This window comes from Microbulbifer variabilis ATCC 700307 (assembly GCF_000380565.1).
Taxonomy (GTDB): domain Bacteria; phylum Pseudomonadota; class Gammaproteobacteria; order Pseudomonadales; family Cellvibrionaceae; genus Microbulbifer; species Microbulbifer variabilis.
In genome coordinates, this window is sequence record NZ_AQYJ01000024.1 from 230,687 (window position 1) to 288,357 (window position 57,671).

56 protein-coding genes and 1 other RNA gene (2 of these 57 running past the window's edge) are annotated in these 57,671 nt (G+C 52.0%); 36 read left to right on the plus strand and 21 right to left on the minus strand.

Annotated elements, in window-relative coordinates:
- From mreC to msrB, 6 genes are all read left to right on the plus strand, one after another.
- Positions 1-750, plus strand: the 3' portion of a protein-coding gene (gene mreC / locus G367_RS23355; RefSeq protein ID WP_020412570.1) for a rod shape-determining protein MreC. It extends 93 nt beyond the left edge of the window; 750 of the gene's 843 nt are visible here — the last part of the coding sequence; its start codon lies beyond the left edge, outside the window; its stop codon occupies positions 748-750.
- Positions 737-1,216 (plus strand): rod shape-determining protein MreD, encoded by a 480-nt coding sequence (gene mreD / locus G367_RS0107875; RefSeq protein WP_020412571.1) that lies wholly within the window; start codon positions 737-739, stop codon positions 1,214-1,216. The genes mreC and mreD overlap by 14 nt, the downstream gene beginning before the upstream one ends.
- Before the next feature lie 96 nt (positions 1,217-1,312).
- Positions 1,313-1,915: a Maf family protein gene (locus G367_RS0107880; RefSeq protein WP_020412572.1), complete on the plus strand. Its 603-nt coding sequence runs from the start codon at positions 1,313-1,315 to the stop codon at positions 1,913-1,915.
- A complete protein-coding gene (gene rng, locus G367_RS0107885; protein ID WP_020412573.1) occupies positions 1,912-3,399 on the plus strand; it encodes a ribonuclease G in 1,488 nt (495 codons plus the stop codon). The genes G367_RS0107880 and rng overlap by 4 nt, the downstream gene beginning before the upstream one ends.
- Before the next feature lie 81 nt (positions 3,400-3,480).
- A complete protein-coding gene (locus G367_RS0107890) occupies positions 3,481-7,713 on the plus strand; it encodes a YhdP family protein (RefSeq protein ID WP_020412574.1) in 4,233 nt (1,410 codons plus the stop codon).
- An 86-nt stretch (positions 7,714-7,799) separates the two neighbouring features.
- A complete protein-coding gene (gene msrB, locus G367_RS0107895; protein ID WP_020412575.1) occupies positions 7,800-8,333 on the plus strand; it encodes a peptide-methionine (R)-S-oxide reductase MsrB in 534 nt (177 codons plus the stop codon).
- 100 nt (positions 8,334-8,433) lie between these two features.
- Here msrB and yjgA read toward each other — a convergent pair whose 3' ends face one another.
- The 12 genes from yjgA to G367_RS0107955 form a co-directional block, all read right to left on the minus strand.
- Positions 8,434-8,946, minus strand: a complete 513-nt coding sequence (gene yjgA, locus G367_RS0107900; protein ID WP_020412576.1) for a ribosome biogenesis factor YjgA — start codon at positions 8,944-8,946, stop codon at positions 8,434-8,436.
- A 79-nt stretch (positions 8,947-9,025) separates the two neighbouring features.
- Complete coding sequence (gene mgtE, locus G367_RS0107905) at positions 9,026-10,393, minus strand: magnesium transporter (RefSeq protein ID WP_020412577.1); 1,368 nt, start codon at positions 10,391-10,393, stop codon at positions 9,026-9,028.
- A gap of 107 nt (positions 10,394-10,500) precedes the next feature.
- The gene (locus tag G367_RS0107910) at positions 10,501-10,770 is read right to left on the minus strand and encodes an HPr family phosphocarrier protein (RefSeq protein WP_020412578.1); all 270 of its coding nucleotides are present in this window, start codon (positions 10,768-10,770) and stop codon (positions 10,501-10,503) included.
- A gap of 24 nt (positions 10,771-10,794) precedes the next feature.
- A complete protein-coding gene (gene rapZ, locus G367_RS0107915; protein ID WP_020412579.1) occupies positions 10,795-11,652 on the minus strand; it encodes an RNase adapter RapZ in 858 nt (285 codons plus the stop codon).
- Between the two features lie 133 nt (positions 11,653-11,785).
- Positions 11,786-12,247, minus strand: coding sequence for a PTS IIA-like nitrogen regulatory protein PtsN (gene ptsN, locus G367_RS0107920; protein WP_020412580.1), 462 nt, complete (start codon positions 12,245-12,247; stop codon positions 11,786-11,788).
- A 3-nt stretch (positions 12,248-12,250) separates the two neighbouring features.
- Entirely contained in the window at positions 12,251-12,541 is a 291-nt protein-coding gene (hpf, locus tag G367_RS0107925; RefSeq protein WP_020412581.1) for a ribosome hibernation-promoting factor, HPF/YfiA family, read from the minus strand.
- A 187-nt stretch (positions 12,542-12,728) separates the two neighbouring features.
- A complete protein-coding gene (locus G367_RS0107930; RefSeq protein WP_020412582.1) occupies positions 12,729-14,186 on the minus strand; it encodes an RNA polymerase factor sigma-54 in 1,458 nt (485 codons plus the stop codon).
- Between the two features lie 191 nt (positions 14,187-14,377).
- Positions 14,378-15,103, minus strand: a complete 726-nt coding sequence (lptB, locus tag G367_RS0107935; RefSeq protein ID WP_026304998.1) for an LPS export ABC transporter ATP-binding protein — start codon at positions 15,101-15,103, stop codon at positions 14,378-14,380.
- Positions 15,104-15,202: 99 nt separating this feature from the next.
- Complete coding sequence (gene lptA / locus G367_RS0107940) at positions 15,203-15,679, minus strand: lipopolysaccharide transport periplasmic protein LptA (RefSeq protein ID WP_245556673.1); 477 nt, start codon at positions 15,677-15,679, stop codon at positions 15,203-15,205.
- Between the two features lie 58 nt (positions 15,680-15,737).
- On the minus strand, positions 15,738-16,304 hold the full coding sequence (gene lptC, locus G367_RS0107945; protein ID WP_020412585.1) for an LPS export ABC transporter periplasmic protein LptC: 567 nt from the start codon (positions 16,302-16,304) through the stop codon (positions 15,738-15,740).
- Complete coding sequence (locus G367_RS0107950) at positions 16,304-16,843, minus strand: KdsC family phosphatase (RefSeq protein WP_020412586.1); 540 nt, start codon at positions 16,841-16,843, stop codon at positions 16,304-16,306. Before G367_RS0107950 ends, lptC begins: the two co-directional genes overlap by 1 nt.
- Positions 16,844-16,903: 60 nt before the next feature.
- Entirely contained in the window at positions 16,904-17,875 is a 972-nt protein-coding gene (locus G367_RS0107955) for a KpsF/GutQ family sugar-phosphate isomerase (RefSeq protein WP_020412587.1), read from the minus strand.
- 391 nt (positions 17,876-18,266) lie between these two features.
- Between G367_RS0107955 and G367_RS0107960 the strand changes: the two genes are divergently transcribed.
- The 6 genes from G367_RS0107960 to G367_RS0107985 all read left to right on the plus strand — a co-directional run bounded on the left by G367_RS0107960 (position 18,267) and on the right by G367_RS0107985 (position 23,774).
- Positions 18,267-18,920: an MlaC/ttg2D family ABC transporter substrate-binding protein gene (locus G367_RS0107960; RefSeq protein WP_020412588.1), complete on the plus strand. Its 654-nt coding sequence runs from the start codon at positions 18,267-18,269 to the stop codon at positions 18,918-18,920.
- Positions 18,921-19,007: 87 nt separating this feature from the next.
- Positions 19,008-19,241 (plus strand): BolA family protein, encoded by a 234-nt coding sequence (locus G367_RS0107965; RefSeq protein ID WP_020412589.1) that lies wholly within the window; start codon positions 19,008-19,010, stop codon positions 19,239-19,241.
- A 42-nt stretch (positions 19,242-19,283) separates the two neighbouring features.
- Positions 19,284-20,546 carry a UDP-N-acetylglucosamine 1-carboxyvinyltransferase gene (gene murA / locus G367_RS0107970; protein WP_020412590.1) on the plus strand — a complete coding sequence of 421 codons (1,263 nt, stop codon included), beginning with the start codon at positions 19,284-19,286 and terminating at the stop codon, positions 20,544-20,546.
- Positions 20,547-20,604: 58 nt separating this feature from the next.
- Positions 20,605-21,234, plus strand: a complete 630-nt coding sequence (gene hisG / locus G367_RS0107975; RefSeq protein ID WP_020412591.1) for an ATP phosphoribosyltransferase — start codon at positions 20,605-20,607, stop codon at positions 21,232-21,234.
- 21 nt (positions 21,235-21,255) lie between these two features.
- Positions 21,256-22,563, plus strand: a complete 1,308-nt coding sequence (hisD, locus tag G367_RS0107980) for a histidinol dehydrogenase (protein ID WP_020412592.1) — start codon at positions 21,256-21,258, stop codon at positions 22,561-22,563.
- Positions 22,564-22,610: 47 nt separating this feature from the next.
- Complete coding sequence (locus G367_RS0107985) at positions 22,611-23,774, plus strand: hypothetical protein (protein ID WP_020412593.1); 1,164 nt, start codon at positions 22,611-22,613, stop codon at positions 23,772-23,774.
- 46 nt (positions 23,775-23,820) lie between these two features.
- Here the strand turns inward: G367_RS0107985 and G367_RS0107990 are convergent, their stop codons facing one another.
- A complete protein-coding gene (locus tag G367_RS0107990) occupies positions 23,821-24,249 on the minus strand; it encodes a nuclear transport factor 2 family protein (RefSeq protein ID WP_020412594.1) in 429 nt (142 codons plus the stop codon).
- A gap of 18 nt (positions 24,250-24,267) precedes the next feature.
- Positions 24,268-25,410, minus strand: a complete 1,143-nt coding sequence (locus G367_RS0107995) for a S1C family serine protease (protein WP_020412595.1) — start codon at positions 25,408-25,410, stop codon at positions 24,268-24,270.
- A gap of 791 nt (positions 25,411-26,201) precedes the next feature.
- Between G367_RS0107995 and sat the strand changes: the two genes are divergently transcribed.
- Positions 26,202-27,392, plus strand: coding sequence for a sulfate adenylyltransferase (gene sat / locus G367_RS0108000; protein ID WP_020412596.1), 1,191 nt, complete (start codon positions 26,202-26,204; stop codon positions 27,390-27,392).
- An 88-nt stretch (positions 27,393-27,480) separates the two neighbouring features.
- On the opposite strand, the gene G367_RS0108005 is transcribed toward sat, so the two are convergent.
- A complete protein-coding gene (locus G367_RS0108005) occupies positions 27,481-27,921 on the minus strand; it encodes a Z-ring associated ZapG family protein (protein WP_026305000.1) in 441 nt (146 codons plus the stop codon).
- A gap of 344 nt (positions 27,922-28,265) precedes the next feature.
- On the opposite strand from G367_RS0108005, the gene zapE reads away from it, so the two are divergent.
- The 9 genes from zapE (at position 28,266) to G367_RS0108050 (ending at position 36,662) form a co-directional block, all read left to right on the plus strand.
- Entirely contained in the window at positions 28,266-29,390 is a 1,125-nt protein-coding gene (gene zapE / locus G367_RS0108010) for a cell division protein ZapE (protein ID WP_026305001.1), read from the plus strand.
- Positions 29,391-29,507: 117 nt separating this feature from the next.
- Positions 29,508-29,936, plus strand: coding sequence for a 50S ribosomal protein L13 (gene rplM, locus G367_RS0108015; RefSeq protein WP_020412599.1), 429 nt, complete (start codon positions 29,508-29,510; stop codon positions 29,934-29,936).
- A gap of 15 nt (positions 29,937-29,951) precedes the next feature.
- Complete coding sequence (gene rpsI / locus G367_RS0108020) at positions 29,952-30,344, plus strand: 30S ribosomal protein S9 (RefSeq protein ID WP_020412600.1); 393 nt, start codon at positions 29,952-29,954, stop codon at positions 30,342-30,344.
- A gap of 303 nt (positions 30,345-30,647) precedes the next feature.
- Positions 30,648-31,247, plus strand: a complete 600-nt coding sequence (petA, locus tag G367_RS0108025) for a ubiquinol-cytochrome c reductase iron-sulfur subunit (RefSeq protein WP_020412602.1) — start codon at positions 30,648-30,650, stop codon at positions 31,245-31,247.
- Positions 31,244-33,445, plus strand: coding sequence for a ubiquinol-cytochrome c reductase (locus G367_RS0108030; protein WP_020412603.1), 2,202 nt, complete (start codon positions 31,244-31,246; stop codon positions 33,443-33,445). Before petA ends, G367_RS0108030 begins: the two co-directional genes overlap by 4 nt.
- Positions 33,446-33,551: 106 nt before the next feature.
- The gene (locus G367_RS0108035; RefSeq protein WP_020412604.1) at positions 33,552-34,178 is read left to right on the plus strand and encodes a glutathione S-transferase N-terminal domain-containing protein; all 627 of its coding nucleotides are present in this window, start codon (positions 33,552-33,554) and stop codon (positions 34,176-34,178) included.
- Between the two features lie 25 nt (positions 34,179-34,203).
- Positions 34,204-34,599, plus strand: coding sequence for a ClpXP protease specificity-enhancing factor (locus tag G367_RS0108040; RefSeq protein WP_020412605.1), 396 nt, complete (start codon positions 34,204-34,206; stop codon positions 34,597-34,599).
- Between the two features lie 151 nt (positions 34,600-34,750).
- Positions 34,751-35,935, plus strand: a complete 1,185-nt coding sequence (locus G367_RS24985; RefSeq protein ID WP_083922690.1) for a GGDEF domain-containing protein — start codon at positions 34,751-34,753, stop codon at positions 35,933-35,935.
- A gap of 106 nt (positions 35,936-36,041) precedes the next feature.
- The gene (locus tag G367_RS0108050) at positions 36,042-36,662 is read left to right on the plus strand and encodes a Yip1 family protein (protein WP_020412607.1); all 621 of its coding nucleotides are present in this window, start codon (positions 36,042-36,044) and stop codon (positions 36,660-36,662) included.
- A gap of 53 nt (positions 36,663-36,715) precedes the next feature.
- Here G367_RS0108050 and G367_RS0108055 read toward each other — a convergent pair whose 3' ends face one another.
- Together G367_RS0108055 and G367_RS0108060 are read right to left on the minus strand one after the other, a co-directional pair.
- The gene (locus G367_RS0108055) at positions 36,716-38,614 is read right to left on the minus strand and encodes a M48 family metallopeptidase (RefSeq protein ID WP_020412608.1); all 1,899 of its coding nucleotides are present in this window, start codon (positions 38,612-38,614) and stop codon (positions 36,716-36,718) included.
- Between the two features lie 3 nt (positions 38,615-38,617).
- Positions 38,618-39,214: a LemA family protein gene (locus G367_RS0108060; RefSeq protein WP_020412609.1), complete on the minus strand. Its 597-nt coding sequence runs from the start codon at positions 39,212-39,214 to the stop codon at positions 38,618-38,620.
- 182 nt (positions 39,215-39,396) lie between these two features.
- Here G367_RS0108060 and G367_RS0108065 point away from each other — a divergent pair, with 182 nt between their 5' ends.
- Positions 39,397-40,587 (plus strand): thiolase family protein, encoded by a 1,191-nt coding sequence (locus G367_RS0108065; protein WP_026305002.1) that lies wholly within the window; start codon positions 39,397-39,399, stop codon positions 40,585-40,587.
- 94 nt (positions 40,588-40,681) lie between these two features.
- Here G367_RS0108065 and G367_RS0108070 read toward each other — a convergent pair whose 3' ends face one another.
- The 4 genes from G367_RS0108070 to G367_RS0108085 form a co-directional block, all read right to left on the minus strand.
- Positions 40,682-41,272, minus strand: a complete 591-nt coding sequence (locus tag G367_RS0108070; RefSeq protein WP_020412611.1) for a BON domain-containing protein — start codon at positions 41,270-41,272, stop codon at positions 40,682-40,684.
- A gap of 3 nt (positions 41,273-41,275) precedes the next feature.
- Positions 41,276-41,866, minus strand: coding sequence for an SIS domain-containing protein (locus G367_RS0108075; protein WP_020412612.1), 591 nt, complete (start codon positions 41,864-41,866; stop codon positions 41,276-41,278).
- 64 nt (positions 41,867-41,930) lie between these two features.
- On the minus strand, positions 41,931-42,293 hold the full coding sequence (locus G367_RS0108080; protein ID WP_020412613.1) for a YraN family protein: 363 nt from the start codon (positions 42,291-42,293) through the stop codon (positions 41,931-41,933).
- Positions 42,280-44,193, minus strand: a complete 1,914-nt coding sequence (locus G367_RS0108085; protein WP_020412614.1) for a penicillin-binding protein activator — start codon at positions 44,191-44,193, stop codon at positions 42,280-42,282. Before G367_RS0108085 ends, G367_RS0108080 begins: the two co-directional genes overlap by 14 nt.
- A 39-nt stretch (positions 44,194-44,232) precedes the next feature.
- On the opposite strand from G367_RS0108085, the gene rsmI reads away from it, so the two are divergent.
- From rsmI to murC, 13 genes are all read left to right on the plus strand, one after another.
- Positions 44,233-45,075 carry a 16S rRNA (cytidine(1402)-2'-O)-methyltransferase gene (gene rsmI, locus G367_RS0108090; RefSeq protein WP_020412615.1) on the plus strand — a complete coding sequence of 281 codons (843 nt, stop codon included), beginning with the start codon at positions 44,233-44,235 and terminating at the stop codon, positions 45,073-45,075.
- A gap of 70 nt (positions 45,076-45,145) precedes the next feature.
- Positions 45,146-45,499: RNase P RNA component class A (rnpB, locus tag G367_RS24990), an RNA gene on the plus strand.
- 462 nt (positions 45,500-45,961) lie between these two features.
- Entirely contained in the window at positions 45,962-46,405 is a 444-nt protein-coding gene (gene mraZ / locus G367_RS0108105) for a division/cell wall cluster transcriptional repressor MraZ (protein WP_020412616.1), read from the plus strand.
- Between the two features lie 12 nt (positions 46,406-46,417).
- The gene (gene rsmH, locus G367_RS0108110; RefSeq protein WP_020412617.1) at positions 46,418-47,350 is read left to right on the plus strand and encodes a 16S rRNA (cytosine(1402)-N(4))-methyltransferase RsmH; all 933 of its coding nucleotides are present in this window, start codon (positions 46,418-46,420) and stop codon (positions 47,348-47,350) included.
- Positions 47,351-47,355: 5 nt separating this feature from the next.
- Positions 47,356-47,631 carry a cell division protein FtsL gene (ftsL, locus tag G367_RS0108115; protein ID WP_020412618.1) on the plus strand — a complete coding sequence of 92 codons (276 nt, stop codon included), beginning with the start codon at positions 47,356-47,358 and terminating at the stop codon, positions 47,629-47,631.
- Between the two features lie 179 nt (positions 47,632-47,810).
- Positions 47,811-49,571 (plus strand): peptidoglycan D,D-transpeptidase FtsI family protein, encoded by a 1,761-nt coding sequence (locus G367_RS0108120; protein ID WP_020412619.1) that lies wholly within the window; start codon positions 47,811-47,813, stop codon positions 49,569-49,571.
- Positions 49,568-51,097, plus strand: a complete 1,530-nt coding sequence (locus tag G367_RS0108125; RefSeq protein WP_020412620.1) for a UDP-N-acetylmuramoyl-L-alanyl-D-glutamate--2,6-diaminopimelate ligase — start codon at positions 49,568-49,570, stop codon at positions 51,095-51,097. The genes G367_RS0108120 and G367_RS0108125 overlap by 4 nt, the downstream gene beginning before the upstream one ends.
- Positions 51,094-52,473 carry a UDP-N-acetylmuramoyl-tripeptide--D-alanyl-D-alanine ligase gene (locus G367_RS0108130; RefSeq protein WP_020412621.1) on the plus strand — a complete coding sequence of 460 codons (1,380 nt, stop codon included), beginning with the start codon at positions 51,094-51,096 and terminating at the stop codon, positions 52,471-52,473. The genes G367_RS0108125 and G367_RS0108130 overlap by 4 nt, the downstream gene beginning before the upstream one ends.
- A complete protein-coding gene (gene mraY / locus G367_RS0108135; protein WP_020412622.1) occupies positions 52,473-53,558 on the plus strand; it encodes a phospho-N-acetylmuramoyl-pentapeptide-transferase in 1,086 nt (361 codons plus the stop codon). The genes G367_RS0108130 and mraY overlap by 1 nt, the downstream gene beginning before the upstream one ends.
- A 6-nt stretch (positions 53,559-53,564) precedes the next feature.
- Entirely contained in the window at positions 53,565-54,944 is a 1,380-nt protein-coding gene (murD, locus tag G367_RS0108140) for a UDP-N-acetylmuramoyl-L-alanine--D-glutamate ligase (RefSeq protein ID WP_020412623.1), read from the plus strand.
- On the plus strand, positions 54,941-56,164 hold the full coding sequence (gene ftsW, locus G367_RS0108145) for a putative lipid II flippase FtsW (protein WP_020412624.1): 1,224 nt from the start codon (positions 54,941-54,943) through the stop codon (positions 56,162-56,164). Before murD ends, ftsW begins: the two co-directional genes overlap by 4 nt.
- The gene (gene murG / locus G367_RS0108150; RefSeq protein ID WP_020412625.1) at positions 56,164-57,261 is read left to right on the plus strand and encodes an undecaprenyldiphospho-muramoylpentapeptide beta-N-acetylglucosaminyltransferase; all 1,098 of its coding nucleotides are present in this window, start codon (positions 56,164-56,166) and stop codon (positions 57,259-57,261) included. The genes ftsW and murG overlap by 1 nt, the downstream gene beginning before the upstream one ends.
- Positions 57,262-57,290: 29 nt before the next feature.
- Positions 57,291-57,671, plus strand: partial view of a UDP-N-acetylmuramate--L-alanine ligase gene (gene murC / locus G367_RS0108155; protein WP_020412626.1) — the 5' end (the start) only. The gene runs 1,083 nt beyond the window's last position; only the first 381 of its 1,464 coding nucleotides appear in the window; the start codon lies at positions 57,291-57,293; the stop codon falls past the right edge of the window.

The following is a 57,671-nucleotide window of genomic DNA, read 5'->3' on the forward strand; positions in this document are numbered from 1 at the left end:
ACCGACTGGTTCCACACTATCCGTGAGCGGCTATTCGATGCCGTCGCCCCTCTTTATTGGATTACCGGTACCCCTGAGAGAGTGACTGATTGGGCCGGTGAGCAGTTTCGCTCCCGTGATGAATTGCTCGAAGAAAATGACCGCCTCAAGCGCCAGGTATTATTGCTGGAGCAACGCAGCCAGTTATTAGCAGCCGTAAAGGCGGAAAATACCCAGCTCAAGGAGCTGATGAACTCGGCTGAGATGGTTGATGACCGTGTGCTGGTCGCCCAGATTATCGGCGTGTCCCCTGACCCCTTGGAGCATGTCCTGCTTATTGATAAAGGCAGGGATGACGGTGTCGATGTGGGCACACCGGTGATGGATGCAGGCGGCTTGCTCGGGCAGGTGATTGAAGCCGGAAATTCATTTAGCCGGATTCTGTTGATCACAGATTCCAGCCACGCCATCCCGGTACAGGTGTTGCGCAACAGCATGCGTACCGTAGCCGAAGGTACTGGGGATCTGTATCGGCTTAAGCTGCGTCACCTGGCCAATACCAGTGATATTCGCGAGGGAGACCTGCTACTGAGCTCAGGCCTTGGTGGTCGCTTTCCGGCAGGTTACCCGGTTGGAGAAGTGATGTCGGTCACTCGTGACCCGGGCAAGCCTTTTGCGGAGGCTGAAGTGTTGCCCCGCGGCCGCATGAACCGCAGTCGTTTTGTGCTTGCGGTTATCAGTGACAGGGGGCAGGGCCTTGCAAGCGAGTAGCCGCTGGTTTATCGCCGCTACCATTTTTCTGTCAATGCTGCTGGTAGTAATGCCCTTGCCTCAACAGTGGCTCTGGTTTCGCCCGGCATTTCCCGCCCTACTTATCATATTTTGGGTTTCGCGGATGCCCCAGTCTCTCGGTGTGGGTTTTGCTTGGCTGGTGGGAATCCTGGAGGATCTGGTAACTGGAGCAAGTCTCGGTACCCATGCTTTGGCCCTCGCTGTATTGGCGTATTTCAGTCTTTTGACCTACCAGCGCACAAGGGTCTTCAACCCGGCTCAACAACTCTTGTGGGTTTTTGTCCTGGTGGGTATTAATCAGGTAGTAGGAAACTGGGTGCATGGGTTGGAGGGAAAAACAGTGCCTGGACTGACCTTCCTATGGCCCGCACTTACTACGGCATTATTGTGGCCCTGTGTTACCCCTCCTTTGCGAGGCCTTTGTAATCGCCTTCACATTCGCTGACTGAACCGTCAGATTGTAAATCAATGTAAAAAATTGATCATTTTTCGATCGATATAGCTATAATCAGCCGCTGGCCCACAGGGAATATGTAGTACAGTGACAAATACCACCACATCAAACCGTCTCCTGCTCGCCTCGGGTTCCCCGCGTCGCGCCGAGCTTTTGACGCAGATAGGCGTCTCTTTTTCCCAGTTAACACCTGCTGTTCCCGAGCAAAAGCAGTTGGCTGAGACTCCCCAGGAATATATTCAGCGATTGGCCCACGATAAGGCTACTGCTGGCCTGGGGGGCGTGGAAGGTGTATGGGCCCTGGGCTCTGATACGGTGGTACTCGCCGGGGACAAGGTGCTGGAGAAACCGAAGGATTACGCTGACTTTGAATCCATGATGTTGTCTTTGTCCGGTACTGAACACTCGGTATTGAGTGCGATCTGTCTGCGTAGTTGGGAGCGTCAGTTTAGCCGCGTGGTGGAAACACGGGTGCGCTTTCGTCACTTGTCGAAGGCGCAGATTGAAGCTTATTGGAGTACTGGTGAGCCTGAAGATAAAGCCGGAGGCTATGGTATCCAGGGAATGGGCGCCGCACTGGTTGAGTCTATTAGCGGTAGTTATAGCAATGTGGTTGGGTTGCCCCTGGAGGCACTGGTTCCCATGCTTGAGCATGCGGGTATCCCTTACTGGCAGGAGAACCAGTCTTGAGTGAAGAGCTTTTAATCAATGTTGCACCTACAGAGACCCGCGTTGCCCTGGTGGAAAATGGCGTACTGCAGGAGGTCTATCTCGAGCGTAGCGCGCGAAGAGGAATAGTTGGCAATATCTACAAGGGCAAGGTGATTCGGGTTCTGCCAGGTATGCAGGCCGCATTTGTGGATATTGGGCTGGAGCGGGCTGGATTTATCCACGCTTCAGATATAGCCCCTTTAGATGATGAGGGGATGGAAGCGCGGGATGCCGAAGTGGCAGATATCCGCGCTTTGGTACGCGAGGGACAGTCCCTGGTGGTGCAAGTGGTCAAAGACCCGATAAGTAGTAAAGGTGCGCGCTTAACCACTCATTTGTCAGTATCTGCGCGCTATCTCGTGTATATGCCCCAGACTCGCCATATTGGGATTTCCAATCGTATTGAGGATGAGGGTGAGCGTGAGCGTTTGCGCCAATTGGTAGAAGCTGCTGTATCTCGTCTTGCCGAAGACGGGCTTTCAGCAGATGGCGGGTTTATTTTGCGCACCGTGGCTGAAGGAGTGAGTGAAGAGGAGTTACTCAGGGATATCCCCTTTCTTTATAAGTTGTGGGGCGAGCTGGATCAGCGAATCAACGAGCGCCCTGTCCCCTCGGTAATCTACGAAGACTTACCACTGTTTATGCGCGCATTGCGTGATCTTGCGCGTCCCTATACAGAGAAGATTCGTATAGACTCCCGCGAGGCACATGGTCGCGCCGCGGAGTTTGCCGGCAAATATGCACCGGAAATCGCTGGCCGTCTGGAACACTATCCCGGTGAGCGCCCACTGTTTGATCTCTATGGTGTGGAAGAGGAAATTCGTCGCGCATTGCAAAATAAGGTGACTCTGAAGTCAGGTGGGTATCTTATCGTCGAGCAAACGGAAGCGATGAGCACTATTGATGTGAATACCGGCGCATTTGTCGGCCATCGAAATCTGGAAGAAACTATCTTCAAGACCAACCTGGAGGCGGCGACCGCAATTGCCCGGCAGCTGAGACTGCGTAATCTAGGAGGCATCATCATTATCGACTTTATCGATATGAAGGACCCCGAGCACCAACGCCAGGTATTGCGAACACTTGAAAAAGCACTGGAGAGGGATCATGCCAAATCCAGTATCACCGGTGTCTCAGAGCTGGGTTTGGTTGAGATGACGCGCAAACGCACGCGTGAATCCCTCGGGCAGATACTTTGTGAGCCCTGTCCAGTATGTGAGGGGCGTGGCACATTGAAAAGTGCTGAAACAGTCTGTTTTGAAATTTTTCGTGAGATCATCCGTGAGGCGCGCGCTTACGACAGCGAAAAAATTATGGTGCTGGCAAGTCAGGTAGTCATAGACCTTTTACTCGATGAGGAGTCGGCTAATGTTGCCGACCTGGAGGAGTTTATTCGCCGTCCTATACAGTTTCAGGTTGAGCCTATCTATAACCAGGAGCAGTACGACATTGTTCTTGTGTGAGTTACCAGTTGTTTTTCCTCTGATACCTGGCAATGAATGCAACGGTGTTCATTGTCTTCGTGCGCTCAGGGGAGGGTGGTAATGGTTGTGATTCGCTGGCTCGCCCGCAAGTTTTGGCTGCTATCGGTTAGCCTGGTTATTGCCCTGGCGATCCTGGTTCAGACCGGCCGCTTGTTGTCCCCTCAGGTCGAAGAGTACAGACCGCAGATCAGCAGCTGGCTGTCAGAGCAGCTAGGGGTAACGGTGCAAATGGACCGGATTTCCCTGCGCTGGGAAGCCCTGGAGGTAGCACTGCAGCTAGATGGTTTACGCTTGGGGGAAAATGGTGAGCTGCGAATGGGGCACGGCCTTTTCCAGCTGGACTTGCTCGCCAGCCTTTGGAATCGCGAATTGGTGTGGAAAGATCTTCAAATGCACACTTTCGCCGCCGGCCTCAGCCGGAATGCACAGGGAGAGTGGCGCCTGGATGGCTTTCCTGATATTTCCCTGAAGCCTGATGGTAGGGTGGTTGCCGACCCCAAGGCAGCGGATCCTGCGCGATTGTTCCAGCTCAGCCCCAAGATCCAAATTCAGGATGCTGCAATCACGGTTCGGCTCCCCGATGACCAGCTGGCCGAGATTAACCTGCCGCAGATACTACTTGAAAACCAGGGTGATTTTCACCGCCTCGTAGCCCGTGCGTTTATTTCCCGTGAGGGAGAGATTGAGGATACGCATTCTGAAACCTTGCGATTAGTTCTTGAGGGGCGCGGTAACCCTCGGGATAAAAAGCGCTTCTCCCTGCGTGGTTATATGCAGCTCAATGAGCTGTTACTGGATGAAGATATCGTTACCCTTCTGCATGAACTGACTCCACTGCCGGATCGCTTTCACTGGCATGGGCGCAAATGGGCAGATGGTCGCTTGTGGCTTCACAGCGATGCCAAAAATGGCTATCGCCTGGTGGGGCAATTAGACCTCGCCCAAGTCGAGAAGCTGGACAGCGTACTAGATGACAGTGCAGAAGCCACTATCGCAAATGACCATGTTATGAAACCGCTGCGGGCTTTCTCCGGCGATCTATCTGGACATTGGCTGCCCGGTGAACGTTGGCGCCTGGCTTTACAGGACATCCAGATCGATTGGCAGGATCTGCAGATGCCGCCACTCAATTTGCAGGTCAGCAGTGATCAGCAGGGATTATCTATGAGTGCCGATGTTGTCGATCTGGCGGGCTGGAGCGATATTCTCAAAAACCTGGATGTGCTCGAAGGGGCTGCTGATGATTGGTTGCGAGCCTTGGAGCCTGGAGGTGAGTTGCGCCGGGTCCAGCTGTTGCGCAGCCCGGAGGGGGCGGTCAGTTTGCAGGCCAACCTGAAGGGTGTACAAGCCAAGGCATTCCGGGGGGCTCCTGCGATTACCAATTTGACTGGTTACCTTGAGCTTGAGGGTGCAAATGGCAGGGTAGAGCTAGATGGCTCAGCTTTTACCGCACACTTCCCAAATTTATATCGAAATACTTTTTCATTTGACCAGGCCAGTGGCACTGTGGCTTGGAACCTGGACAGGGATGCAAACGAGATCAGCATATTGTCTGGTCCTCTACGGCTTGATGGTGCTTTAGGGGAAGTTAATGGCCAGTTTATGTTATCCCTGCCTGTCAAAGCTCAGAGCCGACCGACAGATCTAGTGTTGGCTCTATCTTTACATGATGCTGCCGTTACTACCCAGGAACAGTTGGTACCAACGACTGTTAGTAAGGATCTACGCGACTGGCTCAATAAAGGACTGGGTGCAAGAAATTCCGGGCGAGTGGAGAGTGCTGCATTTATCTATCGAGGCAGTAGTTATCGAGCAGATGGAAAAGAGGAGTCACTGCAGGCTCTTGGGGCTCATCGTAATCGCCAAACTATACAGTTAGCAGCGGATTTTACCGAGGCTAGCTTGAAGTATGCTGAGGAATGGCCTTCAGCTAAAAATGTCGATGGGCGCTTGTTACTGAATGATGGAGCTGTTTCTGTTGGTGCGGTAAAGGCCAAACTTTGGAACATTGATGCCAGCGATATTTTCGTTGCAGTTGCCCCCCTTGCCGGGAAGGGATCGCGCTTGGATGTGCAGGCCCAGCTTTCCGGTCCTGCAGCTGATGGCCTCCGGCTTCTCAGGGAGTCCCCTCTGCGTCAGCAGTTGGGTAGTGGGTTTGATGATTGGCATTTGGCGGGAAATATTGCCGGCCAGCTCAATTTGACTCAAGCCTTGGGGGGAGCTGACCTGAATAGCAGCCAGCATGTAGATTTGCAGTTAAGTGATGGAGAGCTTGAGCTTAAGAACCTTCGTCTGCAGACACAGGAGCTGTCTGGGGATGTGATTTATGATAGCGAGAGAGGGCTTGCAGGTACACGGGTCAGCGGCACACTTTGGGGCAGACCTGTCAGCGCACATATCCGTCACTTTGGTAAGGGAGCTTCCAGGGACACACAGGTTGTAGTGGATGGTAATGCCGACATTGAGTCAATTTTTACCTGGAGCCAGCGACCCGAGCTGAAATGGCTGGATGGCGATATGGACTACCAAGCCCTGATCACTATACCTGCCAAAGCAAAGGAAGCCCCCTATGCAGCAGTTTTTGAGCTTACCTCCAACCTGGCGGGTATCAATGTCAACTTACCTGAACCTTTAGGTAAACCCGCTGAAGTAAAGACCAATTTTGTTCTGCGGGCGCCGATTGGTGACCAGGGCAGTTTATTCCACCTGAACTACGGTGAACACCTCCAGGGGCAGTTCTGGCTGGTACAAGGGGAACTTGATCGTGCCTCTATCGCCCTGAATGCCGAAGCTAAGCTCCCCGCCGAGCGTGGGTTGTCCATCACCGGTGATATTTCCAATATCGACCTACCCCGCTGGGAGAAGTTACTGAGTGTATATCGTGAAGCCCCCCCCTCTGCCGGAGATGGTGTTCTAAAACCTGGAGTTGAGGTTCTGGAGGAGCAGGCGGCGAGTGTATTCGACTCTGGCAAACCGGTTACCACCATAAATCTCGATGATCAAATAGCAGCTTCCGCCGAAGTTTTACCAGTGAGTCTGGATCTCAGTACCGACCGCTTGCAGTTGGGGGCTGTTGATATTGAGCATATTCATGTTACTGGCAATGGTGTGGGGGCTGATTGGAAGCTGGATTTCGATAGTGAGATGGCTGCAGGCGAATTGAAAGGCACTTTGGGTGGAGAGACACCTCTGAAGTTGCAATTGGCCCATTTACGCTTGCCTGCCCTTGAGAAAAAGAGTGAGCTTCAGCAGGACCCCTTCTCTCTGGAACCCTTCGCTGAGGAGGCCCCTGATCCATGGGCAGATTTCGATTTCCAGGTCTTGCCGGCTATTGATTTTAGCACTGAGAGCTTGCAGCTTGGTGATGAGGAGCTGGGGCGCTGGTCCTTTAATGTACGCCCCTCCAAAGAGCGTTTGGTTGTCAGTGATATTCGCGGTAGTGTGCGTGGTTTCCGTATTGAAGGGCGCGGCAAAGGTGGGGAAACTCTTGGTGCGCAGTTGATGTGGATGCGCGATGCCGAGGGGAAGAGTTCTTCCCAGTTTATTGGTCGCGTGGCGGCCGATGATCTCGCTGATATCCAGCGTTCAATGGGACATGAGCCTCTTATTGAGAGCAAGTCCGCCAGCTTTGATACCGCCTTGCGCTGGGACGGATCTCCAGCCCTGGTCAAAGGCAGTTTGCTCTCTGGGGAGCTTAAGATTGATATCCGGGATGGGCGTTTCCTTCGCTCTACAGGTACGGCTGGCTCTACGGTGTTGCGCCTGTTATCTCTTTTTAATTTCGATACCTGGGCGCGTCGTTTGCGCTTGGATTTCTCTGATCTTTACAAGAGCGGTATGGCCTTTGATCGGGTTCGCGGGGAAGTGGTTTTTGAAGGGGATGGACAGCTGTTGATTGCGGTGCCTATTCAAGTGGAAGGGCCAACCAGTGAGCTGCAGATGGCTGGCAGGGTGAATCTGTTGCGCGAGGACCTAGATCTTACCCTAGTGGCAACTTTACCGGTAAGTAATAACCTTGCTCTGGTCGCTGCACTGGCAGGAGGACTTCCGGCTGCTGCAGGGGTATATCTAATTAGTAAGGCTTTCAAAAAGCAGGTGAAAAAAGTGGCCAGTGTTAGCTATCGTATCAGTGGCGACTGGGCAGATCCACAAATGCGTTTTGAAAGGCTGTTTGATGGCGGTGGTGCCGAGCGCCAGGGGGCTGCCTCATTAAAAGATAAAGCTGAGGCTGTGGAGGAGGTGGGCTCGGGGGGGCCATCTACGCTGCCAATAAGTACTGGTGCAGGAAGCTAGCTGTTACGATTTTTCTGAACTGCATCCACTTCAAGGCGCTCTAATCTTAGGATAACGGCAACGCGCTAGAGAATGGAGTTTTGCAAATGACGAAATCTCAAATACTCGGCCCCCTGTTGGTGGTAGCCGTGGCATTATCGGCATGCTCCGAGGCCGATGACCAGCGTATCCAGACGATGACCGTAGGAGAGGCCAAGGAGAGGATCTCCGAAGGTAAGGGGCTGGAACAGATTCCCAAATCGGTGTGGAAACAGATTCTGCCTGAGGATCGTTACAAGGTCCTGTGGAAAAAGGATACTGAGCGAGCCTTTACTGGTAAGTTACTCTACAACGAGGAAGAGGGGACTTATGTAACAGCTGGTTGCCGCCTGCCGGTGTTCAGCTCAAAGCACAAATATAAGTCAGGTACCGGCTGGCCCAGTTTCTGGGATGTGGCATATCCGCAAAATATAGTCTTAAAAGACGATTTTAGTTGGGGCCTGCGCCGTACAGAAGTGCTGTCAAAATGTGGGGAGCACTTGGGACATGTATTTAAGGATGGTCCGGCACCGACACAACTGCGTTATTGCCTGAACTCCCTTGCCTTAGATTTTGAGCCAGCGACTGTAAACAAGCAATAATTAGCGATTGTTGCTAAAGGTCTTTCTGGGATGGTGGCTTGGTAAGCTGGGAGGGACTCGGGGCGGGAGAAATACCACCCCGGGCAGCTACTCTGGGGTATCAGGTATCCTGCATAAAAAAGTCGCGTAAGTAGCGGAACAATTTACGCTGATTTGTGGGGGGCTTATTGTTTTTAACCTCTCTTTGGGAGTCCCTTACCAACTGACGCAACTGTTGGTGATCCACTTGCGGATACTGATCAAAAAAAGAACCTTGGGCACTGTTCCCACCTTCAAGCAGGCGCTTGCGCCAATCCTCTGCCATTTTATCGAAGTGCAGGTGACGTTGGTCCCGCTCTTTGAATTTCAGCAAAACTGCCTCAATAGCTTCATGATCGCTACTGCGCATAAGTTTGCCGATAAATTGCATCTGGCGGCGGCGGGCCTCGTTAGATTTGATTCGTGCCATGGTATCTATGGCATCGCGCAGATCTTCATCCAGTGGTACTTCAGCAAGTTGGGCCTTAGATAGCTCAGTCAGTTGTTTGCCCAACTCCTGTAATTGGTGCATTTCCTGTTTGACCTGAGTTTTACTCTTTGGCAGGTCATCCTCATAATCATCGTTTTCGTACATCTCAAATTCCGCACGTTAACCGGGGCTTTCCCGATTTTGCTCTAACCAGAGGCATTGTGCCACTGGGATATTTCACGTCTCAGCCAAAATACCAGGTGGCAAGGCCGAGGAAAGACATAAACCCTACAACATCGGTGATGGTAGTCAGGGCTACGCCACCTGCCAGCGCTGGGTCAATACGCATAGCTCGCAAGGCTACAGGTAATATTGCGCCCGCCGATGCGGCGGTAAGCAGGTTAATTACCATAGCTGCGACAATGATAATGGCGATAGTGATATCGCTAAACCAGAGTGCGGCAATAACCCCCATAACCAGTGACCAGAGTAAGGCATTCAGGGCAGCTGAGCCCAGCTCGCGGGAGAGTAGCCAGTTCAGGTTACTTTTACCAATCTGTCCGAGTGCCATGCCCCGGATGACTACTGTGAGAGTTTGGCTGCCAGCAACGCCCCCCATACTGGCAACGATCGGCATTAACACTGCAAGTGCCACCACTTTTTCCAAGGTATTTTGGAATAAGCTGATAACCCAGGATGCGAGCAGGGCAGTTAGGAGGTTTATGCCCAGCCACAAAGCTCTCCTTCGAGCCGTACGCCTTACCGGGGCAAAGGTGTCCTCTTCTTCATCAAGGCCGGCCAGACTCATCAGTGAGTGATCGGCATCTTCGCGAATTACATCCACAATATCGTCAATTGTGATGCGGCCCAACAGGCGGTTATCCTCATCGACCACTGGCGCGGTGATCCAGTCGTACTTCTCAAATAGTCGGGCAACTTCGGTGTCGCGCATATCTGCAGGGATAGGTTCTACGTCGGTATTTACAACCTCGCGAACTGTTACTGATGGATCTGTAGTCAGTAGCTTTGATAGTGGCAGTAACCCTATGTACTGTCCCTTACGATTTACTACGAATAAGCTGTCTGTGGATTCTGGCAGTTGCTCGTGGCGACGCAGGTAACGAAGAACCACATCTAGGCTAAGGTTAGGGCGCACAGAGATGGTATTGGTATCCATCAGGCCGCCGGCGGTGTTCTCATCGTAGGCAAGAACACTTTCCACTCGCAGTCGGTCGGTCTCGCTCATAGAGGAGAGAACTTCCGAGACAACACGCTCGGGAAGTTGCTGGAGGATATCAGCGATATCATCCGCATCCAGCCCCTCCATAATCTCCACCATCTCCTCGGTATCCATGGTGTCGAGGATCTGGCTGCGCACCTCATCTGTCAGCTCTTGGAGTACCTCACCTTCTACATCTCGCTCAATTAAATTCCATAGTACCTGGCGAATGCGGGGAGGGGAGCTTTCTAGTAACTGGGCTATGCTCTGGGGGGTCAGGGTTTTGAGCATGCGCCGGACTTCCTGCCCAGTGCCGCTATCGAGCGCGGCAAATAGCTCGCTGAGCTGATTTTGGGCGCGGAATTTAATTTCGGCTTGAGGTGGGCTGGACACGACTAATCCTTACTACTTAGCGGTGATTGCGGGCTGAGGTCGCTTGGGATAAGTGGCGATTTTATGCCCATGGCGGGACTCTATCTAGAGGGGGCTATTTTTGCAAACTACTCGGCTTCGCCAAAGCGTTCTGATACCAAATCACTAATAGCGCTCACTGCATCGTCTTCGTCACGGCCTTCAATCTCCAATTCAAGTTCCGTTCCCTTACCAGCGGCTAGCAGCATAAGCGCCATTACACTCTTTCCGTCGACTGATTTGCCCTGGCAGTGTACTTTGACATCTGCAGAGAATCGCGCAGAGGTCTGGGCGAACTTACTGGCTGCGCGGGCGTGTAGACCGAGCTTGTTGATAATGGTGAGGCGCTGTTTTTGCATAAGTGCGTCTAAGTTAATTGGATGTTACTTCTGCTCACGATGCCGGATCTGAACGTTATTAAACTGTTTTGAAAAAATCTTGGCCAACTGCTCCACCATATATACAGAGCGGTGGCGACCGCCAGTGCATCCAATGGAGATGCAGGTATAACTGCGATTGCTTTTTTGGTAGGAGGGCAACCAGTTATTCAGGAAGCTGGTGATATCCGCCTGCATTTTACCGGTTTCAGGGTGGCCTTGTAGGTATTCGGCAACCTCGGGGTCCAGGCCGGTTTTCTGTCTCAGGCTTGTCTCCCAGTAAGGGTTTGGCAGGCAGCGTAAGTCAAATATCAGATCCGCATCTACGGGAACCCCGTATTTAAAGCCAAAGGATTGGAAAAGGATTGCCATGCTCTCTGACTTTTCACCTACTACCCGGTTTTTCACGAGTCCACGTAGCTCGTGCAAACTGAGATTGCTGGTGTCTATCACCATGTCCGCCATCGCAGAGATCGGTGTGAGTAGTTCCTTTTCCTGGTTGAGTGCTTCTAGTAGGTGGGTGCAGTCATTGCTAAGAGGGTGTTTCCGCCGGGTTTCACTGAAGCGCTGAACTAACACTGGTTCACGGGCGTCGAGGAAAATAACATCGCACTTTACGCCGTTTGCACGCAGGGATTCAATTACCCGTGGGGCCTGTTTGATATCCTGCCAAAGATTTCGGGCGTCGACGCCAAGAGCCAGCTGAGTATCCCCTTCTGCCGGTTGCTCGTGAACCCTTTTGACCAGTTCTGGTAGCAGGCTGGTCGGTAGGTTGTCAATACAGTTAAACCCTTCGTCCTCTAATAACTGAAGGGCAGAGCTTTTTCCGGAACCAGAACGGCCGCTGATAATAACCAAGCGCATGGGTGTCCCCTTTCTAAGGTCTGTGTATCACTGATTTTTAAAATAACTGCATTGTGATTGATAGTGACAGAGTGGTTGTCATCAACATTAGCATTTAACTTCAGTTTACCCATGGGCTGGTTCACTACCTGGATCACGCGGCTGCAGCGCTATCTATGGCAAGTGCGTAGAGTTCGTCGCTGGTCTTGGCCTGGCGTAACTTATCTCTTACTACGCTATTGGAAAATAGCGCTGCTATCTCGGCCAGAGTTTCTAAATGCTGCTGTTCCGCATCCTCGGGGACTAGTAGAACAAATAACAAATCAACAGGCTGGCGATCGATGGCGTCAAAATCAATTGCAGGCTCAATGGTACAGAGAACGCCAATTGGTTCTTCACAACCAGGCAGACGGCAGTGGGGGATCGCAACCCCCTCCCCAATTCCAGTTGATCCCAAGCGTTCTCGGGCAATCAATTGGTTGAAGATGGTATCGGAGTCATGTTGCGGGTATTGTTCGGCAATAGCCTGGGCAATATTGAGCAATAATTTTTTTTTGCTACTCCCCGCCAGATGGCAAAGGCTCAGGCGGGGAGAGAGTAAAGCTTCCAGTGTCATAGTTCAGCGGTGGTTCTGCAACTTCTCTTTGTGCTTCTTCAGTTGGCGGTCCAGCTTATCAGTCAGAGCGTCAATGGCCGCGTACATATCCTTGTCTTCCGAGCCGGCACAGAGGTCGTGACCATTTATATGTACTCTGGCCTCTGCTTTTTGGATCAATTTTTCGACGGATAGGATAACCTGAGCGTTAGTAATATTGTCGTAATGCCGAGAGAGCTTCTCCAGCTTGCTTTCGCAGTAGCTGCGCATTGGTGAGGTAACATCGACGTGGTGACCACTAATGTTGATCTGCATGGATTTCTCCTAATCGGGTGCATCACATACCGGCACGTCTCCCTTTCGGGTCGCAACCCTACTAGGAAGTGGCCCAGAATGGAAGGATACACTCAAAGTTTGGAGTTTGGTTGCAGAGGGGTGAAGTGTGGTGCCAACGAGTTTGTGACCCAGGTTCTTAAGTTGGTCTAAAAATCATATTTGTGGATCAGACCAGGCGTTTTCGCTCACTGGAAGAGGGAATTCCCATGGATTCCCGGTATTTTGCTACAGTGCGTCGCGCTACCTTAATGCCTTGCTGATCCAGTTCCTGGGTGATTTTGTTATCTGAAAGGGGCTTGCGAGGCGTTTCCGCATTTATAAGTTTGCGAATTAATGCACGAATAGCAGTGGAAGAGGCGTCTTCGCCAGAATCAGTGCTTACATGACTGGAGAAAAAGTATTTCAACTCAAAAGTTCCGCGAGGAGTGAGCATGTACTTTTGAGTGGTTACCCTGGAAATAGTAGATTCGTGCATGCCAATGGCTTCAGCTACATCCGCCAGTACCATAGGGCGCATGGCCTCAGGTCCCTCTTCAAAGAATCCCTGCTGTTTTTCCACGATGCAATTGGCGACCTTGAGCAGAGTCTCGTGACGGCTCTGTAGGCTTTTTAAAAACCAACGTGCCTCCTGTAAGTGGTCGCGCAGGAAGTTGTTATCTCTGGAGTTGTCTGCCCGCTTAACCATGGAGGCATAGTGACTGTTAACGCGAATTCTGGGGGTGATCTCCGGATTTAAGTTTGCCTGCCAGCCTAGCTCCCTACGTGAAACAATAATATCCGGGGTCACATAGGTGGCTTCCTGCTCAGCGAATCTCTCACCTGGATTAGGATTCAGGGTTTGGATCAGCCGGATGACCTCGCCCAGTTGGGCTTCATTTAGACGTGTGCGCCGACTTAACTGACGGAAATCCCGCTTGCCGAGAAGGTCAAGGTGGCGCTGGATAATACACTGGGCCTGTTTTAACCATGGAGTCTCACTGGGGAGCTGCTTTAACTGCAGTAATAGACACTCTTGTAAATTACGCGCTCCGCACCCAGCAGGCTCAAATTGCTGGATAGCCCTGAGCACAGCAAGCACCTCATCCTCCCCAACAGAAAGGGAGTTTGCAATTTCATCAAGAGGTGTGCATAGCAAACCATTAGGTTCTATGCCATCTATCAGATTTTCTCCGATTGATTTGTCCAGCTCGGAGAGGGTGGTCAGGTTGAGCTGCCATCGCAGGTGATCCTGTAGACCGTCCGTAGAGGTATTGCGCTCAAAACTGGGGTCTTCGCTCTCGGTGCTACCGCTGTGGCTGGTGTAGACGTCATCCCAGCGTGAATCTACGGGAAGCTCTTCAGGAATGCTTTGACTCCAGTCACTCTCGATGAGATCCCGCTCCTCTACGGTATGCTCAGTAGGGGGGGTGGCCTGTTCGTTAATAGGCTCCGCTTGTAGCTCTGAGATATCTGCGCTGGAAGCTATTTCGTCAGTTTCAGCCTCCAGCATCGGGTTGCTATCCAGGGCGGCTTGGACTTCCTGTTGTAAGTCCAAAGTCGAAAGCTGCAATAGGCGTATTGCCTGTTGCAACTGAGGTGTCATGGTCAGCTGGGTACCGAGCTTTAGTTGAAGAGACTGCTTCATATTGGGGTGCTGCAGGCTGAGATCACATGGAGGTATAAATAACCTCAGATGGCGCAGACTACCCCGGCCTAAAAAGTATTACAAGCAATAAGCATGCCGGTTAGATTGGCTGCCTTATTGTTAAGTAGCTCTTTCGGCGATTAATTTTGTCAATATTCAAGATGTCTGGTGACAAATGTAGCGATCTGTCTCTAAATGGTAAATTCATGTCCCAAATAGACTTCGCGTACCTGCTGGTTGGCCAGCACCTCATCTGGAGTGCCCGCTGCAATAATATGACCCTCACTAACGATATAGGCAGTCTCGCAGATATCCAGCGTCTCTCGCACGTTGTGATCGGTAATTAAGACGCCGATTCCACGATCTCGCAAATGGCGGATTATCTCCTTGATGTCATTGACGGAAATAGGGTCCACCCCAGCGAAAGGTTCGTCCAGCAGTACGAAGCTGGGGTTTGTTGCTAGGGCGCGGGCAATTTCTACCCGACGGCGCTCCCCGCCAGAGAGGGCCATTCCCAGACTGTTTTCAATATGTGTGATATTGAACTCCTGGAGTAGCTCCTGTGCTTGCTGTTGGCGCTCGGCGCGGGTTAAGTCTTTGCGGGTTTCTAGGATGGCTAGGATATTATCCCGAACGGATAGGCGGCGAAAAACAGAGGCTTCCTGGGGGAGGTAGCCAATTCCCTTTCTGGCGCGGCCATGCATGGATAGCCGGGTTATATCCTCATCATCGATCAATACCTGACCAGCATCAGCCTGGACCAGGCCAGCAATCATATAGAAGCATGTGGTTTTACCTGCACCGTTAGGCCCGAGGAGGCCGACGACCTGTCCGCTAGAGACACTGACGGATACGTCCTGAACGACTTTTCTTTTCTTGTATTGCTTGGCTAGGTGTAACGCCTTCAGCGTTGGCATAGTATTTACCGAAATCTGTCCATGTTGCGAGCACAAACGCTCGCCGGTGAAGAGGGTGATAGATGAAATCTTTACTTTTTACGACTCTGGGTAATGTCTTTACTGGCTGCCGTCGTTGCTTGGAGTCTGGCTTCCATCTTTTTTCTCTGGCTGCCAGATCATCTCTATCCGTTTGCCAGCTTGACCCTGGGCGCTCATTTGTTCGGTAGTTAGGTCGTAGTCAATTTTCTCTGCGGTTAAGGTGTTGCCGTCACGATCTACGTAGGCCTTCCCGGTAAGTTGTAGCTCTTCAGAGGCGACTGCATATTCGATGCGCTGAGCCCGTGCTTTTATCGGGTTCTCGCCTTCCAGTATTTTCTGTTGGAAGCGTGCAGGTTTGCCTAAGGCAATAACACGACTGATTTCCTTTTCCGGGGTGAAATAAACCTCTACTCGGTCCGCCTCTATCTTTAAAGAGCCTTGGGTTATCACTACGTTATTGTTATAAACCACTAGGTTGCTGCTTAAACCCGCATTCATCGCATCCGAGCTAATATTAATGCGCTGTTGGCGGTCTTCGGGGAGTGCGTTTGCCATTGACGTCGCAATCAGAAGCATGGTGAACGCGGAACTCTTGACTAGGTAGTGGCAAAGTTTACTTGGGATCATAGTTACTCTTTACATCGGATAGGATTTCCACCCGGTCTTCATTCAGGTATGCGCGCATTCCCTTTCCTTTAGTCTGGTTAGGACCCGAGCTAATAGTAACAATTTTGTCTGTTTCGGCGAATTCCTTATCTGGCAAAATAGTGATGCTTGATGTCTCCAGTTTGATACCACCAGGAGAAGGGAGTTCATCAATTTCTACATCACCACTTAAAACAACACGCTCACCACGGTTATATGCTGCTCCCTGCCTGGACTCAGTGCGCCACTTCGGCTGGTCTTCCTGGAAGAAAAGCATTCGAGGCTCGGTGAGTTCGGCCCTGTCTCGGCGCTTGAACTGGTAATAGGTAATTTGTTCTGCATCAACTCGGTAGGCTAGATTTCCTTCCTCATTAAAATGACGAGTTTTGGCATCGCGGATTATCAAATCGGCAGCACGGCCCTGTTGTTGAGGCGTTGGACGGATTCCCAGCAACTGCTCCGGAGGGCTTTCGGAAAACCAGAGTCCTGCGCTGATGAGCGCTACCACAAATAAAAGTGGCAACCAGGTGCGCATCACTGCTCTCCGATATAAGGTGCTAAGGCTGCGTCAAAAGTACCCTGGGACAGCATGATGCGATCACAGACTTCACGGACAGCGCCCTCGCCACCTCGGGAACTGGTTATCCACAAGGCGCGGTCTTTCACAGGAGGAGCAGCATTGGGGGGTGCGATAGGGCAACCAATATGCGTCATCACCAGCAGGTCCGGGTAGTCATCGCCGATATACGCAATATCTTCAAGGCGACAGGGCTCATCAGCGAGTAGCTCTTTTAGTGCTGCAAATTTGTCTTCCCGGCCTTGGATCAGCTTTTTAATACCTAGGTCATGAGCGCGGCGTTCGACTACGCTGCTGCGCCTGCCTGTGATGATGGCTACTCTCACTCCAGAGTTCTGCAGCATTTTAATTCCATGTCCATCCAGTGTATTGAATGTCTTGAGCTCATTACCACTATTGTCAAAATATAGTTTGCCATCGGTTAGGACTCCGTCCACATCCAAGACCAACCAGCGCACCTTTTTAAGTGCAGAATTCAATTCTTTTTCAGAAATCACCGGGTATTCCTTACATGCTGTGATGGGCGATATTTTTTCGCTCAGTAACTTTTGATTATCTCAGATTACTCCGGCGCGGAGAATATCGTGCATATGTAATACGCCGATTGGGAAGTGTGCTTCGTCTTCTACGACCAGTGCAGTGATTTTGTAGTCTTCCATGATCCTCAAAGCTTCAGCAGCCAGGGTATCAGCTGAGACTGTTTTAGGTCGGCGGCTCATCACCTGTTCCATAGTGGCTATGTCCAACTCTATTTTTTGGTCAATAACACGGCGTAGGTCACCATCAGTGAAAACTCCGAGAAGTTCTCCTTTGGGGTCGACAATAGTTGTCATTCCGAAGCCTTTACTGGTCATCTCTAATAGGGCCTGGGATAACAAAGTATCAGTATGTACCTGGGGCAACTCATCACCTGCATGCATTACATCTTCTACTTTTAATAGCAGGCGTCTTCCCAGGGCACCGCCTGGGTGGGAGAACGCAAAGTCTTCTGCAGTAAAGCCTCTGGCTTCTAATAAGGCTACAGCCAAGGCATCGCCCATCACCAATGTGACAGTCGTTGAGGAGGTGGGGGCTAGATTCAGGGGACAGGCTTCAGTTTGTACAGCAATGTCCAGGTTGACGTCGGCCGCTTGGGCAAGGGGGGAGTCTCTTTTACCCGTCATACTGATCATTGGAATACTGAGTCGCTTCAGCAATGGAAGCAGAGTCAGCACCTCTGCGGATGAGCCTGAATTGGAGATGGCAATTACCAGATCGTCGCGGGTTATCATTCCCAGGTCCCCATGGCTGGCCTCGCCTGGGTGAACGAAAAAGCTAGGGGTGCCTGTGCTGGCCAGTGTGGCCGCCATTTTACGGCCGATATGCCCGGATTTCCCCATGCCGGTAACAATAGCGCGTCCACGGCATTGTAAAATCATTTCACAGGCGCGTTGAAACTCACCGTTGATTCTTTTTTCCAGTTCAGCAACGGCTTCCACCTCCATGCGAACGGTACGCCGTCCTGCTTGTAATACTAAATCTTGGGTCATTGAGTACCTCTGGTTAAGCACTTTTGTTTGTCGGGGGTATTGGTCAAAGTAGTTCTTCGCCTATGGCGCCTAAATTCACTTGCCAGGCTCTGGCGCCGGTGGCTTTGACCAGGTCACGGCTGTTGTCGTGCTAATCTATATTATTAGCGGATGGCTGGCTCTGTAAGAGTTCAGAAATTGGCTCAGGGGCATTAAATGACACGCTCGCACACCGCCACAACTCCGGGCGCGGCCATGGTATAGTCTGCCGCCGCTGCTGTCAGCTCTGTCACTCAAAGGACGATCGACAAGGCCTCAGGGGTTCCTATGGGACTTAAGGGCAGTGGCATCGTCATGGCACTTATTAAAGCCATGTGCGTCCAAGGAATGATTTGCTAATTGGAGATTATTTGTGAATACATCATTTTGGGCTGGTCGGTACGATTTTTCCCGGTGGCTTAGTTTTTTACTCTTCGCGGTAGTGGTTTCTGCTGTGGCTCCTGTGGCACACGCCAACCAAAATCCCTATAACATGATCGAGGGGGTTTCCCAAAAGTTGCTGGGTGTAATTAAGACAAATTCTCAGTACGCTAATTCTGACCCCCAGAGATACTACAGTGCGGTTGAGGGCGTTCTGGACCCAGTGGTGGATTTTGATTTTATTGCGCGTGGTGTTATGGGGCGTTATGCCAAGCAGGCCACGGCGACGCAACGCTCCCGCTTCACCAGTACATTCCGTCGTGACCTGGTGGCAACCTTCGCACGTGGTGTGGCAAATTTTGGTAATTTGGACGTGAAAGTTGTCAATCCTGGAACCCTTCCCTCTGGAAATCGGGTTAATGTTTTACAGGAAGTGCGCAGTGAAGAAGGCATCACCAAAGTATCCTATACCCTGGTACGTAATCGTGCGGGACAGTGGAAGTTGATTAATGTCATTCTGAATGGCGTCAATCTGGGCAAAACTTTTCGCAGCCAGTTTGCCCAGTCCATGCAGACCTACGGTGATATCGACAAGGTCATATCCAACTGGTCTGCTGGTGAAGATGTTGTCGATAAGGTGAGCTAGTTAGCGAACTTGGGGCGCGCAGCTGCGCGCTTTCCCCGATTCAAGTACACTTGCGTGCTGTTTTTTAACTCAACGCAAATCCCGCCTATGCAACCAGATGAAATCAAAGCCCTGATTGAGGGTCATATTCCCGAGAGTAATGTCGATGTCACTTTTGAAGGCAGTCACCTGCTGGTAACTGTGGTCAGTAGTGCCTTTGAAGGTTTGAGCCGCCTAAAAAAGCAGCAGCTTGTTTATGCAGCGCTCAATGAAAAAATTGCCGATGGTACTCTTCATGCAGTACAGATGCAGACACTTACTCCAGAAGAAGCCAGTCGTTAACCTGTCACTGTGAAAACAGCGACTCCCGAAATATGAGACCGAATGGATAAGTTAATAATAGAGGGCGGCAGCCCTGTATCCGGTACACTGCGAATTTCCGGCGCGAAGAATTCTGCGCTGCCTATTTTGGCTGCTGCCCTGTTGGCAGATGGCCCGGTACATATTCACAACCTGCCGCACCTTAATGACATCACCACTATGATCACCCTACTGCGCTGCATGGGTTGTGATGTCACAATTGACGAAAAGCTAGGTGTAGAGATAGATCCCCGTTCAGTCAATGACCTGACAGCACCCTACGAACTGGTAAAAACCATGCGGGCATCAATACTCGTGTTGGGGCCATTATTAGCTCGCCACGGGGTGGCAAACGTGTCTTTTCCCGGGGGATGCGCTATCGGTAGCCGTCCCGTAGATATCCATCTCAAGGGGCTGGAGGCTATGGGCGCCGAAATCGCAATTGACGGTGGTTTTATCCGTGCGCGTTCCAACGGCCGCCTCAAAGGTGCCAATATCGTCATGGAAAAAGTGACTGTGGGCGGCACTGAGAACTTGCTAATGGCCGCGGTGTTGGCGGAAGGTACAACCGTTCTGCACAATGCGGCGAGGGAACCCGAGATTGTCGATTTGGCAGAATTCCTGATCGCCATGGGCGCGCAAATTGAGGGTGTAGGCACTGATACTTTACGTATTCACGGAGTTCCAAAGTTAGCTCCCTGTACATTCACTGTCATGCCCGATCGCATTGAGACAGGCACCTTTCTGGCGGCTGCTGCAGCTGCACGGGGTAAAGTACGTTTATTGCACACTCGTGCTGATATTCTTGATGCCGTATTGCTTAAGTTTGAGGAAGCTGGTGCGCACTTGAGTTGTGGGGATGACTGGATTGAGCTGGATATGAAGGGGAATCGCCCCAAGGCTGTTAGCTTTCGCACGGCACCTTATCCGGCATTTCCCACAGATATGCAATCTCAGTTTACTGCGATGAATGCTGTGGCTGAAGGTAAAGGAGCAGTGGTTGAGACCATTTTTGAGAATCGCTTGATCCAGGTGCATGAGTTAAACCGCATGGGAGCCAATATTACCCTGGAAGGTAATACTGCTTTTGTTACTGGTGTGGAGAAGCTTAAAGGGGCTCCTGTAATGGCCTCTGATTTGCGTGCCTCGGCCAGTCTGGTAATTGCGGGTATGGTGGCTGAGGGTACTACTACTGTGGATCGTATCTACCATATTGACCGTGGCTATGAATGTATTGAGGAAAAATTACAGCAGCTGGGGGCGAATATTCGCCGCGTACCCGGTTAAAGGGAAACTCGCCGCCTCTTTTCTTGAGGCGGCTGCCAGAAAATAATCCGGCCTTATCATGACTATGCAAATCACTATCGCTCTGACCAAGGGGCGAATCTTGCAAGAAACCCTACCATTGCTCGCTGCTGCAGGGCTGGAGCCACTGGAGGACCTTGGCAAGAGTCGTAAATTGATTTTCCCAACCAACTGTGACGGTATTCGCCTGTTACTTCTTCGAGGTGTCGATGTGCCTACCTATGTGCAGCATGGCGCTGCGGATATGGGAGTAGCTGGTAAGGATACCCTGCTCGAGCATCATTCAGATGGCATCTATGAGCCTCTGGATTTGGGAATTGCTCGTTGTCGCCTCATGGCTGCTGGTGTGAAGGGTGCAACTTTGCCTAGCGGTCGGATTAAAGTGGCAACTAAGTTTGTGGAGAGCGCCAAGCGCCATTACGCTGCCAAGGGGCGTCAGGCAGATATCATCAAATTATATGGTGCAATGGAGCTGGCTCCACTAATGGACCTGGCTGATGAGATTGTAGATATTGTCGATAGCGGAAATACCTTGAAAGCCAATGGCCTGGAGGCTCGTGAGACTATTGCGCATATTAGTAGCCGTCTGATTGTCAATAAGGCAGCCATGAAGATGAAGTACAAGCCTATCAGCAACTTGATTGAGAAGCTGGCAGCGGCAGTTGCATAAAGTGAAAAAGTCTAGGAAATCATGACTAAAAAGAGTATTCGCCGGCTGAATGCCACCGCTGATAATTTTGATACAGAGTTGAAGCAGCTTCTGTCCTGGGAGACGGTGGCTAGTCAGAGCGTTGAGGCGACTGTTGCGGAGATACTCCAGCAAGTACGCAATTGTGGTGATGCTGCCGTCATCGAATATACCAATCGTTTTGACAGTCGCGAGTTAACCTTGGCGGAAGAGTTTGCACTTGACTCATCCGATTTATTTGCAGCACTTGAGCGTATTGGTGCTGATGAGCGTGAAGCTCTGGAGACTGCCGCACAGCGAGTGCGTGAATATCACAAGCATCAGCGGCAGGAATCCTGGCGTTATACCGAGGCTGATGGGACTGTACTTGGCCAACAAATTATGCCGATGGAGAGGGTTGGTATCTACGTACCCGGTGGTAAGGCCAGCTACCCGTCGTCCGTATTAATGAATGCGATTCCGGCGAAGGTTGCGGGCGTCGATTCCGTCATCATGGTAGTGCCCGCTCCTGAGGGGGTACTTAACGATCTGGTTCTGGCAGCTGCGGCAATCGCAGGTGTTGACAGGGTGTATACCATTGGTGGGGCTCAGGCTGTAGCTGCTCTTGCTTATGGCACTGAGACAATTCCTGCTGTGGATAAGATAGTGGGTCCCGGCAATGTTTTCGTTGCCGCTGCTAAACGCGCGGTGTTTGGTCATGTAGCCATTGATATGATTGCGGGCCCTTCGGAGATATTGGTGATTTGTGATGGTGCTACCGATCCCGATTGGATCGCTATGGACCTTCTATCTCAGGCTGAGCATGATGAGCAGGCCCAGTCGATTCTGTTGTGCCCGAATGTGGCATTCCTGGACGCAGTGGAGGCCTCCCTGCAGCGCCAGTTAACCGACCTGCCAAGAGCAGAAATTGCGGCTAAGTCCCTCGCTGATCGTGGGGCTTTGATACTGGTTGACTCTGTGAAGCAAGCATTGGAAATTTCCAATCGCATAGCTCCTGAACATCTTGAGGTTTCTGTGGCAGATCCAGAGTCCCTTCTCCCACAAATTCGCAATGCCGGTGCAATTTTCCTGGGGCGCTATACTGCTGAAGCTTTGGGAGATTATTGTGCGGGTCCTAATCATGTGCTGCCAACCAGTGGAACTGCACGTTTCTCGTCGCCACTGGGTGTGTATGATTTCCAAAAGCGCAGCTCTGTTATTTATTGCTCTCCTGAGGGCGCCGATAAACTCGGCCGTGTTGCCGCTACTCTTGCTCGTGGTGAAGGCCTTGAGGCCCATGCGCGCTCGGCCATCTATCGGGTAAAGCGTTAAGTTGCCAGCTTGCCCTCTTGTGCAAATAGTTTGTCGGAAGGCATAAGATGAAAAAAACACTTCTGTGCTTTGTCGCATTACTGGTTGTCGCCTGTGCGACAACCAATGACTTCGTAGTTGCCGATTATATGCAGGACCCACAGAGTCTGCCGCCTGTCACTTTGTTTGCCAAAATACCAGAGCCAGACTTTGAGCGGCGCTGTGATGAGTTTGCCAATGGATCTCTTCTTAAGCACTGCCAGTTCGATGTGATTGATTATCAGGAGTTGCACAGGGAGCTCGAGAGTTCGGGCATTTTTGATTTGGTCCTGCTGGGTGAAGATGAAGTTCCGTACCAACTGCTCATTACTTCAGCTGGATATTTGGAGGAGGGAGCAGAGGATATCGGTGGGGCCGTAATCGCAGGTGCAACGATGATGCTGGCTCCCTTGAGTACGAGCCGTGATATACATATTGATGCAACACTCACCTGGCACGGCCTGCCATTAAGGCGCTATCAGTTTGAAATTCCATTTACATCAAGAATAAGTCTACTCACCCCAGCCGGAAAGGCCGATCGGGATCTTGCAAAGGCAGTTGCATCAGAGTTGATATCTCGCTTGCAGCAAGATCAGGTCATGGCCCCAGAGTTACTTTTCCAAACGATAGAGGCCAGTGACTATCACCAAACTCTCAATTTACCGGAGTCAGTAGGAGAGTATGTAAGCAATCCTTTAGTTCTGGCTAATCATCCCCTTTATGGTGCGCAAACTCGTTATGTGCACCGTCAGTTTCACTTTGACTCTGTGGATGTTTTCGTTTATCCGATACCTAACTGGAATTGGGAAGACCCAAAGTCAGCGCAAATTCGAGAGGTCGAAAGGATTCGGCGGGAATTGGCTCTAGTTGAAAGGGAGGCGCGTTGGCAATCCCTGGATCTCGGTGAAGAGGTTTCTGAAATCTGGAGTGTTCATGGAGAGGCGACTCCGGTAACACGTCTTTCCGGTCATTTCCTTGCAGCAGATGGGGAGCGTTTTGACACACACACTTACCTGTTTGTGCGCAAGGATAAATTTATCAAGGTTCGTGCTTCTTTTGCCGGAGTGGGGAGGAATAGGGCGGAGGTGGAGGCATTTGCTCGTGGGTTAATTGCGAATGCAGGTGTTCCTAGTGAATCCAAGTTTATGGCAAAAGTTCGTGCGAATTGGCGTGATAAGCAAGTGGTTAATTAACCTGAATTGAAAGAGGCGGTTTTCTTTTGACCGCCTCATATGGCATTTAGCTCTCAGTCGGGATCTTAGTGGCTTGCCAGGCGATCACTTGCCACTCGCCATTTCGTTTCACAAAAGTGCCTGTGTTGAAGAAGTGGCTGGTTTCCTTGCTAGAGGTATCATTGGCCACCAGCTTAAAAGCAATTACGGCAGTGTCACCCAGTAAGCGGATATCTACATCCTCTGCTGCGTAGCTTGTTGTTACAGGTTCAGTTGAGCTGCTTTCCATCCCCTGTATTATTTGGCTCTTACCAAAGCGTTTGCCCGATGAGCTTGTGTAGATCAGGTCCTCGGCCCAAAAACGTTTATGGACTTCTGTACTATTAGCGGCACCAGCAATAAAGCTGTCTAGGAGTTTCTGTAAATCTTTGCGGTCATCGGCCTGAGTCTGCCCAGCAACTAGGGCTAGAAAAATAAACAGAATGGCTGCACGCATATTTGCACCTTCCAATGGTTACTCAGTTGTCGTAGTGGTTTCTGGTTTCACAGAAACTGTTGCTTCCACTGTGTGGGAGGCACCTTCGCGGGTAAAAGTGATCGAGATGGTATCTCCGGGGCGGAGTGTAGCCATAGTTGCCTCACCTTGCTTACCATCGCCAATTGGCAGGCCATCAATATGGGTAATCACATCCCCTGGCTTGAGGCCTGCACTATGGGCCGGGCTTTCGTTGTAAATTGCGGTGATCATGACTCCGCCTGAGGAAGAGAGTTTGAACTCGCGAGCCATCTGTGGGCTGATGGCACTGGCTTCGATCCCGAGCCACCCCGGCACCACACGACCATAAGCGATAATATCCTGCATAACTTTGAAGGCGATATTAGCGGGAATTGCAAAGCTAATGCCACCGGAGTAGCCGGACTGATTGAGGATAGAGGTGTTAATCCCGAGCAGGCGACCGCGGGAGTCTACCAGTGCTCCACCGGAGTTGCCGGGATTGACAGCGGCATCCGTCTGCAGGAAGTTTTGCAGATGGCTGCCGGTTCCTGAGTTCTCCAAGTGACGCCCTTTGGCACTAATAATCCCCTGGGTGACCGTCTGCCCGACCCCGAAAGGGTTGCCTATGGCCAGAACGACATCGCCCACTTGGGCTGACTCTGGCTCACCAACAGAGATAGAAGTGAGTCCGTCGAGTTCAATTTTCAAAACTGCTAGGTCAAAGTCAGCGTCGCTACCGACCATGCGGGCCTGGGCCTCGCGGCCGTCGGCTAATAAAATGACTATGGCGTCTGCCTGATCCACTACGTGGTGATTGGTAAGGATGTAACCGTTGTCGCTAACGATAACTCCTGATCCCAAGTTTGATTGCATCCTTTCCCGTTGGGGAACGTTCATATTGTCGAACAAACGGCGAAAAAGGGGGTCATTAAATAGTGGGTGCTGTCGCTGGGGCAGGGCCATACGGGTGTAAATGTTAACCACAGCAGGTCCTGCAACATTGACTGCATGGGCATAGGATACGGGGCCCTGCCAATCTCCGCCTTTGGGGGTTGGAGCAGTGCCACGCAATTGCGGGAATATAACTAACAGCAAGGCCGCCATGGCCAGGCCTACCAGAATGGGTAAAGCCCAGTCTTGTAAAAAGCGATTTTGGGACACTCTCGACTCCTCTTTGCGCTGATTATACACACGTCTTGGAATGGAATCGCCGGGAGGGGCATTTTGCTGTCTTTGGCCGAGGAGAGACAAAGGAGATTTATGATTGTTTATGTCAGTAGATATGGGCCTTTACTCATGGTTTTAAGGTTGATATGCGAAGTGTTGGGGTGGAGATGGCAATATAAGGTCCATACACAGCTGGCCTAAGGAAACAGCTCTTTTATTGGCTGTTGCCTCTTATCTGTAGGTTTATCTGCTGTTCTATCGTTTATGGCCCAATCTGTTCGTGGGTTATTATATGTTTCCGTGCCTATCTCAAAAATCAAATTTGTAATGTAAAATTTTGCTTTCAAAGCAAAGGCTTTATGCCCAGTTAATTGCCGTATACAGAGCTTCTTAAGGCTACTTTCAGATCGTGCTCCCGTGTATCTAGAAGCAGCCTAAAAGGCCGCTGCTATATTTTGTTGGCCCAACTCACGTGGTGCCTCCTTGATAGGAAACTACAAGTTAAGTTGGCTTTGTGAATGGAAGCCCCCCTCCTAAATGCTCCTTTAAGTCCTTTGCCATCACTGTTCAATTTTGATGTTTGTCGCTTTTGGATAGCACTTTCCCCCTGCGCCTTCCCATGGGGGAGGTTAACCAGATTTTGGAGGGTAATTATTAGAGTGGACTGGCAGGGTCTATAATCCCGTCTCCTGTGATGGGCTGGCATTGGTCGCATCCTGCAAGTGCGTATAATGGCCCGTCGAAAATTTAAGACTAACCGGCAATATTTGTATTTGGAGACCAGCATGTCCCTAGTTCGCCCCCATGGCAGTATTGAGCTGCAGCCGCGCTTTGTGTACGACAGTGAAAGGCATCACCAACTGATGCATGAAGCGGAGTCGCTGCCCTCGATTGTGGTCAGCTCTGCCGCGGCGGCCAATGCAGTGATGTTGGGGGCTGGTTACTTTAATCCGCTGCACGGCTATATGAATCTGGCCGATGCGCTGAGTGTGGCTGAGACCTTGCGCACTGTTGATGGTCTCTTTTGGCCGGTTCCTGTCTTGAATGTGGTAGAGGACTGCGGTGCTATAGAAGGTGCTTCCCGGATTGCATTACGTGACCCCAATGTTGAGGGCAACCCAGTGCTGGCGGTAATGGATGTAGAAGCCATTGAGACCATTACTGATGAACAAATGAATAGCATGGCTGAGCAGGTATTTGGCACGCTCGATGAAAAACATCCTGGCGTTGCGACCTTTAAGTCAGCTGGGAGGAAGTTAATTTCCGGCCCAATCGAAGTGCTCAATTTCAGCTATTTCCAGAATGATTTCCCGGATACTTTCCGCACGGCTGTGGAAATTCGCAATGAATTTACCGAGCGGGGCTGGAATAAGGTGGTTGCCTTTCAAACACGCAACCCGATGCACCGAGCCCATGAAGAATTATGCAAAATGGCGCTGGAGGCTGTGGAAGCCGATGGTGTGCTGATTCATATGTTGCTGGGCCAGCTAAAGCCAGGGGACATTCCAGCGCCGGTCCGGGATGCATCAATTCGTAAGATGGTGGAAGTTTACTTCCCGGCAAATACTGTAATGGTTACAGGCTATGGCTTCGATATGTTGTATGCGGGCCCTCGCGAAGCTGTACTGCATGCCGTTTTCCGCCAAAACTGTGGCTGCAGCCACTTGATCGTTGGGCGCGACCACGCGGGTGTCGGTGACTACTATGGTGCTTTTGATGCCCAGACTATTTTTGATGGAAGGGTACCCGAGGGTGCATTGGAGATTGAAATCTTTCGTGCTGACCATACCGCCTATTCAAAAAAGCTGAATAAGGTCGTGATGATGCGTGATGTGCCGGATCACTCTAAAGAGGACTTCATTCTATTATCTGGTACCAAGGTGCGTGAGATGTTGGGTAATGGTATCGCTCCGCCCCCAGAGTTCTCTCGCCCAGAGGTGGCGCAAATTCTCATGGATTACTATCAGAGTTTGTAAAGTTTCCAATTAAAAAGGCGGGTTATCCCGCCTTTTTAATTGGGTTATCAACTGAAAGCTCTGCCGAAGTAACAGTTGATGGCTAAGTCTAACTTCCTGCGTGTGCCTCTTTTTCCAGGCCGTAATCCTCCGCAAGGGTACCTTTGGCTCCGGGCTCCTTGGGAGCCCAGTCTCTAGGGGGCTCCATATCCTGAAGTTGTTTGTCATCCTCCTTCAGCTTGCCGCTCCCGGCTTCGAGCATTTGTCGACCGATATCCTGGCTGGAAAGGCGCAGAGCGCTGTTGGATAAATACTCGTGAATTTCCTTGTAGCTTTCGGTTAAGTTGTGAACGAGCTGGGATGTCTGGTCAAAGTGCTCGTTTACCTGGAGCTGGAAGTCCTCCATTTTATTATTGGCTTCCCGCAGGCGTAGCTCGAGTTCCTGAGTGCGGTCGACGCTGCTGCGTCCGCGGACTGCGAGGAATGCCAGCAGGGCGCCCAAGGTCATGCCCAGGACGCCGACTAGAATTAATACCGATGTAGAGTGCACTTACTACCTCCTCAACTTGCTTTTATATGGCATTGGCGATCCGTGATGGATGCCGGCGCGGTAGTGGCACCGCCCCACGCCTCGGGTAGTCCCCCTCAAGTGACTATCAACCCCATGTTAGCGGACCCAGTATACGCGATTATTAACCCGACAATTAATACTGTTGGTAAATTGCGACACGCAGGTTAGCCTGCAGTTCCGAATTGCCGCTGGCTCCTGGCGAATTGCACTGGGTTGAGTGGGTGGGCCTAGGGCTGATGGCGGCTTCTCTGCTATCTAGGCGGCGCTATAGTGAATTTGATAGAGTGCGCGCCAGTAATACAGTTGTTGAAGAATCTTCCTTTATGCCTCCTGCCAACCCGTCATTTTGTTCCCCGATAGCGCGTTATGAGAATGATCTGCAGCGCCCGGATTTTATTGAGGACCCCTCGCAGCGAGCGGCGGTGCAGGAGTTGCAGGATTTGCATCGGCGTCTGGTCGAGAGGGCTGAGCGGGGCATTATTGGGAATCTGTTTGCCCGCCTTCGCAGGGCGGATGTCGGTCCGGAGCGAGGGCTTTACTTTTGGGGTGGGGTGGGACGCGGTAAGACCTATTTGATGGATGCATTTTATGAGTCCTTGCCTTTCCCCAGGAAGCAGCGGACTCACTTCCACCGTTTTATGCGCCAAGTACATGGGGGCTTAAAGCAGTATGCTGGGGAGAAAAACCCACTGGAGAAGGTGGCCGATAAGATCGCGAACCGGGCCCAGGTCCTGTGTTTTGATGAGTTTTTTGTGTCCGATATTGCCGATGCCATGATCCTTGCAGGTTTATTGGAGGCCTTATTTCGTCGCGGGGTGGCCCTTGTGGCTACCTCTAATATCGAGCCAGAGGGGCTCTATAAAGATGGTTTGCAAAGGGCGCGCTTTTTGCCGGCGATTGCGCTCCTTCAACGTCATACCAAAGTGGTTAATGTTGATGGAGGTACCGACTATCGCTTGCGTACCCTTGAATTACTGGAGCTTTATCATGCACCTTTGGATGACGCTGCGATCGCAAATCTATCGCACAGCTTTACACAGTTGAGCGTGGATGGCTGTGAGGTTCGAAGCGATGTGGATTTACAGGTGGAGGGGAGGCCTATTCGTGCACTTAAAGTAGCTGATGATGTGGCCTGGTTTGATTTTGCTGACCTCTGTGATGGGCCTCGTTCGCAAAATGACTACATCGAACTGGCGCGGGAGTTTCAGACTGTGCTGCTCGCTGCGGTGCCCAGATTTGATGAAAGGATGGATGCCCAGGCGCGACGTTTCATCAATCTGGTTGATGAATTCTATGACCGTTGCGTCAAATTGGTGATCTCGGCGGAGGTGTCGGCCGATCAACTTTATGGTGGGCGACAACTGCGATTTGAGTTTGAGCGCACTGTTAGTCGTTTACTGGAAATGCAGTCCCGCGAGTACCTGGAGCGGGCGCATCGCCCCGACTAATGACGCCTCGTGACACGTCGAAATATCGCTTGAAAAGCGAGCACTCCTTTTGTACTATCCGCGCTCTTTTGTGGGACGGCCCCTAATTCAGGGGGTCATATTACAGGTGTTTATAACATGAAGACATACAGTGCCAAGCCGGAAGCGGTAAAACGCGACTGGTACATTGTTGACGCTGCGGACAAGACCCTCGGCCGTATTTCTGCCGAGATCGCCCACCGCCTGCGCGGCAAGCACAAGCCTGAATATACGCCCCACGTGGACACTGGCGATTACATTATCGTAATTAATGCAGAAAAGGTTCGCGTGACCGGCAATAAGGCCAAAGACAAGATCTACCACAGCCACTCTGGCTACCCCGGTGGTCTCAAGTCCATCAGTTTTGAGAAGCTGATCGAGAAAGCGCCCGAGCGCACCATTCAGAGCGCCGTAAAAGGCATGCTGCCGAAGGGTCCTCTGGGTCGCGCCATGTTCAAGAAGCTGAAAGTATACAGCGGTAGTGAACATCCTCACACGGCTCAACAGCCGACTGAACTGGCGATCTAAACGGGAATAAATCTGATGGCAACTACTCAATACTACGGTACCGGCCGCCGCAAGACCTCTACTGCTCGTGTATTTATCGTGCCTGGTGAGGGCAAGATCACTGTAAACGGTCGTACCCTGGACGAATACTTCGGTCGTCAGGTGGCTCGCATGATCGTGCGTCAGCCGCTGGAAAGAGCCGATATGGTTGAAAAATTCGATGTTACTGTAACTGTAAAAGGTGGCGGTTCTTTTGGTCAGGCGGGTGCTATCCGTCACGGTCTGACTCGCGCCCTGATGCAGTACGATGAAGCGCTGCGTCAACCGCTGCGCGCCGCAGGTTATGTTACCCGCGACGCTCGTGAGGTTGAGCGTAAGAAAGTCGGTCTGCGCAAAGCGCGTAAGAAGCCGCAATTCTCCAAGCGTTAAGCTTTCTTTTGGGCCCGGCATCTGCCGGGCTTTTTTTATCTCCGGCATTTGGTGTGTTGAGCAGTGCTTGTGATGCTTTGCTCGATTTCTCGCTGTTTCGCTGCGTAATTCCCGACGTTCCTATGTCTTTGCCTTGTATCAAAATGGCATTTTCTTTAACATTGCGCGGATTTGTATCCGCTTGATTTGTGGGGTTTATTCGCGCGGGCAATCTGCCGGAGCGGGACTTCTTTCAAGACTTTTTGGGTTTGGGCCAGCGCATCTCCGGTGTATCCGGGATCGCTGTGATGGGAGAACTACGTCATGAGTGATGACGGTGTAAATGTAGGACGGCGCCGTTTCTTAACCGCTGCCACCTCAGTTGTTGGTGGTGCGGGAGCGGTTGGGGTTGCCGTTCCCTTCGTCGCTTCCTGGAATCCGAGTGCCAAGGCAAAAGCTGCTGGTGCTCCGGTTAAATACAACATTAGCAAACTTGAACCGGGCCAGATGGTTACTGTTGAGTGGCGCGGCAAGCCGGTCTACGTAGTACGCCGCACCGATGAAGTGTTGCAAAATCTAGAGAAAGTGGAGCCGCAGTTGCGCGATCCCAACTCTGAGGAATCTATCCAGCCAGATTATGTAAATCCGGAAAATCGTTCTATCAAACCAAAGTTGTTGGTTCTGGTTGGCCTGTGTACACACTTGGGTTGTGCACCTATGTACCGCCCGGAAGTGGGCGCCGCCGATTTGGGTGGTGATGAGTGGATGGGCGGCTTTTTCTGCCCCTGCCATGGTTCCAAATACGATATGGCCGGCCGTGTTTACAGCGGTGTTCCTGCACCTACCAACCTGGAAGTTCCGCCTTATTCCTATGAGAGCGATGAGGTAATCGTGATTGGTGTAGACCAGGAGGGCACTGCATGAAATGGCTAGCAGATTTCGGTGACTGGGTAGATCAGCGTCTGCCGATCTACCAGGCCTGGGATAAGCATATGGGCAAGTACTATGCGCCCAAAAACTTTAATCTTTGGTACTTCTTCGGCGTATTCTCACTGCTTGTACTGGTTAACCAGCTTCTGACCGGTATATGGTTGGTGATGAGTTTTAATCCTTCGGCTGAAGGTGCCTTCGCCTCTGTTGAATACATCATGCGCGATGTGGAATGGGGCTGGCTGATTCGATACCTTCATTCGACGGGTGCATCTGCTTTCTTTGTGGTTGTGTATCTGCATATGTTCCGCGGATTGATGTATGGCTCTTATAAGCCGCCCCGCGAGCTGGTGTGGATCTTTGGTATGTGTATCTACCTGGTGCTGATGGCTGAAGCCTTTATGGGCTATGTATTGCCCTGGGGTCAGATGTCTTACTGGGGTGCCCAGGTAATTGTATCCCTGTTCGGTGCAATACCCGGTATTGGCGATAGCCTGGTTGAGTGGATTCGCGGTGATTATCTGATTTCAGGTATTACGCTGACTCGCTTCTTTTCCCTGCATGTTATTGCACTGCCGTTGGTTCTTGTGTTGCTGGTAGTCCTGCATATCCTGGCGTTGCATGAAGTGGGTTCTAACAACCCTGATGGTATCGAGATTAAGAAAAATAAGGACGAGAACGGTATCCCCAAAGACGGCGTACCTTTCCACCCTTACTATTCTGTACATGACCTGGTGGGTATTGCGGTATTCCTGTTTATCTTCGCCACTGTTGTGTTTTTCTTCCCTGAGATGGGCGGTTTCTTCCTGGAGTACGCTAACTTCGAGGAAGCAAATCCACTGAAGACCCCTCCCCATATTGCACCTGTTTGGTACTTCACGCCGTTCTACGCGATCTTGCGTGCGGTAACTATGGATATTGGTCCTCTTACAGCCAAGTTCCTTGGTTTGGTGGCTATGGGTGCGGCCATTGCGGTGCTGTTTGTACTGCCTTGGCTCGATAAGAGCCCCGTACGTTCCATTCGTTACAAAGGTTGGCTGCCAAAAGGTTTGCTCCTTTTGTTCGCAGCGGTATTTATTATCCTGGGTTACCTGGGGGTTAAATCTCCGACCCCAGAGCGTAACTTCCTGTCTCAGGTGGCGACCCTGTTCTATTTTGCGTTCTTCCTGACCATGCCGGTCTGGACGAATCCAAAGGAGCGCAAGGGAGTGGGTTCCTGGGTTGTAAGCATCGGCTTCGGTGTACTGTTCCTGTGGATGGCAGTGGCTAACTTCTCGGTAAATACCTTTATGGGAGTAGTGACTGTTTTGTTGGCAGCTTTCTTCGCCTTGCTGCCCTGGATTACTAGCCGCGATGAGGTATACCCAGAGCCTGAGCGTGTAACCAGCCCATCTGGAGCAAAAACATTCGGTATTCTGTTTATCGGTATTGTGGTTGTTGGCCTGCTGACCTTTATCCCAATCAAAGCGGTAGGCGCTGAGTCCAGTGTTGAGCTGGACCCTATTAGTATCGACCTTCAGGACAAGCCGTCTTTGCAGCGTGGAGCCAAGTACTTCGTCAACTATTGCATGGGGTGTCACAGTGCCAACTATTCCCGCTGGGAGCGTGTTGCTACAGATCTGGATATCCCCAAAGAGCTGATGATGGAGAACCTGATCCTGGGTAACGACAAGATCGGTAACCTGATGCAGATCTCCATGCGCCCGGATGACTCCAAAGTATGGTTCGGCGCCACGCCGCCGGACCTGACGCTGGTTGCCCGCTCCCGCTCACCGGAATGGCTCTACACTTATCTCCGCAGTTTCTACAAGGATGACAGTCGTGCTACCGGTGTGAATAATCTGGTATTCCCCAGTGTCGCCATGCCGCATGTATTGATGGAGCTGCAGGGCTTGCCGGAATGTGCCCCTGGTCCTAAGCGCGACCATGGTAAGATCGTGCGCGATGAGCTGGGTAACCCGATCATGGACGCCGATTGTGGCAGCCTCAAGGTTGGTAGTGTGAAGGGTTCCATGAATCCGGAAGAGTTTGATCAGGCTATGTATGACCTGGTCAACTTTATGGAGTACATTGCAGAGCCAATGGCAGAAGATCGCAAGCGCATTGGTTTCTATGTGCTGGCGTTTATTTTTATATTCTTTATCTTTGCCTGGCTGCTCAACCGCGAGTACTGGAAAGACATACACCACTAAGATTCGCAGGTTTCTTTTTGATGGGTGGTGGAGATACTCTGCCGCCCTTTTATATTTTGAATAAAGGCCGGTGTTTGTCGGCCAACAAGTTTGAGGTAGTTTGAACATGGGTGTGCCTACCAACAAGCGCTCCTCTATGACCTTCTTCTCTGATGGTCGCAGTCACTATAGCCATCGGGTGCGTATCGTACTGGCAGAGAAAGGGGTGTCCGTAGAAATCATAGATGTGGACTCGGATGATAAGCCCGCCGAGCTCGCTGACCTCAACCCCTACAATTCGCTGCCGACTCTGGTTGATCGCGATCTGGTGCTCTTCGAAACCAAGGTTATGATGGAGTATCTTGACGAGCGTTTCCCACACCCGCCGCTGCTGCCCGTTTACCCGGTTGCGCGCGCTCAAAGTCGCCAGATTATGCATCGTATTGAGCGCGACTGGTGTCCGCTGGTGGATAAAATTCTGGCAGGAGGCAAAGATGCTGCATCCGCCCGTAAGGAGCTGCGTGATAGCTTGGTTGGCATTGCGCCGATGTTTACTGAGCTGCCGTACTTCTTCAATGAAGAATTTTCCCTGGTGGATTGCTGTATGGCTCCACTGCTCTGGCGTCTCGAGCAGTTCGAAATCAGCTTGCCCAAGACTAAGCAAGTGAAGCCACTGCTGGATTATATGGATCGCCTGTTTGCCCGTGAAGCGTTCCAGCAGAGCCTTACCGAGTACGAACGGGAAATGCGTTGAGGGTAGTTAGGTGAGTAAGCCGGTCATGACCTCCAATCGCCCATATATTTTGCGGGCATTTTACGAGTGGATTACCGATAACCGGTGCACTCCCTATATTCTTGTCGATACGCACCTTTCCGGGGTGCTGGTGCCACAACAGCATGTTAATGATGATGGGCAGATAGTGCTAAACATCTCTGAAAGTGCTGTTGCGAGGCTGACCATGGATAACTATGCGATCAGGTTTAATGCGCGTTTTGGTGGGGTTCCCACTGATATCCAGGTTCCGGTTGGCGCGGTAGTTGGAATTTATGCCCGTGAGAATGGCCAGGGTATGGTGTTTGAGGCAGAAGAAACCCCAGAACCGCCCGAACCTACCCCGCCCACCAGCTTGGGCAAAAAGTCGGTGAAGAAGCCCGCATTGCGCGTTGTGAAATAAGCTCGGCTTTAAAAAATTTCTAGGGGCAGTTTTGCCCCTTTTTTATTTTTTCTTTTTGTTTTCGTCGGTCTTCTCTTTTGTGCGCCTAGTCTAAGAAATTACTGTTATCAGGTGCGTATAATTCTCTGTTATTTCTTGCTCCCAATTTACCATGCCGTCGTATTTGCAGTGGCTGCGTTTTAGCTGGTTGCCCGGACTGCTCCTGATTTTGCCACTTGCCCAACATTTACCCTGGCTCGATCTGGCGTCCCTGAACAATGTCCAGCTGCCTTTTCTGTTATTGGTAACAGCGCTGCTGCTCAGTTTATTTTATCGCTCAAGCCGAGTTGGTCTGGCCGCATTACTATTAATGTTTTTCTATGGGACGATCAGTCTCGAAATACTGTTGAAGCAGGATTTTTCCCTCTATCTGGGGTTGATCGCCCTCAACTTGATGTTATTTAGCTGTAGCCGCGACCGTAGCATATGGAGTAATTTTGGGGTCGCTTGGCTGTTGATCCTGGGTGCACAGGGGATAGCCCTATTCTGGTTGCAGAAATATTATGGGCCGTTAGCTCAGATGTTTTCTTTGCAGCATCTGCCTGCTTGGCTATTGGCTCTTGACCGGTTTTCCCCACCTTTACCACTCTTGGCCTGTATGGCGGCCTCACTTGGCGCATTGGCACTGCTGGCTCTTTACCCCGGGCCCACGGCTGTGGGGTTATTCAGCTGCATCTTGCTTACGTTGTATGGCGTCTGGAGTGGGATGCCTCTGGTTCCTTTAATGTCAGTAGCTGGTTTCCTACTTATCTTTTCGCTGCTGGGTAGCAGCTATGAGCTGGCTTTCCGCGATGAGTTGACCGGAGTCCGGTCTCGGAGGGCTTTCAGGTATCGGATGCTCACTCCCGGCCGGCATTATTCTATTGCCATGATTGATATCGATTACTTTAAGAAATTGAATGATCGCTTTGGTCATCAGGTTGGTGATCAGGTACTGCGAATGGTTGCTACCCAGATTGCTCGAAATACGTCAGGGGAATTATTTCGCTATGGGGGGGAGGAGTTTGTGCTAATTATTTCTGGTCGTGACCTTTCAGCCGCAGAAAGACAGCTGGAGCTTATTCGGGAGAAAATAGCGGCCTATCCCATGCGCTTGCGCTCTGGAGGACGTATTTCCGGTCCTAAGTTGTGGCGTTCTGAACGCCGTTCAGATCAACAGATTAAGGTAACCGTTAGTATTGGCCTCGCTCAGAGGGGTAAGGAGTTGAGAGGGCCTGATACTGTCCTAAAGGCCGCTGACCAGGCCCTTTACAAGGCAAAGCGGGGCGGCCGGAATCGCGTCTCTGTTCGCGCTTGATATAAATCAACCTGATTTAAAAGTGGCGCCTAATTTCTTATTCGCATTGGTTAATTCCGCGCCGTCCCCCGATACTGCAATGCAGGGTATTGAAGGGAGTTTCAGCGTGCGATTACTCAGTCACACAATCGGCATTCTTACTAATCCTGAAAAAGAGTGGAAAGCCATCCGAGCGGATAGACATTCTTTTTTCCAGGTTTTCGTGACCCATGTTCCATTTCTGGCTCTGATCCCTACAGTTGCCGGCTACTTTGGTGTCACACGGGTGGGGTTTGAGGTGGGGGGGCATCTGGCCAAGTTGACTCCGGAGAGCGCAGCAGTTTTGTCTATAGTGACCTACTTTGCGTTACTGGTCGGAGTCTATTGCCTTGGGGAATTTATTAACTGGATGGCGAGGTCCTATGGTGTCGAGGGTGATGAACCTACACGCCATTATGAAGGCACCGCGCTTGCGGTCTTTATCACTACGCCAATTTTCCTCGCTAGTATTGTGGTTCTTTTCCCCCACCCTTGGCTTACTATGGCCGCCGTGGGCATTGCGGGGATGTACTCAATCTATCTGGTATTTGCCGGTATCCCAATTTTGATGAAGATGAACAAAGAGCGGGCATTTCTTTATGCCTGTGCGGTGCTCACTGTGGCGCTTGTCATGATGGTTACTGTCTTAATTACTTCGGTAATTTTGTGGAGCGTAGGAATAGGCCCTGTCTATCAGCATCACGTTTAATAAATAAGTGGAAACAAGCCGGCAATGCCGGCTTATTGGTTAGTCGACCCGATTTATGGCTGCGCTGGTAGCAGAGGTGGCATTGGGCAGTCCAAGCTATCTGCTACGGCCCGGAGCAATTCGATTTCCTCTGCCTTGATCACCCCGTTATGGCTTAGGGTTAGTACCATTGCCTTTAACAATGCCGGTTTATCCAGAGCTTTCATCTGTCCTGCAATGGCGATGGCCTTGTCGAGCCGCGGTAAATTTATATCCTTGTGACTTGGCAGTGGTGTGACCTCTATACCCAATGCCTTGAGGCCTTGCTCATAAGCCCTTTTGGCAGGTAGATACTCACTATTGCCCGAATGGGCGATAGCGGCGAGAAGGAAACAGTTGGCATCTTTGCTGGCTCCCTTTTTATTGGAAAGCCGCTGTCGGTCAGGAGAGCCCTCCAGTGCGTGCATCAGTACCCGATATAGGGCCCACTCCCAAATCTCAATTTTTCCATCGCTGTGCAGCAGTTTGATCAGGTTTCTCTTGAATACTTGATACTGCTGAGGGACCAGTGCTCTCAGGGCGGGAACACAAAGATCCAACAGGGCCAAGCGTGCACTATTGGGCAGGCTTTCCAGCTGTGTCTCCAGTTGTCGCATTTCCCGCACCACTGCTGGATGGGCAATTTTATTGAGTAGTTCGCGTTGTACTTGCCGCTCTGCCCCCTCCTTGTGTAACAGCAGGTGATAAATCAGCGCGCGTGCGGCGAAGGGGTCATGAGCTGCCTGCTGAAGTCCAGAGGGAATAGATTGAAGCAGCTGGCGTCCGTATTGCACCTGTTGTTCGCTCGGGTTGGCAATGCTGTTATCTACAGCATCCAGCGCTGCCTGGAAGGGTGCGGATTTTGCGAAAGTGGATACTTGCGCGGACTCAACAAATGCAGGGGGCTGTGATTGTGAGGCGTTATTAGTATTGTCGGGGTAAAGGCCATTCCAGCTGGGGTCGAGTCGGGTGATACGATCTGACAGAGGCGGATGTGTGGCGAAGAGGTTAAATAGCGAACGCTTCATGCTATTGGCAAAAAACATATGGCTGTATTCCGCTGCCCTGCCGCTGGTCAGAGTCGATTTTGAGCCGTAACTGCCAATCTTTTTTAGTGCGCTAGCGATACCTGTATTGTTCCGGGTAAATTGTACTGCAGAGGCATCTGCAAGGAACTCCCGTTGGCGACTAACTGCAGACTTAATCAGGTTGCCGAAGAAGGTTCCTGTATAGCCCACAACCATTAATGCTGCGCCGAGCCCAAACAGAGCCGCACGCCCTCGGTTTTCTCGATTGCCAGGGTAAATTCCGCGAACCAGCCAATGGCCGAGCAGGCCAATAATCAAGATACCGTTCAGCATTCCTACGATACGGATATTCAAACGCATATCGCCATTTAAGATATGGCTGAACTCATGTGCCACTACACCTTGCAGTTCCTCTCGATTAAGGTTTTCAACACAGCCTCGAGTGAGGCCGATCACTGCATCGGTGGGTTTGGAGCCCGCGGCGAATGCATTGATCGCATCATCCTCAATCAGGTAGACATCCGGCACAGGGGTACCTGAGGCGATTGCCATTTCCTCTACAACATTCAGTGCGCGTTGTTCGTTGGAATTCTGCGGAGCAATATTGAGCTTGCGTCCGCCGAGGGATTCGGCCACTGCGCTGCCGCCGGCGTTGAGTTGGTACAGTTTATATAGGCTGCCGAGGGCGACAATGGCAGCAATCGTTAGGGCGATGGATATCACAGTTTGCCAGCCCAGTAATTGCTCGATAGTACTGAATGAAAAAGGCTGGCCGCGAGAGAGCGCTATCGCTGCGGCAGCGACTAAAGTGGTCAGGGAGATCAGCAAAACTACGGCTAGAGCGAAAAGCCCTACAAGCAGGAGACTGTTTCGTCTGGCGCGATCCTGGTACTCAAAAAAATTCATCTCTTAAAACTCGATACGAGGAGCTACCTGAGCGGCATCTGAGTCGGCAAATTCCAGCAGTTGGGCATTGGCGCGATGCCCGAAAAAACCAGCCAGCAATACTGGCGGAAAGCTTTGTTTGTATATGTTGTAATTTGTGACCGAGTCGTTAAATGCCTGCCGTGCAAAGGCAACTTTATTCTCAGTACTGCTCAGCTCCTCGTTGAGTTGCATCATGTTCTGGTTGGCTTTCAGGTCCGGGTATGCCTCCATTACTGCAGTAAAGCGTCCCAGGGCGCCATTCAGGGCGCTCTCTGCACGGCCAAGTTTGCCGATGGCAGTGGCACTTGACGGGTTTGAGGCTGCTGCCTTGAGATCGCTGATGGCGGTATTGCGCGCAACAGTTACGGCTTCGAGGGTTTCCCGTTCGTGTTTCAGGTAACCTCGAGCAGTTTCCACCAGGTTGGGGATCAGTTCGTGGCGCCGTTTCAGTTGTACCTCTATCTGTGCAAAGGCGTTCTCATTGCGATTTTTTAGGGAAACCAGTTTGTTATAAATCCCTACTCCATAAAACAAAAGTGCAGCAATAACCACCAGCACGATAATGCTTGATAACTCCATAAGTCCTCTCGCCACGTTTTCTTATGATTGGCGCCGATAGTAACACGCTCCATCTGCCGGGCGACGCTAGTAGTGAAACTGGCTCTGGCGGAGCAGGGTAGTGCTTCGGCTATAATGCGGCGACTATAAAACACAATTGCCGCCACAGCAGAGAGGGCGGTGTAGAACTGGGAGCAGACAGAATGAGTGATGTAACTTCAGACCCCGTAGTGATCGTCGGAATGGCGAGGACCCCGATGGGTGCCATGCAGGGTAGCTTATCCTCCTTGAGTGCCCCACAGTTGGGCGCAGCGGCAATTCGTGCGGCTCTGGAAGATGCAGGGGTAGCCCCCGCAGATATCGATGAAGTCCTGATGGGTTGTGTGCTTCCAGCAGGTGTGGGACAGGCGCCTGCGCGCCAAGCTTCGCTGGCAGCAGGTATTCCAGACAGCACGCCCTGTACTACCGTCAATAAGGTGTGTGGTTCTGGTATGAAGACTGTGATGATGGCCCGGGATGCGCTGTTGTTGGGGGAGGGCAAGGTCATTGTTGCCGGTGGTATGGAAAGTATGAGCAACGCCCCCTACCTTTTGCCTAAAGCCCGTTCCGGCATGCGCCTGGGGCACGGTGAGGTTAAGGACTCCATGTTTCTCGATGGCCTTGAGAATGCTGAAGACGGCAAATTGATGGGTGCTTTTGCTGAGGGTACTGCGGATAAGTATGGGTTCTCTCGTGAAGAGCAGGATGCGTTTGCCCTGGAGTCCCTGGCTCGTGCCCAGGCAGCAATTGAAAATGGTGATTTTGCCCGTGAAGTTACCCCGGTAACCATTGCTTCCCGGCGTGGAGAGGTAGTCGTCAGTGTAGATGAGGCTCCAGGCAGTGCTCGTCCAGACAAGATCCCGCAGTTGAAACCGGCTTTCCGCAAGGATGGCACTGTCACTGCAGCCAACTCCAGTTCTATTTCCGATGGCGCTGCGGCATTGGTACTGATGCGAAAAAGTGAGGCTGATAAGCGCGGACTCAAAATATTAGCGGTTATCAAAGGGCAAGCTCAGTTTGCCCGTGAGCCCGAGTGGTTCACTATTGCCCCAGTGGGTGCCATGCATAAGTTGCTGGAAAACACCGGTTGGTCTGCTGCCGATGTTGACCTGTTTGAGATTAATGAGGCTTTCGCCGTGGTAACCATGGCAGCCATGCGTGAGCTGGAACTCCCCTGGAATAAGGTTAATGTGAACGGTGGCGCTTGTGCCCTAGGCCATCCATTGGGTGCCAGCGGTGCTCGAATCTTGACCACCCTGTTGGCCGCTATGGAGAAGCGCGATGTTAAGAAGGGCATTGCTAGCCTTTGCATCGGTGGTGGTGAGGCCACGGCGATAGCTATTGAGCGCCTGTAACTTTGGCTTAAAGCTTCACCAATAAAAAACGGAGGCTTAGCCTCCGTTTTTTATTCGGATATCAAATTGTTAAATGGGGTACAACATCACAGTATCAATTGATGTACTCCACGGCTTTTACGACCTTCTGTACTCCACCAATTGAACGGGTTACGCCCGCAGCGCGTTCTGCTTCCGCCGGGGTCAGAAGCCCCATCAAGTAAACCACCCCATTTTCTGTTACCACTTTGATGCGAGCCCCATCAATTTCCTTATCTGCAAGCAAATTGGTTTTCACTTTAGTTGTCAGCCAGGCATCACTGGTGGAGGCGAGAAAGGTGACTTTGCCGCGTACCTGTGTCTCGTTGTACACCTGTCGTACGTTCTGAACCTGCTCAGCAGTGCGGCCGGCAAGCATGCGAAGTTCCTGGTTGGGTACCTGGCCTGTGAGCAAAACCACCCCATTGAAGGAGGTTACGTCAACATTTGCTGCTTTCAGGTCGGGGTGGGCTTTGTTGATATTCACTGTGACAATGGTTTCGATTCTCTCATCATCGATATAAGTCCCCAGCGAGCGTTTCCCTGGGTCTTGCTGGATGGGGCCATCGTGAGTGGCCTCCATAACTGTGCTGCAGCCGCCAAGCAGAGTGGCTATGGCGAGCGCGGCCAGAAGGCATTTTCCAACAGAAGATAGTTTTGTTTTCATGGTTCAGTCCTCATAGCCACCGAACAGGCTGCTGTCGATCAAGTCGCACAGGCAAAAAATAGTCAGAAGGTGTACTTGGTGTACCTCTGCTGCGACATCGGAAGGCACGCGCAGTTCAATATCATGGTTATCCAAGAGGGCAGCGCAATCGCCGCCATCTCCACCGGTGAGGGCCAGGATTCCCATGTCGCGGTCTCGGGCGGCGCGCATAGCTTGTACCAAGTTGGAGTCCCCGCCATCGCTACTAATTATTATCAGCAGGTCGCCGGGTTGGCCAAGAGCGCGTACCGGGTGGGCGAAAGTATCCGCACTGCCATGATTTTGTGCGACGGTGCCCATGGAGACACCGTCACTATTGAGTGCCATTGCTGGCAGGCCGGGGCGCTCGCGTTGGAAGCCGCCAGTTAATTGCGAGCTGAAACTCTGCGCCAGGGCGCCACTGACACCATTGCCGCAAAGAAGTATTTTGCTCTCTGCTAGCAGTGTGTGCACCACCATCTCACTGGCCTCCGCAATCAGGGGCGCCAGTATCTCACCGGCGTTCATGGTGGCTTCCAGACTGTGGTGAAAAAGGGTTACGACTCGCTGTTCCATTGTGTCCTTAATTCAGGCGAACCGCAGTTCGCCGTAACTTGGCAAGGTAAATCTCGGTTTTGCCTTAGGCTTCGAAGGCGTTCTTAATCCACTGAATGTTTTGCGCATCGCCGTCTATGGCAAGGACATCGAAGCGGCAGGGACAGTCCAGTTTGTGCTGTTGTAAATAGCTGTGCGCGGTGGCTAGCAGCTTTTGCTGCTTGCGAATATCCACGCTGGCTCCGGCACCGCCAAAGCGACTGCTACGGCGGAAGCGCACCTCCACAAACACGACAGTATCGCCTTCACGGGCGATAAGGTCTATCTCTCCGTGACGACAGCGGTAATTGCGTTCAGTCACCGAGAGCCCCGCGCGTTGTAAGTGAAGCGCTGCGGCACCCTCCATGCGTGCGCCGACAGTACTGGCTGGACGCTTAAAGAGCTTCACTGTTTCCTGTCAGCTGGCCGTTGTCTTGAGGTATCGACAGCGGCTCTACAGTTGTTATTGGCACAGGCACCCCCTTCTCGATTCGTGCCCACATCTGTTCTCGCACAATGCGGCCATCAGCACTCAGACTGAGTGCCCCAGTGAGACCATGTACTTTCTGTTGCGGAAACTGGCGCAACATGGGAAGGCGTGGGTAGAGGCGGAATGCATCGGCGCCCAGAGCGTATAAACGGGCAAATGCTGGTGCCGGAGCGGCTTGTTGCTCTATGTCTTGCTTGGTCTGGTTATTCTCAAATAACCAGGGCAGGGCGGTAAAGCGTACGCCGTTAATATCGCGGTCACGATTTGGATTGACACTACCACCAAAAACATGGGAGGTGGCATAAACCGGTAGGTCGCCGGCGTAGTAGTAGGTCAGCATAGGATTGAGTTGGCGGGCCTGTTGGGGCAGGGCTGCTACAAACACCATATCGACATCATCGCGGCGCCGTGGGGTGAACTCCAATGGCGCGGCCAAACGGCCCTGCAGTTCCTTTTTGCGCGCTTTGCTGGCTGGGATTAGTAAAGCATCGCTAACCAGGTTGGCAAACTTGCTGTTATTGGAGAATGTCTTGCCAATACTGACTGAGCCGCCGAGATTTTGCCATTCCTCCCGGAATGCTTCGGCCCCCCGTTGACCCCAGCTGCTATTGGTGGTGAGTACCATTGCCTGGCGGTGGCCCTGACGGTAGGCATGTTGGGCGATCTGACGGGCTTCGTCCTCAACAGCGAGGCCAAACTGCACTAGGTCATTGGTGAGTCGTCCCTGGTCACCATAGTTTAGCGCCAAGGTGGGTACTGGCAGCTTCTCTGTCGCCAGTAGGTTGGAGACTTTGCTCTTGTCCAGGGGGCCAATAATGAACTGAGCGCCTGCATCCACGGCATTCTGGTAGATTTCCTCGAAGGGCTGCTCTGTGCCGGTATCGTATACCATGACCCTGGGAGTGGCTCCTCCGGCGTTCAGGGCTGTGTAGTGTGCTGCCATAAAGCCATCGCGGATCGCGCGACCGGCACTGCCAAGTGAGCCGGATAAAGGCAGTAGCAGGGCGATGCTATCGGCGCGTTGAGCCGCTAGCCGTTCGAGCAGCTGTAATGCTTGTGGTGGATGTGTGTTGGCGCTATGCGCTGGCCAGCGCTCACGCCAGCGGCTAAGGGCGGTAAGTTGTGAGCTGATATCAGTCTGAGTATCTCGACCCAGTAGCGCCAGCTGATACCAGCCGCGCATTTGGGTGTCGCTGCTTTTATTGGCGCGATTCTTTAACTCACTGGAAGGTAGCTGGGTAAGTAGTTGCCATAAGCCATTGTTGTTCTCAACGATCGCGCCATCAGACTTCACAAGGTAAGAAATCTCACGTCGCTCACTAATGGCGCTGTCGAGATTACCAAGGAGGCCCCAAAGGTCTGCGCGCAAGTTGCGTAAGGGTAGCGCAGTCGACCGTGGCAATTGCGCCCAAGCACCCTCAAGGCGTGGAGATGTAGCTAAGTCCAGGGCTTCGAAGAAGTCATCGCCATCGGCAAGTAAACTGCCATACACCTGTGCATAGCTGGCATAGAGGGTGTTATCCAGCTGTTCGGGAATAATTTTCACAACAGCTTCTTTGGCTGACTCTTTCTCTCCCAGCTCGTATAGAATGGCGGCCGCCCGAAGGCGCTGCTGGTCCCGCGCGGGAGCCGGCAAGGTCTCGGCGCTACGCAGTAGGCGAACGGCATCGCTGCGGCTGGCTTTGTGGCTGGCCGGGTAGGTGGGCTGGTAAGCCCCCGGTCGGGAGGCTGGAGTTTGGCAGGCGGTTAAAGCCAGTGCCAGTGCTGCCGCAGCCATGCTGGTGATCACAGTAGACGTGCGCCGGGAAGAGGCGGACATATTCTTCTCCCGCAATATTTATATTTGGAGTGAACAACTATGGGGCCGGATCAGGCGATGCTTTATATTGTCGCTACGCCTATTGGTAATTTGGCCGATATGGTACCGCGAGCTGTTGAAGTTCTACAATGTGCCGACCTGGTTGCGGCGGAGGACACACGTCACAGTCAGAGACTCTTTTCCCATTTCGATATTGAAACGCCCTTGATGGCGTATCACGACCACTCTGATGACAAGCGCACTGGCCAGATTTTGCAGCGGCTTGAGCAGGGGCAGACGGTGGCGCTGATTTCTGATGCGGGTACCCCTCTTATTTCAGATCCAGGTTATCGTTTGGTGCGAGAGGCGCGTGAGCGGGGAATCCGTGTAGTGCCGATACCTGGGCCCTGCGCCTTTGTAGCTGCTTTGAGTGCTGCAGGCTTGCCTAGTGATCGCTTCAGTTTTGAGGGGTTTCTGCCGGCCAAGGCCGGAGCCCGTGAGCGGGCTTTGCAAGAGTTAGCTGGTGCTACCCGCACGCTGGTTTTTTACGAGGCGCCACATCGAGTTGCGGATACCCTTGAAGCAATGGCAAAAGTGTTTGGTGCTGGGCGTGAAGCAGTAATTGCTCGTGAGCTTAGCAAGGCATTCGAGACTTTCCGCCTTATGCCGCTCGGTGAGCTGGTCAGCTGGGTGCGCTCGGATGCTAATCAGCGGCGTGGCGAAATTGTCCTGCTGGTACGCGGAGCCGAGCGTCGCCTAGTCAATGAGCTGGATGCGGAGGCGCAGAGAGTGATGTCGCTACTCCTTGCGGAGTTGCCGCCCAAGAAAGCTGCGGCTATCGCTGGGGAAATTACTGGCGTTAACAAGAAAGAGCTTTACAATTGGAGCTTGCAGCAGAAATAAGGCGCGGGCTTTTCTTTGTAATTAAGCTTTGCCTGTTGCAATCCCGCTGTCGCCTCATTACTCTTCGCCGCGAGCTGGCCGGGCAATCGCTGTCACCTTGTGTGATGGAGGAAAGTCCGGGCTCCATAGGGTGGAACGCCAGGTAACGCCTGGGGGGTGTGAGCCTACGGAAAGTGCAGCAGAGAGTAGACCGCCGATGGCTTCTTCGGAAGCACAGGTAAGGGTGAAAGGGTGCGGTAAGAGCGCACCGCGCGGCTGGTAACAGTCCGCGGCATGGTAAACCCCGTTCGGAGCAAGACCAAATAGGCCCTCTATAGGTGTGACCCGCACTGAGGGCGGGTAGGTCGCTTGAGGTGTCTGGTGACAGGCATCCCAGATGAATGATTGTCCTCGACAGAACCCGGCTTATAGGCCAGCTCATCCATTCCCGAAGCCCGGCAAGTGCCGGGTTTTCTCTTTTCTATAAATCCGGAACCCTGTTTTTGACGCTTAATTCATGTGGCGAGGCTGCAGTGCGACTATGTGGCGTGTGTCACACGACTTGAATTGTTAGTTTAAAATAATCGATCATTTTGTGAGTGAGTACTCGCACTAATTTGTTGATATGTGAAGATGACATTGGCGCCACTCGCCAAATCTATTCTGTAAGCCGCGAGTTTACTGGGGTTTATGGGGACTTTGGGGTCGATTTCCTTGACTTTGCGATACCCAGTTTTATAGTGTCAAAGGTGGGAAAAAGTGGAAAATCGTGGAACTTTGTGGTTTATTCGCAGCCAGTAAGTGGGTGTTTACATTGCGCGAATAAAGTTTGGGTTTTCCCGCTAGCAACCTGCAAAGGTGCAGTTCGCTGCGATAGGCGTAATTGATAGCGAGTGAAAATCTCAAAGTGTATTTGGGTAGCCATGCAATCAATATGGATGCCAAGGGGCGTCTGGCGATACCAGCGCGGGTCCGCGACCGGCTGCTGGATGACTGCGCCGGTTGTTTGGTGCTTACTGCGCATACAGAGGAGCGTTGCTTGCTGGTTTACCCTGCGCCCCAGTGGCAGCAGATTTTACCAAAGATAGAGTCCCTACCCAGTTTTAATAAAGTGGCGCGCCGCGCCCAGCGTCTTTTAATTGGCTATGCCTGCGAATTGCAGGTGGATGGTAATGGCCGGGTATTGATCCCACCTACCTTGCGTGAATACGCCGGGCTGGAAAAGAAGCTGATGCTGGTAGGGCAGGGAAAAAAATTAGAACTTTGGAGCGAGGAACGCTGGATGTCCTGGCTCGATGACAGTGAAGATGAGGAGGGAATGCCAGAGGAAATGGCATCCCTCTCTTTATAAGGAGTACACGGGGTGTCTCAAGAATTGCATCGCAGTGTGTTACTGCGCGAGGCCGTGGACGCCCTGATTACTGATCCAGACGGCTTTTATATCGATGGGACTTTTGGCCGTGGTGGCCACAGTGCCGCAATCTTGAAACAGCTAGGTCCCAAGGGACGTTTGCTGGCCGTTGATAAGGATCCACAGGCGATTGAATACGCCCATCAGCGCTTTCAGTCTGATTCACGTTTTTCGATCTGGCACGGCTCTTTTGCCGATATGGACAGTGCGGCGGCTGAGCAGTCGGGGCGGGTCAACGGCATTTTATTGGATTTGGGCGTCTCATCCCCGCAGCTGGATCAAGCTGAACGCGGTTTTAGTTTTATGCAGGATGGGCCACTGGATATGCGCATGGATACCAGTCGTGGTCTCAGCGCAGCCCAATGGGTGAATACCGAAGATGAGGCTGAAATGGCCAGGGTCTTCAAAGAGTATGGGGAGGAGCGTTTCGCTCGCCGTATGGCTGCCGCTATCGTGCGCCGCCGGGTGGAAAAGCTCTTTGAGCGAACTTTAGATTTAGCGGAAGTAGTCAAAGCGGCCAATCCCGCCTGGGAGAAAGGCAAGCATCCCGCCACCCGGGTTTTTCAGGCAATTCGTATCCATGTTAATGGCGAGTTGGATGATTTGCAGAGCGCGTTGGATAAATCCCTGCAGCTGCTGGCTCCGGGAGGGCGGTTGGTCATTATCAGCTTCCATTCGCTGGAGGATCGCATGGTCAAGCGCTTTATTCGCGAGAAGGAGCGTGGCCCGCAACTGCCCCGGGGGCTGCCGGTAATGGATAGTCAGATCGCCAGGTCTCTGCGCTCTCTGGGTAAGGCAGTGAAAGCCAATGAAGTTGAGGTGGATGAGAATCTGCGCTCGCGCAGTGCGGTAATGCGGGTTGCGGAAAAGCTGTCAGGGAACTGATAGCAATGCGGGGCAAACTTTTGATCGGGCTCGGGTGTTTGTGGTTGGCCGCGATGGCTTCAGCCCTGTCTGTAGTTTATTCAACCCAGCGCAGCAGAGAACTGACCGCTGAATTGGGTAGAGCACAAAAAGCTCAGGATGAACTGCGCTATGAGCAGGAGCGTTTGCTGTTGGAGCGAGGAGCCTGGTCTGCCTACAGCCGCGTGGAAAAGGTAGCTCGCGAAGAATTAAAAATGCATGTGCCAGCTCCATCTGATCAGGTGCTGGTAACGGTGGATTGATATTAAGAACTACAAGCCTTAATAGATTAGGCCCCGTGGTTTGTATGTCTTTGTGCTTTTAAGAGTGGCACCAAAATAAGCATAAGAATTTTGAGCGTAAAGGGTTTTAGGCGGGTTGTTCAAGAGAGCCCTGAAGGAATTTGATTTCAAAGTGAAAAAATAACGCCAACTGGAAAAATATGGGCGCAATCAAGAAAAAGCAAGTTCAACCGGGAATTGCCCGCTGGCGTTTTGTGCTGGTGGCAGCTCTGTTATGCCTGCTTGCAGTGGCTTTGGTGCTACATCTGGCGCGCTTGCAGGTTGTGCCCGCTGCAGAACGCGGTTATCAGTTTCTACAGGACCAAGGGCGTGCGCGGACTATTCGCACGGAGGAAATCGCTGCTTATAGGGGCTCCATTGTCGACCGCAACGGCGAACTACTAGCGGTCAGCACACCGGTGCATAGTTTGTGGGCAAACCCCAAGCTTTTGAAAGAAAGTGGTATTAAAAAGCTTGATGAGTTAGCCCGGGCCCTTGAGTTAAAGCCATCTAAATTTGCCACGCGCTTGGAAAAGTACCGCAATAAAGAGTTTATGTATTTGCGCCGTCACTTGACCCCTGAACAGGCCGGCAAGGTACTGGATCTCGGGCTTTCTGGGGTTTATAGCAAGAAAGAATACAGACGCTTTTACCCTGCTGGGGAGGTGGTTGCCCAACTTTTGGGTTTTACCAATATTGATGATCGTGGCCAGGAGGGTCTGGAGCTGGCCTACGATAAGTGGCTTTCTGGCCAACTTGGTGCACAGCAAGTAGTAAAGGATCTAAAAGGCCGCACTGTCCAGGAGCTGGCCATTCAGAGAGAAGCACAGCCAGGCCAGGATTTGCGCCTGTCCATCGATATGCGCCTGCAATACCTGGCTTATCGTGAGTTAAAGCGAGCTGTTGCTGAAAATGGTGCTGCCTCGGGTTTTATGGTGATTCTCGACACCCATAGTGGCGATGTGTTGGCGATGGCCAACCAGCCCTCATTTAACCCCAACAACCGCAAAGGCGTGAAGGCCTCAGCCATGCGTAATCGCGCCCTAATCGACCAGTTTGAGCCCGGTTCCACGGTAAAACCCTTGACTGTGTTAGCTGCTCTGGAAACCGGGCGCTACAAACCTCACACCCAGATTGATACCAGCCCCGGCTATATACGTGTGCCAGGCAAAACCCTGGTTGACCCGGTTAATTATGGCAAGTTGGATCTCACTCGCATTATCACCAAGTCGAGCCAGGTTGGTATCACAAAAATTGCCTTGGATCTGGAACCAAATTCGCTACGGGAACTCTTTTACCGCCTGGGCCTGGGAGAGGCAGTTGGCAGTGGGTTTCCTGGAGAGACACCGGGCATTCTGCCAAGCCGTAGTCGCTGGCACCCAATCGAGCGGGCCAATTTTGCCTTCGGCTACGGTTTAACAGTAAATGCTGTGCAGTTGGCTCAGGCCTATAGCGTGCTGGCCAATGCCGGGCTCAAGCGACCAGTCTCCCTAGTGTTATCTGGGGATAAAGTCGATGTTGAGCCCGAACGGGTGATTGAAGGGCCGCTGGCGCAGCAGGTAACCGCCATGTTGGAGACGGTTATTGGTGCTAGTGGTACGGGGCGTCGAGCCAAGGTGGACGGTTATCGTGTTGCTGGTAAGACCGGCACGGTGCACAAAGTCGGCCGCAGAGGTTATGAAGATAGTCGTTACCGCTCGGTATTTGCTGGCTTTATCCCTGCTGACAAACCCCGCCTGGCTGCGGTTGTAGTTATTGATGATCTCAGCCATGACAAGTATTCCGGTGGTGAAGTGGCGGCACCGGTATTCGGATCGGTAATGGCTGGAGCTATGCGCCTGCTGCAGGTACCGCCAGAGCAAGTGGAGCCAGCGGAACGACAGCTGGCCGCGCAGTTAAGCGAGAGAGGTTCAAAATCGTGACTCAGCGCGAAAAACAATTTATTTCCCTACAGGAATTAGTGCCAGGTTATGCGGGTATCCCCGATATTGCCGTTAGTGGCGTTGCCCTGGATAGTCGCAAGGTAAAAGCCGGCGATGTATTTATGGCGCTGCGCGGTTCTATCGTTGATGGGCGGGAATATATTGACTCTGCAATTGAGGCTGGCGCTGCAGCAGTGCTAGCTGATGGCGATACACTGGAATGTAAAAGCCGCGGTGACATTCAGATTGTTAGTGTGCCGGGTTTGGCCAAGCGTGTTGGTGAGATTGCCTCGCGTTTTCATGGAAACCCCAGTGGAGAAATGCATCTGGTTGGGGTGACCGGTACTAATGGTAAGACTACTTGTGCCTACCTGACTTCTCAATTATTGGCCCATCATTTTGGCAACGCCGCTGTGATTGGCACCATTGGTAATGGTATTTGGAATGACGGGGAAATTGAGTTACAGGAAACTGGGCTCACAACGCCAGACCCTGTGTATCTGCAGGCAGACTTTGCCAATTTTCGGGATCGTGGAGTACGAGCTGCGGCAATGGAGGTTTCCTCCCACTCCCTTTCCCAGGGGCGTGTGCATGGTCTGATTTTTGATACGGCTATATTCACCAACCTTTCCCGCGACCACTTGGATTACCACGGCAATATGGCTGCATATGGTGCTGCCAAGGAAAAACTGTTCGGGCTGCCGAAGCTGAAACGCGGCATTATCAACTTGGATGACCCTTTTGGTGCCCAGCTGGCAGAGCGCTGTAAATTGCGCGGCCTGCGTGTGCTGACTTACGGACTGCAAGCTGGTGACCTGCATGTGACCGATCTTTGCCGTCATGAAAAGGGCTTTTCTGTTGAACTCGATTCACCCTGGGGGCGTGGTGAATTAAACGCGCCCCTGATCGGGGATTTCAATATTTACAATGCACTCGCGGTAGTTGCAGCGGCGGCATCTGCAGGCATGCCGTTTGAGGAAATTCTCGCTGTTTTTCCCACTATAAAAGCGGTGCCTGGCCGTATGGAGCGAGTACAGGTAAAGGGGGCGGATGAAGTGGGAGTGTTAGTGGATTATGCCCACACCCCGGATGCTCTGCGCGCTGCCTTGGCTGCTGCCCGCCCATACTGCCGAGGCAATTTACTCTGCGTGTTTGGCTGTGGTGGCGACCGGGATAGCGGCAAGCGTGCATCCATGGGGCGCATTGCCTCAGAGATGGCCGATCGTGCAATTGTGACCAGCGATAACCCCCGCAGTGAAGAACCACAAAAAATTATCGACGATATTCTTGAAGGCGCCGCCAATAATATTGAAGTGGAAATCGATCGTGCCAAAGCTATCGCCCAAGCTGTCGCAGCGGCACAACCGGGGGATATCGTCCTTATTGCAGGCAAAGGTCACGAGGATTACCAGATTATCGGTAGTGAAAAAATTCATTTCTGCGATCGAGAACATGCTGCGGCAGCACTGCGTTTGCGCGCTGGCAAGTCTGCGCAGGCTGAGGGTATGGAGGGAGAAACCCAGTGATCAGGTCTTTGTCCCTGCAGGATTTACAGGCCCGTTTTGGCGGTGAGCTGGTTAACGGTTCCGTGGAGTTTTCGCAGGTGTTTACTGATACCCGGAAACTCAATCCCCAAGCTTTGTTCGTGGCATTAGTGGGTGAGAACTTCGATGCGCATGATTTTGTAGGCGAGTTGGATGGCCAGGTATTGGGGTTAGTGGTTGATCGCGAAGTCCCCGGTTGCAGCTTGCCGCAGTGGAGGGTGGAGGATACTACTGTAGCCCTTGGACAGATTGGCCTGATGTGCCGCGAACAGTTTACGGGACCGGTAATTGCTATCACTGGCTCTTGTGGCAAAACCACCGTCAAGGAAATGCTCTCGGCTATTTTTTCCCAGCGCCACACGCCCTGTGTGACCAGGGGGAATTTGAACAATCAGTTCGGCTTGCCAATGACCCTCTTTGGCCTTTCTGATCAGCACGATGTACTGATTCTGGAAATGGGGGCCAGCGGGCCTGATGACATCGGTTATTTGTGCGGTATCGGCAAGCCTCTGGTCAGCGCAGTCAATAATGTGATGCCTGCCCATGTGGAAGGCTTTGGTTCGGTGGATGCCATTGCTAGGGCAAAAGGGCAGATTTACTCAGGTCTGGACGTTGGTGGTACTGCAATTATCAATGCCGATGATAACTATGCGGATTACTGGCGGCAGCGCATGCCGGAAGGTGTGCGCACTTTGGAGATAGGTCTCTCCAATCAGTGTGCGCTGTACGCTGAGAATATTGAGTTGGATGCAACCGGCTGCGCCGCATTTGACTTGGTTATTGAGGGTGTTACGCACCCAGTTAAGTTGCAGTTACTGGGCGAGCATAACGTTCACAATGCCCTTGTTGCTGCCGGCTGCGCTTTTGCCGCAGGCATCCCGGCTGCGGAAATTGTTCAGGGGCTGGCAAATATCAGCGGGGTATCCGGGCGTCTGCAGGAGCAGCCAGGCATCGCCGGAGCGACGGTGATTGATGATAGCTACAACGCAAACCCGGGTTCAGTAGGGGCCGCTATAGAGCTGCTCGCGCAACGGCCGGGTAAGAAAATTTTGGTATTGGGCGATATGGGTGAATTGGGCCCTGACGCCGAGGATATGCACCGTGGTGTCGGTGCCCTAGCGCGCAAGCGGGGGCTTGATGCGCTATTTACTTTTGGGCCGCTGGGTACTGCCGCCAGTATGGCTTTTATCGAGGGGCGCCATGAGTCTCTGCGCAATTACCGGGAAAGAGAGCTGCTGATCGCGGCTGTGACTCAAGAGCTTGACAATAATACTACCGTACTGGTGAAAGGTTCTCGCAGCGCTCGAATGGAACTGGTAGCGCAGGCACTGCTTGGCAACAGCAGAGGGGAGATGTAATGCTGCTTTGGCTGGCGGAATTATTACAACAACATGTGAGCACCTTTGCGGTGTTCAATTATTTAACTGTGCGCGCAATTCTGGCAGCACTTACTGCCTTGGGAATTTCCCTGATTGTTGGGCCGCGCATGATCAACTGGCTCAATCATTTACAGGTTGGGCAAGCCATCCGTGACGATGGCCCTCAGAGCCACTTAAGTAAATCGGGTACACCCACTATGGGCGGTACACTGATACTTGCCTCTATTTTTTCCTCTGCACTGTTGTGGTCGGATTTGGGTAACCGCTACGTATGGGTAACCCTGTTGGTTACCTTTGTATTTGGTGCTGTCGGTTTTGTCGATGACTATAAAAAAGTTGTACATAAGAACCCGCGCGGCTTAATTGCCCGGTGGAAATATTTCTGGCAATCCATTGCTGGCTTGGGCGCAGCGATTTATCTCTATATGAGTGCAACAAGCCCGGCGGAAACTCAATTTTTTGTGCCTTTTTTCAAGGATGTTGCCATTAACCTGGGGCCAGTGAGCTTTATTTTACTGACTTACTTTGTCGTAGTCGGCTCCAGTAACGCGGTCAACCTGACCGATGGCCTGGATGGTCTAGCCATTATGCCAACGGTAATGGTAGGCGGAGCCCTGGGAATTATTGCTTACTTATCTGGGCACGTTGAGTTTGCCAATTATCTGCATATTCCCGCAATTGCCGGAGCTGGGGAGTTGGCAGTGTTTTGTGCAGCTCTGTGTGGCGCCGGGCTCGGTTTTTTATGGTTTAACACCTATCCCGCCCAGGTATTTATGGGAGATGTGGGTGCGCTGGCACTGGGTGCGGCACTGGGAATCATTGCGGTAATTACGCGGCATGAAATTGTACTGTTCATTATGGGTGGCGTTTTTGTAATGGAAACAGTTTCTGTCATCCTGCAGGTGGCGTCATTCAAACTGACTGGTAAGCGTATTTTCCGCATGGCACCGCTGCATCATCATTTTGAATTAAAAGGTTGGCCGGAACCACGCGTAATTGTGCGGTTTTGGATTATCACTGTGATCCTCGTATTAGCCGGGTTGGCAACACTCAAGCTTAGATAAAAACAAATGAGCCTGATCGCGACTTCTTCGCAACAGAAAGTGGTAATTGGTCTTGGCGCTACCGGAAAATCGGTGGTGCGCTATCTGCTGCGTCACGGTCACACACCTGTGGTTGTCGATAGTCGTGAAAAGCCGTCGGGATTAGATGCTTTTTATAAAGAGTTTCCGCAAGTGCCGGTGGAAACCGGAGCGTTACGTCCAGACACACTGCTTGCAGCCAGCTTAATTATTGCCAGCCCAGGCGTTGCCCTGGCTGAACCTGTGTTGCAACAAGCTGTGGCCGAGGGTATTCCCGTGATTGGGGATATTGAGTTATTTGCCCAAGCGCTTATACGTGAAAAGTCTACCGCAAAGCTAGTGGCAATTACCGGCTCCAATGGCAAAAGCACGGTAACCACCTTACTTGGCAAGATGGCTGAGGCGGCAGGTGTCGATGTGCGTGTGGGGGGAAATATTGGTGTACCGGTATTGGATTTACTTCAGAAGCCTTTGCCGCAATTGTTCGTTTTGGAGCTTTCCAGTTTCCAATTGGAGACGACCTATTCGCTAGCGGCAACTGTCGCCACGATTTTGAATATGAGTGCGGACCATATGGACCGCTACCCCAGTATGGTGGAGTACCACCGGGCCAAGCAGCGGGTTTATCGCGGTGCTGAACAATTTGTTGTCAATCGCGCTGACCCCCTCACTCAGGGGCCCTTGTCACGAGAGAGACGTGAGTGGACTTTTGGCCTGGACCAGCCTGATCTTAATCAGTTTGGTGTGCGTATTGTCGATGGGCAGGGTTGGCTGGTTCAGGGTACTGAGCGACTGCTGCCGATAGAAGCAATGGCCATGGTGGGCAAGCACAATGTTGCCAATGCTCTCGCAGCGCTCGCACTGGGTAATGCTGTTGAATTGCCTATGCAGGCAATGCTTGGAGTGCTGAAGACCTTCCGAGGGTTACCACATCGATGTGAGCGGGTGGCCGACCTGGATGGGGTTATTTATGTCAATGACTCCAAAGGTACGAATGTGGGCGCAACCCAGGCGGCGCTGGATGGCCTGGCAACGGAAAGCCGTAAAATAGTATTGATTGCTGGTGGCGATGGCAAGGGCGCTGACTTTTCTGCATTGAGCAGCAGTGTAAATACACTGCGTGCAATGGTTTCTATTGGTGCCGATGGCGATAAGGTCGCTCAAAGTTTTGCAGACGAGTGTGAAATTTGTCGGGCTGAATCTATGGTGGATGCCGTCGCTCAGGCTCGAAGACTGGCGCATAATGGTGACTACGTATTGCTGTCGCCGGCTTGTGCCAGTTTTGATATGTATCGTAATTTTGAAGCCCGAGGCGATGATTTCCGCAATTCGGTTCTCGCACTTTGTGAAGCTGGGGGGGCTGGATGAACGAACTCCCGGCACCTTCAAATAGGCGAGATTTCCTCGATGCCCTATTGCCGCTCAGTGTACTGGCACTGGTCAGTATCGGAGTGGTGATGGTCGCTTCTGCTTCTATCGCGTTTGCGAGCGATATTTATGCGGACCCCTGGTATTTCCTTAAGAGGCATTTGGCATTCCTGGCGATAGGCGCTGTGGTGGCACTGGTTGTGAGCCAGATTCCGTTGGCTATTTGGTCGCGCTTGTCATGGCCGCTTTTACTGTTTTCCTGCCTGTTACTGATTGTCGTATTGGTGCCAGGTATTGGGCGTGAAGTAAATGGTAGTCGTCGCTGGTTGGTTCTTGCCGGGATTACCATCCAGCCTGCCGAAGTGGCCAAGTTTTGCATGCTGGTATTTTTTGCGAGCTTTTTGACTCGCCGTAACAAGCAGTTGCATCACTGGAGCAGTTTTATGGTTCCGGTGGTTATTTTAGGCACTGTTGCACTATTGCTGTTATTACAACCGGACTTTGGTTCTGTGGTAGTGCTTTCCGGTACAGTGCTTGCAATGGTTTTTTTGGGTGGGGCTCGGTTGCCACACACATTCCTGCTGGTAGCGGCAGCGGCCTGTGGACTTGCCTTGATGGCTCTCACGAGCCCCTACCGCTTGCAGCGACTACTGACATTTTTAGACCCTTGGGGCGACCAGTTTGCCAGTGGCTACCAGTTGACCCAGTCGTTAATCGCTTTTGGTCGGGGAGAGTGGTTTGGTGTGGGTCTTGGTAATAGTGTGCAGAAACTATTTTATCTTCCCGAGGCGCACACCGACTTTATTTTCGCCATCCTTGCCGAGGAATGGGGCATGGTTGGCGGCCTGGTGGTAGTTGGTCTTTTTGTGGCATTGACCTACTCGCTACTGCGTCTTGTACGTACGGCTTTGACTCAGCAGAAATTCTTCGCAGCACTATTGGCCTTTGGTATGGCTGTGCAGTTGGCTGGACAGGCTTTTGTAAATATGGGGGTGGCTTCGGGTTTATTACCAACCAAGGGACTGACCTTACCTTTCGTCAGTTCCGGTGGTAGCAGTTTAATAATTTGCTGTGCGCTACTTGGATTGGCATTGAGAATTCGCAGTGAATTGCACGCGCAATCAGATGGTGGTAATGCAGCCCTCGGTCTTTTCAGGCAGCTACCAATGTTCGGCCTGGCACGTTCCGGCGGCACCATGAGCCATGGGGAGGCAGTGTAATGTCCCAGAGCGAAAAGATTTTTCCCGGCAAGAAATTTTTGGTAATGGCAGGTGGTACCGGAGGGCATGTCTTTCCCGCATTGGCGGTGGCTAAGGCCTTGCATGATCAGGGTGCCAGTGTTGAATGGTTAGGTACCGAGCGCGGAATAGAAGCGCGTTTGATTCCCGAGGCGGATATCCCGCTACATTTTATTCGAGTGGAGGGGGTACGTGGTAAAGGTAAACTGGCCCTCTTAAAGGCACCATTACAGATAATACGCGCTGTTTCTCAGGCGCGCGCAGTGATTAAAAAAGTACAGCCAGACTTGGTGCTCGGTTTTGGAGGGTTCGCGACAGGCCCTGGTGGTGTGGCTTCAAGGGTTTGCGGGGTTCCGCTGATTATCCACGAGCAAAACGCAGTGGCGGGGACTACTAATCGTTTACTATCCCGAATTGCCAACAGGGTATTAGAAGCTTTTCCCAGTGGCCTGCCCGGTGCTGTACAGGTCGGCAACCCTGTGCGCAGTGAGATTGCCTCCTTACCGGAGCCTCAGTTGCGTATAGGCACAGAGTCACCTTTGCGCTTGCTGGTGCTGGGAGGCAGCCTGGGAGCAGTGGCTATTAATGAGCTGGTGCCCAGGGCGATAGCTCAATTACCAATTTCTCTGCGACCGCAAGTAGTACATCAGTCGGGCGAGCGCCACTTGGACTTGGCTCGGGAAGCGTATCGTACTGCAGGCATAGAAGCTGAGGTTGTACCTTTTATTTCAGATATGGCTGAAGCTTACAGCGCAGCGGATCTGATTATTTGCCGGGCAGGTGCTTTAACTGTATCTGAAATTGCCGCCGCAGGAGTAGGCGCAATTATGGTTCCTTTCCCATTTGCTATTGATGACCACCAGACACGCAATGGGGAGTGGTTGCAAAGTGCGGGGGGGGCTATTGTGGTTCAACAGAACGCAATGGATGTACAGGCGCTTTCCATGTTGTTACAGGAACTTCTTTCGAGTCCAAAGAAACTACTGGAGATGGCTGTGGCCGCACGGCGCGCAGCTAAAACGGATGCGACTGAGCAGGTAGTGACTGCCTGCAGTGAAGAACTGGCTTTGGCCAGATAATTAATAGTAAGTGGACGAAGGTTAAGAGAATGTCTTCTGAGCGTACAAACGCAGATAAAAGTTACGCTGTTCCTGCGATGCGCCGCATCCGCCGTATCCACTTTATTGGGGTTGGTGGTGCTGGAATGAGCGGCATCGCAGAAGTATTGCAGAACCAGGGCTATGAGGTTTCCGGTTCTGATTTGCGTGAGTCACCGGTGACAGAGAGGCTGCGTAAACTCGGTGTCGAAGTGCAGATAGGGCACAGTGAGGCAAATATTCAGGGCGTAGACGTTGTAGTGAATTCGTCAGCAGTACATGGGGATAACCCTGAGTTGATTGCTGCCCATAACAAGCGTATTCCGGTGGTGCGTCGGGCAGAGATGCTTGGTGAGCTAATGCGCTATCGCTATGGGATTGCTGTTGCTGGG

Coding starts and splice junctions, on each gene's coding strand:
- ptsN (WP_020412580.1), bottom strand. CDS start 12,247: ATGACACTGGAAGCTTTACTCTCTCCCCGCCTGAGCCTTTGCCATCTG.
- murD (WP_020412623.1), top strand. CDS start 53,565: ATGAGCCTGATCGCGACTTCTTCGCAACAGAAAGTGGTAATTGGTCTT.
- G367_RS0108040 (WP_020412605.1), top strand. CDS start 34,204: ATGACCTCCAATCGCCCATATATTTTGCGGGCATTTTACGAGTGGATT.
- G367_RS24985 (WP_083922690.1), top strand. CDS start 34,751: ATGCCGTCGTATTTGCAGTGGCTGCGTTTTAGCTGGTTGCCCGGACTG.
- murG (WP_020412625.1), top strand. CDS start 56,164: ATGTCCCAGAGCGAAAAGATTTTTCCCGGCAAGAAATTTTTGGTAATG.
- lptB (WP_026304998.1), bottom strand. CDS start 15,103: ATGCCAACGCTGAAGGCGTTACACCTAGCCAAGCAATACAAGAAAAGA.
- G367_RS0108070 (WP_020412611.1), bottom strand. CDS start 41,272: ATGAAAACAAAACTATCTTCTGTTGGAAAATGCCTTCTGGCCGCGCTC.
- G367_RS0108120 (WP_020412619.1), top strand. CDS start 47,811: ATGGGCGCAATCAAGAAAAAGCAAGTTCAACCGGGAATTGCCCGCTGG.
- rpsI (WP_020412600.1), top strand. CDS start 29,952: ATGGCAACTACTCAATACTACGGTACCGGCCGCCGCAAGACCTCTACT.
- sat (WP_020412596.1), top strand. CDS start 26,202: ATGTCCCTAGTTCGCCCCCATGGCAGTATTGAGCTGCAGCCGCGCTTT.
- rapZ (WP_020412579.1), bottom strand. CDS start 11,652: ATGCGCTTGGTTATTATCAGCGGCCGTTCTGGTTCCGGAAAAAGCTCT.
- G367_RS0108085 (WP_020412614.1), bottom strand. CDS start 44,193: ATGTCCGCCTCTTCCCGGCGCACGTCTACTGTGATCACCAGCATGGCT.
- G367_RS0108060 (WP_020412609.1), bottom strand. CDS start 39,214: ATGGAGTTATCAAGCATTATCGTGCTGGTGGTTATTGCTGCACTTTTG.
- G367_RS0107990 (WP_020412594.1), bottom strand. CDS start 24,249: ATGCGTGCAGCCATTCTGTTTATTTTTCTAGCCCTAGTTGCTGGGCAG.
- mraY (WP_020412622.1), top strand. CDS start 52,473: ATGCTGCTTTGGCTGGCGGAATTATTACAACAACATGTGAGCACCTTT.
- hpf (WP_020412581.1), bottom strand. CDS start 12,541: ATGCAGATCAACATTAGTGGTCACCACGTCGATGTTACCTCACCAATG.
- G367_RS0107930 (WP_020412582.1), bottom strand. CDS start 14,186: ATGAAGCAGTCTCTTCAACTAAAGCTCGGTACCCAGCTGACCATGACA.
- G367_RS0107890 (WP_020412574.1), top strand. CDS start 3,481: ATGGTTGTGATTCGCTGGCTCGCCCGCAAGTTTTGGCTGCTATCGGTT.
- G367_RS0108030 (WP_020412603.1), top strand. CDS start 31,244: ATGAAATGGCTAGCAGATTTCGGTGACTGGGTAGATCAGCGTCTGCCG.
- hisD (WP_020412592.1), top strand. CDS start 21,256: ATGACTAAAAAGAGTATTCGCCGGCTGAATGCCACCGCTGATAATTTT.
- lptC (WP_020412585.1), bottom strand. CDS start 16,304: ATGCGCACCTGGTTGCCACTTTTATTTGTGGTAGCGCTCATCAGCGCA.
- msrB (WP_020412575.1), top strand. CDS start 7,800: ATGACGAAATCTCAAATACTCGGCCCCCTGTTGGTGGTAGCCGTGGCA.
- zapE (WP_026305001.1), top strand. CDS start 28,266: ATGCCTCCTGCCAACCCGTCATTTTGTTCCCCGATAGCGCGTTATGAG.
- G367_RS0108055 (WP_020412608.1), bottom strand. CDS start 38,614: ATGAATTTTTTTGAGTACCAGGATCGCGCCAGACGAAACAGTCTCCTG.
- rsmI (WP_020412615.1), top strand. CDS start 44,233: ATGGGGCCGGATCAGGCGATGCTTTATATTGTCGCTACGCCTATTGGT.
- G367_RS0108065 (WP_026305002.1), top strand. CDS start 39,397: ATGAGTGATGTAACTTCAGACCCCGTAGTGATCGTCGGAATGGCGAGG.
- yjgA (WP_020412576.1), bottom strand. CDS start 8,946: ATGTACGAAAACGATGATTATGAGGATGACCTGCCAAAGAGTAAAACT.
- G367_RS0108035 (WP_020412604.1), top strand. CDS start 33,552: ATGGGTGTGCCTACCAACAAGCGCTCCTCTATGACCTTCTTCTCTGAT.
- rplM (WP_020412599.1), top strand. CDS start 29,508: ATGAAGACATACAGTGCCAAGCCGGAAGCGGTAAAACGCGACTGGTAC.
- G367_RS0107955 (WP_020412587.1), bottom strand. CDS start 17,875: ATGACCCAAGATTTAGTATTACAAGCAGGACGGCGTACCGTTCGCATG.
- hisG (WP_020412591.1), top strand. CDS start 20,605: ATGACTATGCAAATCACTATCGCTCTGACCAAGGGGCGAATCTTGCAA.
- G367_RS0107965 (WP_020412589.1), top strand. CDS start 19,008: ATGCAACCAGATGAAATCAAAGCCCTGATTGAGGGTCATATTCCCGAG.
- petA (WP_020412602.1), top strand. CDS start 30,648: ATGAGTGATGACGGTGTAAATGTAGGACGGCGCCGTTTCTTAACCGCT.
- G367_RS0107985 (WP_020412593.1), top strand. CDS start 22,611: ATGAAAAAAACACTTCTGTGCTTTGTCGCATTACTGGTTGTCGCCTGT.
- ftsW (WP_020412624.1), top strand. CDS start 54,941: ATGAACGAACTCCCGGCACCTTCAAATAGGCGAGATTTCCTCGATGCC.
- G367_RS0107910 (WP_020412578.1), bottom strand. CDS start 10,770: ATGCAAAAACAGCGCCTCACCATTATCAACAAGCTCGGTCTACACGCC.
- ftsL (WP_020412618.1), top strand. CDS start 47,356: ATGCGGGGCAAACTTTTGATCGGGCTCGGGTGTTTGTGGTTGGCCGCG.
- G367_RS0108075 (WP_020412612.1), bottom strand. CDS start 41,866: ATGGAACAGCGAGTCGTAACCCTTTTTCACCACAGTCTGGAAGCCACC.
- lptA (WP_245556673.1), bottom strand. CDS start 15,679: ATGGCAAACGCACTCCCCGAAGACCGCCAACAGCGCATTAATATTAGC.
- murA (WP_020412590.1), top strand. CDS start 19,284: ATGGATAAGTTAATAATAGAGGGCGGCAGCCCTGTATCCGGTACACTG.